Raw genomic sequence first — 57,671 nt, 5'->3', positions numbered from 1 at the left:
CAATCGTATCAACGTTCGCCCTCGTGTGGTGGATGCTGGCTATGCGTCGAACAAACTGCTTCGCTTAACAGGTCTTGACGTTCAGGAAAACCAAGCACGACGACTTCTTAACGATTTAGATGCGTACCGCACGTCGACATGGCGTCAAGGTGAAGAGCTTGAAGTCGTTGCAACCGATTGGATGCGTGAGATTTTTGAGCCAACGGTACGGCGCATTCCAACGGAATATCGTCAATTTATTGAGCCTGCTCAGTTCTTCTATGAAGTACTCCAGCATCGTTGGGAGATGTCTGGAAAAGTGGGGCATGATGTTTCTATGCCTGAGGCTACGGATGATTATATTGAGGAAAAATTAGCTGAATATGAGATAGATCCCGAAGCTATTCAGTCTATTCTCGATGAAGCGGATTCTGGTGTGATGGACGATTATGATGATTACAATCCAGATGAAGATCCTGATGCCGCTGTGTGGGCTTCCGAGTAGGAGATAAGCATAAGGTTATAAATTCTCTTGTAGCAAATCGCAGTGAGGGTGGGGAATGTTTCACGTGAAACATTCCCCACTGCTATATTTGCATTGCTGCTTACTCGGTAGCGGAAATACGAGCCTTATGCACGCTATACAGTGCGATACCAGCTGCAACTGACGCGTTGAGCGACTCCACCATTGACGTCATAGGAATACCTACAATGGAGTCACACGCCTCCCGCACTAAGCGAGAAATCCCCTTGCCTTCGGAGCCGAGAACTATGACGAGTGGATCTGTCTCAAATCCAGACTCTCCCACGAGAGCATCACCCCCGCCATCAAGCCCAATGGTGTAGTAGCCGCGCTCGCGCAGGCTCTCAATTGCCTTCGTAAGGTTGACCACTCGCGCTACTGGCATGTGCGCGGCAGCTCCAGCGGAAACTTTCCATGCTGCTGCCGTTACTGATGCGCTGCGACGTTCGGGAAGGATGACTCCGTTTGCCCCGAATGCTGCCGCAGAGCGTATGACAGCACCAAGATTTTGCGGATCAGTTACACCGTCGAGAGCGATGAAGAGCGGACGTGCGAGGTTACGGGCTTTAGGAGATGCGCCAGTGAGGGCTGCTGCCTTTGTTTCTGCCCGCTGCGCGAGTGTTGCCAAGGAGGCATATTGATATGGCTGTGCACGTAAGACTACGCCTTGGTGGTGAGAACTACGCGCGATGCGGTCAATTTCCAAACGATCAGCCTCAAGCAAATTGATGCCTTGCTTGCCAGCAAGCTGAATAATTTCACGTGTGCGGTCATCATGCTCAATATGTGAAGCGATATACACGTCTTTACTGGGTACACCTACACGCAAAGCCTCAAGGACGGCATTGCGCCCAATGACGATGTCATCACTGTCATGAGTAAATTTAGCTACGCGACGCTTTGCTGCCAGCCGCGGATCAGCTGCCTTACGTTTATCGGCTGCCTTCTTTGCGAAATACGCCTTGTGGTATACGCGGTCTTCAGCCTTTGGAGTAGGCCCCTTACCTGCCAATTTATTGCGGTGCTTGCCGCCTGAACCCTTAGTTGGTCCCTTCTTATTTGCCATAACTTACTATTTTACGCGATACGGCGAGATTTGTGCGTCTGGTATGGGAAGGGATGAAGTGGAAGGTGCAGCGGCAGACGCAGGAGTCGGCGCGGGTATAGGTGCAGTCATTACAGGTGCAGGAGTCATCGGTGTAGGAGCCGCCGGTGCGGCGGGTACAACTGGCGAGACAGGAGGATACGCTACTACACGTGCATATTGGTACTGAGTAGCAAGGGCGGCTGCTACCTTATAGTCACGCTGGAGCTGACGACGAGAGGCCGTAGTTTCTTCCCACTGGTGGATCCGCTTAGAGAACTCTCCGATGTAATCCTTACCTTCATCCATAAACCATCCAAAAAGCGATGCACACACCACGATAATGACGGCAATGATAATCTGTACGGCGATATCTATTCCGGCTGATATCCAAGCAGTAGAACCAGACGGCGAATTTGCTGATGGTGAAGTGTCAACGAAACCGCATGCGGTGAAAAGCATAATCGTCACGTTATTAGAGATATGCATACCCATACCGGCCTCAAGCCCTCCGAAATACATTGCTAAGTAGCCAGCTATGAATCCAAGACAGAAGACTGTGCTTAATCCTGACCAGTCGTAGTTATGCAAAGACGTGAAAATAATTGCAGGGAGTATAGGCACGAAAATTTGCGCAAGTCCGCGAGGAATCCATCGTCCCATGGTTTGAATCAAAGCACCGCGGAAGAGGTACTCTTCCGTCATGCATTGAACGGGGATAAGTGTCAGTGTCAGAAGAATTGCGTAGAGATTAGGAAAATGTGGCGAGAGAGCTGCGCCGTGTCGGTAGTCCACATACGTAGAAATGCCGTTAAGCAGCATAAAACCGATGAAAGCGATGAATGTGGACCATCCTAAAGCACGCCAACGGATATGGCCAAAAACGCTTGAGAGAGAACCAAAACTTTGGCGTTGAAGTACGTAAATTGCCCACCATAGTGCTGGAAGCATGACTGCCACGCCTCCAAACTGAAGCAGAATTGACGTCGGATCTGCAGAAACAATGGGGTCAAAGCCTTTATGAGCAAATGGGAGAAGGCTTTTGATACTTTCCGTGCCGAAATAATTGATTGCGGCGACCACTACGGCAGGGATACTCAGAGCAATGTATCCTACGAAGAAAATCCCAAAAGTAGCAAGAGGTACCCACCACGGGTTGGACCTCGTGTCACGCAAAGTGGACGCATAACTATCTCCTCTCCACCATCCTCGCGGCTGCACGAGTTCGACTGGCTTGCGATACGTAGTCTTCGGCGGGGCCGAGGTATAAGGTTGCGTGATATGCGTGCTCTTGTACATAGTGTGATTATAAGTTCATGCGGCGCGCAACTCCACTACACAATTCGAAAATTTCCGCTAGAATCTCATATACGTATGTATTCATATCCGCACAGCGCGTGAGACGCGTTGACTACTCTGCGGCGCGACCAAGGAGTAGGTCATGTCTGATTTACCTCGTGAAACGCAGCTTCATTCACCATCGACTTCTTCATTAGGTTTGTCATTAAATTCATCATCGGATTCGCAACCATATGCAGATGCCGACCCTTCCATCCTCGACATCAATGCAGTAGAGACCGCACTCCACACAAGTGTGACAAATGGTCTCAGGAGCGAAGAGGCACGTGCTCGCTTAGAGAAATATGGTAGAAATGAGTTAGCAGGTAAGCCTGCTGTACCAGCGTGGAAACGTTTCCTCGTACAGTTCCAAGATCCTCTCGTTTATTTGCTTCTTGTGGCGACGATCATCTCGTTTGTCGCGTGGGTTATTGAACGTTCTACAAATCCATCTGGGGCTGAGCCGCTGCCGTTTGACTGCATAGTTATCGTCGTTATTCTCATTGTGAATGCTGTGCTGGGGTTCATTCAAGAGAACCGCGCTGAGGCTGCTGTAGAGGCGCTTTCGCAGATGACTGCACCGCATACGACTGTGCTTCGTGATGGCCGTGCGGTCACCATTAATACTGCTGAAGTCGTGCCAGGAGACATCTTGATCTTAGGTGAGGGCGATACGGTATCGGCAGATGGGCGATTGCTCAGTGCTGCGAGTTTACGTGTCGCTGAAGCATCACTGACAGGTGAGTCGCTTCCTGTAGCGAAGAAAACGGGGACTTTAGAGAGCACAAAATCTTTAGGAGACCGTACAAATATGGTCTTTAACGGCACGGCAATCACGCAAGGTACGGGTCGTGCCATTGTGACATCCACGGGTATGAAAACTCAGGTGGGCAAAATCGCTGACATGCTGTCGCAAACGAAAGAAGATTCCACTCCACTGGAAAGAGAGATGGATAATGTCTCCAAGATTTTGGGCATCGCCGTTGTCATCATTGCGGCAGTAGTGCTTGCTGCGCTGTGGTTGCTTGAAGGATTCCACAGCATTGATGATGTCATCGAGTCTCTTCTTCTTGCGGTATCTCTTGCCGTAGCAGCTGTCCCAGAAGGTTTGGCAACTATTCTGACGGTAGTTCTCGCGTTGGGCGTGCAGCGCATGGCAAAGCACAATGCCATCGTTAAGAAGCTGAGTTCCGTGGAAACGTTGGGATCGGCATCGGTTATTTGCTCAGATAAGACAGGAACTCTTACACGTAATGAAATGACCGTCGAAACGCTTATCACTGCCAGTGGCGAGGTGAAGGTGACTGGTACAGGATACGTTCCGGTAGGCGTACTTGTCGGGCTAGAGGGCGAAGAGATAGAAACGTCGAGCCCGATACGCCGTGAAGTTGTGACCGCGCTCGTAGCTGGATCTATAGCGAATAATGGTGAGCTACGCGATGAAGGAGAAATTATCGGTGACCCTACGGAGGTGTCTCTCCTCGTAGCCGCGCGCAAAGTTCACGCGATGGACGACTACCAGAGCATCGAGCGTGTAGCAGAGATTCCTTTTACATCCGAACGTAAAATGCAGACAGTTATCGCGCGAGATAAAGCTGATGCTGACTCATTGACAGCATTTGCCAAAGGTGCGCCTGATATCCTTCTCGAGCACTGTTCATACATACTTGTGGGTGATCATGTACGAGCAATGACTCAGGGAGACCGACAGGACATACTCGCACATGTAGAGCGCTTGTCGAATCAGGCATATCGTACCCTTGGGCAAGCGTATGCTCCATTGCACGTGGCTCGTATGCAGGACATTGATGGCGTACGTGTCGATGTTTCAGGGCGTGTGGAAGACATCGCTGAGCAGGCTGATGCCATCGAGCATGACTATATCTGGGCAGGAATGGTCGGCATTATCGACCCGCCTCGTACTGAAGTGCGTGACTCCATCGCTGAAGCACACCGTGCAGGTATCAGAACCATCATGATTACGGGTGATCATCCTCTTACCGCAGCACGTATCGCTGCTGATTTGGGCATCATCGACGAGCAGCAGGGCGACACTAGAGAAAGTGTATATGGATTAGAACGCGCGGAAAACATCACAGGTCGTGCTCTGACAGCCTTGACAGGGGACGAGCTTGATGCCATGAGTGATGACGAGTTTAATGCAGCTGTTCGTCATGTTTCTGTGTATGCGCGTGTAGCACCAGAGCATAAAATGCGTATCGTCAAAGCATTGCAGTCTCATGGCAACATCGTGGCGATGACAGGCGATGGCGTCAATGATGCTCCCGCAGTCAAAAGCGCAGACATAGGCGTGGCGATGGGCATTACAGGTACAGAGGTGACCAAGCAGAGCGCAAAGATGATTTTAGCTGATGACAATTTCTCCACGATAGTAGAAGCTGTCAAGGAAGGACGTATCATCTTTGAGAATATTCGCAAATTCTTACGCTATCTTCTCTCCTCCAACGTTGGTGAAGTCTTTACCGTCTTCTTTGGCGTGGTACTCGCTGGAGTTCTCGGTATTAAAGATCCATCTTCTACAGGTGTGACCGTGCCGCTTCTTGCTACACAACTCTTGTGGATTAACCTCCTCACCGACGCTGCCCCCGCGCTCGCAATGGGAGTGGATGGGCAGACAGACGATGTGATGAACCGGGCGCCTCGCAAGATGAGTGACCGGGTCATAGACGCGGCTATGTGGTGTGACATCGCATTTATCGGAATTATTATGGCAGCTGTGACACTAATTGGCATCGACTTGTATCTGCCGGGCGGCCTATTTACTGACATAAGCGCTGTCAACGTCAACGGTGCATCACACGACGAGCAGATGGTCATGGCGCGTACTATGGGCTTTACTATCCTCGTCTTTGCGCAGCTATTCAACGCCTTGGCTTCACGCTCTGCCACACAGTCCGCGTTCAAGAATCTTTTCTCAAACGTGTGGCTGTGGGGAGCTATCGCGCTCTCTGTCGTTTTGCAGTTGGCTGTAATTTATATTCCAGCTCTGAACACGGCATTTGGCACGACGCCGCTTCACCCACATCAGTGGTTTGAAGCACTGGGACTTGCAGCTCTCGTCCTTGCACTATCGGAAGTGTACAAGTGCGTGGCGCGGCTAGTTGTGAAACGACATCGCTAATTCTAAGACGCCGAGAAGGCTACGTTGAAAGGCGTAAAAGCTACTCGCCCTACTCCACCGTCGCCTCAACGATTGCCATTTCTATCTGACTCCAGCTTTCTTTGGCCTCTGGAATTGGCTGCAATGGATAGTCATGAGTCATGTGCTCGCCGATGTGGAGTTTTGTCTTTACACCAGCGGAAGTAAGACGAGTAGCGAAGTCAGTAACGTCAGGGAAGAATATTTCATCGCTACCTTGGATGATAGTGACTTCGCTCTTATGTAGTGCCTTTATGTCCGCTGAGTTAGCTTTGAGAGGGGAGATGCGAGAATCGTCCATAGACCATTGCCCAGCCCACTCGTGCGCATCAACACGTAAGCGGTCGGCATCGAGCATAGGATCACGGTCGACATATGCATGGATGTCAGGGTTGGACAGAGTCACATCAACCCATGGGCTAATGGCAATGATACCTTCTGGTGCTTGAAGACCCTGTTTTGCCCAAGTAAGAGCTAGACCGAACGCTAGCCCAGCACCCGCACTGTCACCCATAAGGATAACTTTCTCGTCTGGATTCAAAATGCCGTAACGCGTGTACAGAGCTGTGATACTGCGGTATGCATCTTTAGCGGTACCCCATGGAGCAGGAGCGTAATCTGGCGCGATTACGGTGACACCCATCTGACGAGCAAGTCTCGTCATGAATGCCACATGATATGCGTCAAAGCCTGTAATATAGCCACCTCCGTGCACGTAGAGCACTGTGACGTTGTGCACGGTGGCAGAGGAGTAGTCTCGTGGCTTGAAACGGTACGTTACCATGCCAAAGGTGTCGAAATCCTGGTCATTACCGTCATCGTAAACGTCGGCAATACCAGATTTGAGTATGATTCCTGGTAGACCTGCTGGCCGTTCAGCACTCTTGTGTTCATCAAGTAGCGCCATCTCATCCTGAGCTGTACGAGATGGCGAAAGTTCGCTGAGTTTATTGATAGCGAGGGAAATTCCAGAGCGCTGGAATTTATGTTGTGCATACTTGTCAAAAGCCCAAGCTGCCCCCGTGAGTGCAGCCGCTGCGGTAACGAGCTTAGCAATCGTATTTTTTGCCATGATATGTACCTTCCTTGGGACGATTCTATGGTCTCATACTATGTTTTCGAGAGAGTAGAATGATTTTTATTTGCTTGACACAATACGCGGAGTGGCGTTTTCACGAGCTTTTTTACGCTTTTCGCGCTGATTTAGATAAACCCATGCGACGATACTTACCCACGCAAGTCCTAGACTCCATCCAGACAGGACGTCTGAAGTCCAATGCTGGGCGGTATAAATGCGGCTCCATCCGATGCATAGTGGCATAATGAATCCAAGGATAGTCATTACTTTTGCGGCTGTGCGTTCGGCTTCATTAACGGCAATCATTGTCAAAACAAGGGCAACGGTTAGCCACAAAACAGTATTGTTCGCACTATGTCCGGAAGGGAAGGATTGTTGATCTTCTACGTGACCTAGCCACAGAGCAGATGAAGGACGCTGACGATTGACGAGCTTTTTCAATGCTGTCACGATAACGACATCACCAGCAAGTGCACCAAAGACGATTTCTACTTCGAGCCATTTACGCCTATATGCTAGATATCCCAAGGCAATAATTGTAAGAAGAATGACGATGATTGTACCGCCAAGAGCGGTAAATCCTAAGGCGATAGGGTTCAAGAAACCTATGCGGTGGTGGACGACCCGTGTAGTGATTGCTAAATCCATGCCGGCTGTAGCGCCGGACCAGACGAAGGCAAGCAGCAGGATGAAGACAAAGCCAGAAATGATACCGACACGAGCCGCTAAAGTACGGTAATCTGTGGACTGAGAGGATTGAGCAGCGAGGGTGTGAGAATTATTATTTTTCATCGTGATACGTTAGCTCTCCGGATACGTCTGTCTTATGGAAGTTGATGTATGAACGTGAAGCAGTCGGACCGCGCTGACCTTGGTAGTGCGAACCATTTTCTGCACTACCATACGGATGGTCGGCAGGGCTCGACATCTGGAAGAAGCACATTTGTCCTATCTTCATACCTGGCCACAACTTCACGGGAAGATTGGAAACGTTTGATAGTTCCAATGTGACATGACCTTCGAAGCCTGGGTCAATGAATCCAGCCGTGGAGTGAGTTAGTATACCTAAGCGGCCAAGTGAACTCTTACCCTCGAGCCTAGCTGCGATGCTGTCGCCCAGCTTGACGTACTCGTATGTAGAGCCCAAGATGAATTCGCCAGGATGTAAGATCCATGGTTGAGATGCATCCACCTCGAGCAGCTCAGTTAGGTCTCCTTGATTTTCTGCAGGATCTACGTAGGTGTACTTATGGCTATTAAATACGCGGAAGTAGCGGTCAAGGCGCACATCGATAGATGCTGGCTGGACCATAGCTGGCGTCCATGGAGTTAAAGAAATGTCGCCAGCTGCTTGTGCTTCGACTATATCGTGATCACTTAAAAGCATACTTCTCAGTGTACTGGAATGGATAGCAAAACAACCTCTATCGCCACATTCTGATGGCGACTACAATGCTAATTATGAAGCACATTCCTATCGAACCAGGCAAAGCGGCGACTGCAGTTTCTGGTCATTATGGCGATTCTTTGCGCGTGGAGCAGGCATTGTGGTCTCGCGGGCGCGGCATGAACAATCCGCGTCGTCCGCTTTTTGTGCTCTTGCATGGGTGGGGATCGAATGAGAATGATATTGCTGAATTTTTCGGTAGTTATGTGTCTCCCTTGAGTGATTATGTAGCACTTCGTGCACCACTGACTTTGCTTGACCCCGATGATATGGGTGTCTTCATGGACGATGATGCTTCAAGCCTGGCAGCAAAAACTGATGGAGCATATTCGTGGTTCCACGAAGCAGTGCCGAGTGGTGAAAATCTTGATCGTGATATATACGCTGCGGCATGCGCTGTCGATGAATGGGTGGATGACTTTATTCCTGACGAGCGTGAAATTATACCGTTCGGCTTCTCACAAGGCGGTGCTCTTGCGGTCCATCTTTTGCGTATCAATCCTGACCGTTATAAAGCTGTCGCATGTTTATCCGGTTTCTGCGCGCCGGGTTTGGTAGAGGGCACGCATGATGGCGATGAATCGTTGCAATTGAAGTCACCTCACGCTTTTTATGGATTTGGTATGCGCGATGACGTGGTGGCGCGGCATGAGTCAAGCGCGTTGGCTGCTTTCTTAGAGGAGAATACTTTCCTCAAATTGTGCGAGTATAAGAAGCTCGACCATGCAGTAAATCTTGACGAGTGTAATGACGTGCGACAGTGGCTTCTCGATATTGGGGCGTCTAGCGGCTTAATGTAACGTTTTGTAGCATCTCATGTAAGATACAAGTATGGGAAACGTTCTGACTATTATCTTTTGGCTTGCTGTCGTTATCGGCATTATTTACTTTGTCGTGCAGTGGGCGAAAAGTGATGCTGTCATCAATAACCAGGCAAGCGGGTTGAGCTCTGTGGAGCGAGATAGGGATGAAAGTAAATCTCGCACCCCGCGCATGGCTGGAACTCCTGTTTCCTATACGCCGCAAGAGGATATTCATGAGGTAGCAGCGCAGGAGCGAGCGCAAGCGGTTGAGGATAGCACTCAGGAAGCGCCAGTCTATCTTGGTGATAATTCCTCGGTAGTTCCAGTGCATTTGAAGTAGTTTTATTTCTTTATGACTTTTATGTGTTGATTTAGTTGGTAGAGGTGACACTGCCTGTAATTGGGTGGTGCCTCTCTTCGGAGGGAGATGTCTTCATGGATATTCATATAGTGTGGGCGATTATTGCCGCAGTCTTAATTATCGTGGGTATTGCACTTGTTGCTTTCGCGCTGGTGAGGAGCAAGAAAGCAAACGCCCAGCGTGATATCACACCGGCTATGCAGGAGTCTGATTCTCGTAGCAGCGACACTTATAACGATGTGGACAGCACAGACAGTGCTGATGACTCAAGGCATGCTGACGGAGATGCCGCAAGTGCGACTTCTGAGCTTGACGTTCCGGAAGATAACGCAAGCCGTATGCATCGCCTGCGCTCACGCCTGTCTCATTCCGCAAATCCATTCGGTAAAGCATTGTTCTCTATTTTGACACGTGACAATTTATCAGAGTCTGACTGGGAAGAAGTAGAGGACACTTTACTCCTTGCAGATGTTGGTGCTGACACGGCGATGGGCATGGTCGACGAGTTGCGCCGCGATGCGCGAGTCAATGGCGCGCAAGACGCTGCACAGATTCAGAGCCTGCTTCGCGCTCAACTTCTCAAGGCAGTTAATACAGATAAGGATGGTCACACCTTTGATCGCCGACTCGAGCTTGAGGTCACTCCTGATGCTAGTGATACGCATGTCATCATGATGGTTGGCGTCAATGGCTCTGGCAAAACGACCACGACGGGCAAGCTCTCTCGCCTTCTGCTCGGTGAAGGGTCTCAACAGATAGTTCTTGGAGCAGCTGATACGTTCCGCGCTGCTGCGGCCGACCAGCTTCAAACGTGGGCGGATCGCGTGGGTGTCCCCGTTGTACGGAGTGATAAAGAAGGAGCTGATCCTGCCTCCGTAGCGTTTGAAGCGGCGCAACGTGCCAAGGAGGATAACGCTCAGGTACTCATCGTGGATACTGCGGGTCGTTTGCAAAATAAGACCAATCTTATGGATGAGCTCGGCAAAATTCGCCGTGTCGTTGAGAAGAATCTTCCTGTCGGTGAAGTGCTCCTCGTGCTTGATGCTACGACTGGTCAAAATGGCATGGCACAGGCGAAGGTTTTTGCTGAAGCTATTGGCATTACAGGTATTGTGTTGACTAAGCTCGATGGTTCAGCAAAGGGCGGCATCGTCATCGCTGTTCAGCGAGAGCTTGGTGTGCCTGTCAAGCTTGTAGGTCTTGGTGAAGGGCCTGATGATTTAGCACGATTTGATACAGAAGGCTTTGTGGATGGGATTTTAGGAGAGTAGGAGTCTCGTGAGAAACTTTATGCCGACTTCTCGTGTAGAAAAGCGAGGAGAGTAGAAGTGTAGCGTAGAGCAGGAAATATAGAACGGTTGAGAGCAAAAATCTCTGCACAGTTCGAAACATACTCGTCACATTTTATACCGGTCGTAACCTATGTGTTACTTCCGGCATTATTTTTGGAAACTTTACTTCTCTTAGATATGAAGTGAAAGACTAAGGGAGGTAACAATGAGTTCTGGTGATACTGCGTGGATGCTCATTTCGAGCGGATTAGTATTTCTGATGACTCCAGCTGTGGCGTTCTTCTATGGCGGCATGGTGCGAGCGAAAGCGATTTTGCATATGATTATGCTGTCTGTCGGTGCTATGGCAGTGGTTGGCATCGTGTGGGCTGTGTGTGGTTGGTCTATCGCATACGGCGGGAAGTCTGTGGGCGGTATATTTGGCAATCCATTCTCTGGATTCTTCTTGCGTGATGTCATTGGCGTGAAAGATGGCGTTTACACAGCTTCGGCGCAGTCGAGTTCTGGCTCGTACCCTGTCACTGTGGATGCGCTCTTCCAGATGACTTTTGCCATTATCACCGTGGCGCTTATCTCTGGTGCATTAGCAGAGCGCGTTAAATTCAGTACATGGCTTGTCTTTACCGCACTGTGGACTCTTCTCGACTACGCACCTATGGCTCACATGGTATGGGATCACGGTCTGCTTTCTGCCGATGGTGCTATTGCACACCTTTTCGGCGTGGCTCCGCACGATTTCGCAGGTGGTACCGTGGTTCACATTAACGCTGCTGTGGCGGCATTGGTCATCGCACTGATTGTGGGTCGTCGCAAGGGCTTCGGAAGTGTTCCGTTCAAGCCTCATAATGTTCCATTCGTGATGCTTGGCGCATTCCTCTTGTGGTTTGGCTGGTTCGGATTTAACGGTGGATCTGCTTTTGCCGCAAATGGTACCGCTGCATATGCAATTATTTCGACGTCGTTATGTGCATGTGCTGCGACTATAGGATGGCTTATCGTAGAAAAGATTCGTACGGGTCAGGCAACTCCCATCGGTGCTGCGTCTGGCATGGTAGCAGGTCTCGTGGGCATTACCCCATCTGCTGATGTAGTCTCCCCGTGGGCTGCAATTATTATCGGTCTCATTGTAGGCGCTGTATGCTGCCTTGCTATCAGCGTGAAGTTCAAGCTGGGCATTGATGATTCCCTTGATGTCGTGGGTGTGCACGGTGTTGGTGGCGTCATCGGTACAGTTCTTGTGGGACTGTTTGCTGTTGGTAATGGTTTGTTTACGCATGGAGACATTCGCCTGACTATCGTACAGATTCTCATAGCTCTCATAGCGATTATCTTCTCCGCTGTGATGACCTTTATCATCGCGTTTGTCCTCGAAAAGACTATGGGCTGGCGCATTAGCACATACGAAGAAATGACCGGCGTAGACGTGACACGACATGGCGAACGTTCTTATGACTTTGCTGGCACATCCCTATCTATCTTGAGGAGGGCATAATGAAACTCATCACTGCAATTATTCAGCCGCAAAAGCTTGACGATGTACTTGACGCTTTGTCGGGTATCGGAATTCATGGTCTTACGATTTCTGAGGCTAATGGTTATGGGCATCAGCGTGGTCATACAGAGGTCTTCCGTGGTACGAAATACGATGTCGATATCCTGCCAAAAGTCCGTTTTGAAATCGTGTCAGAAGATGTACGCGTCGATGAGATTATCACCACGATTTGTGATGCTGCAGGGACCGACACCATTGGAGATGGCAAGGTATGGGTCATTCCTGTCGAATCCATCACCCGTGTGCGTACTCGTGAAACCGGAGCAGGTGCTATCTAGGTAAGGGTACTCTCCATACCGTGCTGTGCGTGCGTGAGTTGTAGCGTGTTAGTGTAGTAGTAATGGTTTACGGGCGATAACTCGTTCGAGACTTGCTATGAATTTTCGCGAAGAGGTGCGTATGGAACAGAGAAAATTCCCCTATCTCAGTGCTCCCATTACTATCGGAAGAACTACTTTCCGCAACCGCATGTTCTCCGCACCTATGGGTGGTACTGACATCACCAATGACGGCTGCATAGGTCCCAAGTCCGCGGCATTCTACGAACTTCGCGCGAGAGGCGGCGCTGCTGCTGTGACGGTGTCTGAATTGATGGTTCACCCTGAGACGGACGGAAGTCATGCATACCATCTTGATGAGTCCATACTCAACTCTTTGGCGGCGGCTACCTACGCTGCAGATGCGATTCGGCGACATGGCGCCATTCCTTCATTAGAATTGTCTCATTCCGGTCAGTTTGCGGGCACGTACATGACCGATAAGTCTAAGCAGCACAATCTGCACCAGTGGGGGCCGTGTGATGGTGTCCGTGCTGATGGCGCTCACGTAAAAGCTCTGTCTCAAGAGATGATTGATGACATCGTGGCACACTATGCGCACGTCGCAGGTCTTGCTAAGCGAGCAGGATTTGAGATGCTCATGATTCACGGGGGACATGGTTGGCTGATTAATCAGTTCCTCTCGCTACTTTTCAACCATCGTGAGGATGAATACGGCGGATCGCTCGAGAATCGTTGCCGTTTTGCAGTAGAAGTGCTCAAAGCTGTGCGGCAGGCAGTGGGACCATTTTTCCCAATTGAGTTCCGCATGTCTGGCTCAGAATTCTGCGAGGGTGGCTATGACATCGACGAGGGTGTCCGCATTGCTCAGCAGATTGAACCATATGTTGATATCATTCACGTCTCAGCAGGTACGTATCAGAAGACCTTCGGCATCACTCATCCGTCAATGTTTGAACCTCATGGTCGTAATGTTTACTTGGCTGCGGAGATAAAGAAGCACGTTTCTAAACCTGTTGCTACCATTGGCGGGCTGACCGATCCTGAGATGATGGAGGAAATCATTGCATCGGGGCAGGCAGATATCGTCTATATGGCTCGCCAACTTCTCGCCGATCCTGAAACTCCGCGTAAAGTCATCGAAGGCAGACCTGAAGAAATTGTGCACTGTCTGCGTTGCTTCACGTGTATGGCTGAACGCGCTGCAACTTCTACGCGCCGTTGTACTGTAAATCCACTTATCGGCCGAGAAATGGACGGAGTAGAGGTTACTCCGGCTCCTGTTAAGCGCAAGGTAATGATTGCTGGCGCTGGCCCTGGTGGCCTTTATGCTGCATATACTGCTGCGCGTCGAGGACACGACGTCACCGTCTATGAGAAAGAATCTGAGGTCGGCGGCATCTTAAAATCTGAGCAAGCGCTTCCTTTCAAGCATGAGATGTATGAATTGAGCGGTACATATAAACTTCTCGCTGAAAAAGCTGGAGCAAAAATCGTTACAAATACGACGGTGACTCCTGAACTCGTTTCCCAAGTGAAGCCATATGCGCTCATCATCGCGACCGGTTCCACTCCTGTGATTCCGGCTATCCCGGGTTTAAGAGGAGAGGATGGGGCCAATGTCGTCATCGTCAATGACTACTACAAGCAGAAAGATAGAGTTACAGACGAAGTTGTCATCTTGGGCGGAGGACTTGCAGGCTGCGAGTGCGGTATCCACCTCGGGATGGAAGGCAAGAAGGTAAAAATCGTAGAGATGGGTGGTGCGCTCGCTCCTGATGCAAATGTACGCCATCGGCCATTGATGCTCGAAGAAGTCGATAAGTATTGCGAAGTGTACACCTCACATCGAGGTATTGAGGTTCGTTCTGATGGTGTTTTGGCTGAGAATGAGAAAGGTGAGCAGGTACTGATTTCTGGAAGTACGGTCATTTGTGCTCTCGGGCAGAAGTCCACGACAGATCAGGTCGAAAAGCTTATGGATACGGCGCCATACGTACGGGTCATCGGCGATGCTTCTCGCGTTTCTACCATTACGAACGCCGTATATTTGGGGCATCACGCAGCTCTCGACATCTAGGGGCGACTTAAGCGCGCAGCTTGTAACCTATGCTGCGCCTGTGTCGCACTAGTTAAGTTGTGCTATGGCTCGGTAAATCCAAGTATCTTTATGCGCTCTCAGGATATTTCCTAGTCCTCTCACACCCATAAAGACAATATTGAAGACTAGCCATAGTGCGACTGATTGCACAAGAGGCGGTGCGCTCATGGCAACTGTGACTCTCCACGCGATGACGAGCACGCAGACGTGAACGAGGGCTGCGAGTGTACAAGCCTTTGCAAGATAGGCAAAGTCTCCTGCGCCGATGAGCACGCCATCTAGTGCCCACAGCCATCCGTGGTACGGAAAGAATATGCCAACTACTATCATGCTAATGGCGATGATATGAGCGGTGCTCGGTTCGGTGGTAAATAGTGGCGCTGCGAACCATCCAAAGAGTGCGAAGCCCACCCCGACGTACACGCCCCACCTGATGCCTGCATACTCGATCTCTTTAAGAAGAGAATGTATCTGAGGGATGTCTTTCGCTCCAATGGCTGTGCCGATGAGAGCCTGACCGCCCACACCTATGGCATCGAGGATATTGAGTGCTAAATTCCATGAAGAATTTACTGCTTGATAGCTTGCGAGGACGGTCGTTCCCATAGCCGTCGCTACCATAACGGTAGCCACCATGCCTACACGAATTGCTGCCGTGCGTACGAATAACATAGCTCCGTCTCCGGCGGAATCTTTGACATCGCTCAGTAATGGTTTCAACGAGATTTTATTCCGACGAAGTACAGGCGCGAGATATGCGAGCAGAATAATGCACATGACCCACTGAGCTATGCATGTAGCAATTCCCGAACCCATGACGCCCCAGCCAAGTCCGAAGATAAAAACAACATCAAGGATGACGTTGATTAGTGCGCCACTGATAGCAGACCAGAGAGTAATTCCTGGCTTTTTCAGTCCTCTCAACATTCCATTAGCCGCATATGCCATGAGGGTGCCGGGGATGCCAAGACTGGCAGTTTGCACATAGACGACGGCGCCATCAAGTACCGACGTTTGTGCACCCATCGCAAAGCTGAGGGGATACGCGGCGCTAACGAGAGTTGCCATGAGAGCGATACCTATGCCTAACGCAAGCCACATCCCAGCAACTCCTGCCTGTAAGCCGTCACGAGTGCGACCGGCTCCCATGAGCATAGAGACCTTTGCCGTAGTGGAGTAGGCAAGGAAAAGGCATAATCCCACGGACGTGAGGATGATAGTAGAGCCGATAGAAAGTCCTGCAAGTGCTATATCACCAATGCGTCCGACGAGTGCAGTGTCGATGAGGACGAAAATCGGCTCGGCTATGAGCTGCCCTAGTGTGGGGATGGCGATGGCTGCTAACTGGCGACGAGCTGATGCTGCATGATTGTGGTTTTCCCGCATATTATTGTGCACGAAATAATAGTATGGACAAAGTTACAGCAAGAAAAGTGTTTTCTCACATCCGCGACACGATTATCCCCATGTTATCCACCGAGTTATCCGCATAATGTGGATAACTTATCTTATTGTCCACCGGGACACGCCTAAAATGTGGATAACTTATTTTCTTTCCCACAGTGTTATCCACAGCGCAGCGGTTTATCTGTAAGTGTAGCTCCTCTTTTCCTACTGTCATGCGCATAGAATAGGCATATGCCTGAAAGTAACACCATGCGTGAGGGTCGAGGTTTTACATCGTCGACGGATTCTATTTTTGGCGGGCAACCGCCGTATGACGAGGCTGCCGAGATGGCGGTCCTCGGCGGCATGCTACTCAGCAAAGATGTCATAGCTGAAGTTATTGAGATGATAGATGCTCAGGACTTCTACATTCCGAAGCATCAGACGATTTATAGTGCTATCGTGAGCCGTTTTGCTGAAGGTGCGCAGATTGATCCTGTGCTAGTGGCAGATACGTTGCGCGTGGACGGCAATCTCGATAAGGTAGACGGTGCTGACTATCTTGCAAGCCTTGTCTCCTCTGTACCTGCTGCAATTAACGCAATTCACTATGCACAAATCGTTCATCGTGATGCTATGCTGCGCGAGGTCATTCAAACAGGTATACGTATCGCGCAATTAGGCTTTAGTGCTGAGACTGCTGATGCAGAGGATGTGGTAAATCTCGCTCAGAACTCCGTATATCAGCTTTCCGATGGGCATACGAAGCAGGATTATGAGCTTATTGGTCCAGTCGTAGACCGTACGTTAGGACATATCGAGGAAATTCAGTCGGGCGATATACAGCCAGGAGTGCCAACGGGCTTTACGGATATCGATAAGATAACGAACGGCTTGCAGCCGGGGCAGATGATTGTCGTTGCGGGACGTCCAGGTATGGGTAAATCCACGCTTGGTATCGATTTTGCTCGATCCGCTGCGCTTCATCACAATATGCCAACGGTCGTGTTCTCTCTTGAAATGAGTAAGTTGGAACTATCTCAGCGTATCATCGCTGCAGAAACGAATGTGCCGCTCACCGCTTTGCGTAATGCTTCCGACATTGATGACAGAGACTGGCAGGAAATGGAGCGTCTTCTCGACCGTATCAAGGAAGCTCCGCTGTACATCGATGATTCTCCAAACATGAGTCTGATGGAGATTCGCTCGAAATGCCGTCGTCTCGCGCGTAATGGTTTACGTCTCATCGTCATTGATTACCTTCAGCTTATGAGCTCTGGAAAGAAAGTGGAGTCGAGACAGCAGGAAGTGTCTGAGTTTTCGCGTTCCTTGAAATTGCTTGCAAAGGAACTTGGTGTGCCAGTAGTAGCACTATCTCAGCTTAATCGTGGCTCTGAAATGCGCGGTGACCGTAAGCCAATGATTTCCGACTTGCGCGAATCTGGCTCTATTGAGCAGGATGCAGATGCGATTTTCCTCGTTCATCGTCCAGAAGCATATGATAAAGAAGATCGACCGGGCGAGGCTGACGTGATTTTAGCTAAACATCGTAATGGTCCGACAGCCACGTTTACTCTCGCATTCTTGGGTGCAAGGTCCAAATTTGCAGATATGGCTGCCGACCCTGCACAGGGTATATAAGACGGAGGGAAGACTCATATGGCTCACTCATTGCGCACGGTTCTTACTCCTGCGTTGGGGAAAACCATTCGTGCCGTAGCTCGACTTCGCGGCGGTGGTACAGCGCTTCCTGGACGCGTCATTGAAAGCGTTGATTCTGATTTCATGGCACGCACTCTTGCGCAGTTACCCTACGGCGTGGTACTTGTATCTGGCACAAATGGCAAGACGACAACTACACGCATCGTTGCATCCATGTTAAAAAATCTGGGATTACGCGTATTTACGAACCCGACAGGCTCAAATTTCACACGCGGAGTTGTGTCTGCTTTACTTGATGAAGTCGATATGCGCGGTCGCCTCCATGCAGATGTAGCAGTACTCGAACTCGATGAAGCATACGCTGTACATTTCGTGGACAAAGTCAAGCCACGCTATGCACTCCTACTGAATGTTTTACGCGATCAGCTAGATCGATTCGGTGAGATTGATACTACGGCGACTATGCTCGCATCGGTTGCAAAAGCGACTACGGGAACGGTCGTGCTTAACCGTGAAGACTCGCGCGTTGCTGCACTTTCTGACGTCGTCCGTGGATCTGATGGGGTACGTGTCAGGTATTACGGCCTGTCTGATGATTTGATGGATTTCTTCCCTTCTGACGATGCTATGTATGACAGTTCAGAAAACGCTGAACTAAGCGTGCATGCTACGGGTGAAAACGGAGTCTTAGATTCTGCACACGAGCGCCAACCGAGAGAGCGAAAATTTGATTTAACGCATTATCGTCCCGCGCATGTGACACTGACTGCTTTGCAAGATCACACTGCAACGTTTGCGATTGAGTCTAACGGGCATGTAGAGTCTCATGCTGCTGAGCTTAAATTAGAAGGTGTATATAACGCTTTCAACGCAGCAGGTGCACTTGCTGTCGTACAAGCAATTATGGAAGACGGGCCGCACACGCCCCTATACCAACTTTCTCATTCACTGTCGAGCTCACCGGAAGAGGTAAGAAAACCTGCATCTCTTTCTGCTCTTTCTGTCCCTTCAGCACAGAAGCTCATTGAGGCTGTAAGTGCAGTCACTCCAGCATTTGGCCGTGGAGAGTCCATCGACGTTCATGGCGATCAGGTGGAGCTTATCTTGGTGAAGAATCCGATGGGCTTTAGGCTTGCGCTCAAATCGTTTAATCCTACTGGTCATGGGACCATGATTGTGATTAATGACGAGTACGCCGATGGACGTGACATGAGTTGGCTGTGGGACGTTGATTTTACGTCACTGCGCGATACGGCGGTTGATATGGTCTCCGGTGTACGTGCTACGGATATGGCTTTACGATTAGCATACGATGAAGTCGATGCTATCCATGTGGACGACTCGATTTCTCAAGCGCTTGGTATGTTTATCGCTGATACAGCAGGCAAGCCTAAACATATTTACTGCACATATACTGCTATGCTTGCCGTTCGTAAGGCGCTCAGTCAGATAGCAGATGTGGAGGATGTAGGACTATGACAGATACTCGCGTACTTGACATCGTTTCGCTGTATCCCAAAGAGATGAATATCTACGGCGACACTGGCAACGTGAAAACTATTGAACTACGCGCGCGATTAATGGGATACAAGCCACGTATTCATCAGTACAATGTCGGCGATACATGGCCTGAGCATGTTGACATGATCCTTGGCGGAGGCGGGCAAGATAAGGGGCAAGCCATCATCAGCGACGATTTCTTCACTCGAGCTCAGCAGATTCGCACGCTCGCAGAAGAGGGTGTGCCCATGCTCGTCATATGCGGACTGTATCAGCTTTTTGGCGAGTATTTCGAAACGCGTGAAGGCAAACGTCTACCTGGCATTCACGTACTTGGCGTACATACCGTCGGGCAGGATACACGCATGATTGGCAACCTTGTGGAGCATAGTGAGCAGTGCGGTCCTATCGTTGGGTATGAAAATCATTCCGGTCAGACGGTACTCCACGACGATGGAACTCAGCCGTGGGCGACTGTAGATGATGAGGGGACAGGAAATAACGGTACTGACCATACTGAGGGTGCTCGTAAGTTTAACGTCATCGGGACCTACATGCATGGCTCGGTTTTGCCCAAGAATCCTCAGCTTGCTGATTTTCTCATTAAGAAAGCAGCTGAACATCGATATGGTACTTTTGCGCCGCAGATGAGTGACGAGCAGAAGGCTCAGCTTGATACATTAGACGCTCTCGCTGGTGCTGCATTTGATGTGGCGGCGCATCGCCCGAGGTAATTAGCTAGGTTCAAGGGTACTTCTTCTCGCTATTTGCCTTCTAAACACCACATCCAAGCTGGGATTATATGGATAACGGTTTTATCATGGGTCGTTACATCTTCGCGTTGTCCATCGTGGATAAGTAATATGCTTTCCTTTGTGTGATATTCATGCATTGCTTCTTCCAGTGCGCGCATCTCGCGTTCTCGAGTTTTCTCGTCATCGATATGAACGCTTACCTGGAAAAGTTGAAGTGATGAGTTGGCGATAACGTCGCCTACAGCAAAATCTATTTCATACCCGTGTGTACGTGTATGAAGAGAACTCACGGAATTATTTCTACTTGTAAAAGCGCGTCGCCGCAGTTCTAAATAGATAGCCGTTTCAAGGCGCTGCGCTATATCATTACTGCTTGCTGAAGAATTAGCATAGACAAGCCCCGGATCTTCTGCGTAGATTTTATAAGTGCTTGCCGGTGAAGATGAGAGTGCACGAGAGTAATCGGTTATCTTATGGATAAGAAATGCATCTTCTAAATAGTTTAATGCTGCTGTCGCGCTCACTCGACTAATCTTGATACCTTGAGATACAAATGTATCTACGGTTTTGCGCATGGAAAAATCTCGACCAGAGTAGGTTAGTGCTCTGCTTGTGAGGAGTGAAACTGCCTGTGGATTGCTCAGATTATGTCGCTCAAGTACATCTTTTGCGACAACGCGTTGGGCGTATCCCTGAAGTGTGAGGATGAGTCGCTCGCTAGAGACATCTTGGATTGCGGGGAACCCGCCGCGTGTCAGATAATCGTTGAAGAGATTTTTAGCGAGGTTTTTATCTGTACTCGACCAGTCTTGGGGATTCCGAGTTTGAGTAAGTAATTGTGGCTGATGGTAGAGCACGAATTCTCGAAAACTGAATGGGGTCATCTCATATGCAAGTGAACGACCGCGAAATGCAGTTGCAATTTCTTCGGAAAGTAATTTTGAGCTTGAGCCAGTTACGTAGATTGTAGCTTTCGTCGTGTCGATAATGCGTCTCAGCCAAATGTCCCAGTGGGACATTTCCTGAATCTCGTCGAAGAAAATATAGCAACCGTCACGTTGTGATGCAGGGTTGACCTCAAAGAATTCGTGGAGCACGTCGTCTCCGGTTTGAGTGGTTATGGGGGCTAGACGGTCATCTTCAAAGTTGAAGTACAGAATGCGTGAGGAATCTATACCACTGTCTAGGAGAGATTGCATTTCTTGGAAGAGACGGTATGTTTTTCCTGAGCGACGAATGCCCATGATAACTGTTGCAAGATTTCCTGCGCGTGGTGTAAGAGGTGTTTCTAGATTGAGTTCGCGCGGGAGTATAGGTTTGTAGAGACTTAAATCGAAGTCTTGAATAATCTGTCGTATAAGCTGATTCATAAGACTCTGCCCTCCCGCTGAAAATATCATAATAGGAAACTGGTCTAATTTCAAGACCAGTTTAATAGGAAACTGGTCTAATTTCAAGACCAGTTTGCGCTTTAATCGTCGGAGTCTAAATCATTAAGTAATTCTTCGAACGATGTGTATCGTTTAGCTGATTTTTCCTCGCTTATGATATTGCGCGTTTCTTGAAGTGCGAGAAGAGTTTCGTGACTAAATTGTGGGACATGTTTCCGAGGTTTGAGTGAGGAACTATTCTATGCTGCGGATGTGTGAGTAGAAATATTTTCTGATTGTGTCATTGTGTGTTCCTATTGCCTCTCAATTTTTATTCTCGCGCATTGCTCGAAAATGGGCGGCTTTCCCTGTGCCTTTGTTTTTCACGCTGTCTACGTGAGCAATTGCTCCGTCGTTTTGTGTGCGGAATCGTGCACGATAGAAGAAAGTGAACTTGATGTGCATATAAATTACGCCGGCACTGCATCGACTCGCGGTAAACAGCTTGCTGAAGCAACGGCGACAAGTATTTGTAAAAAGTGCCGCCTCTACAGTGACTCTCTCCAGAAGCTCAGCAGTTTTCTTGCCATTTGCTCAGGAGGCACATCACACCCCCGCGAGAACCATTGCATTTTCATCTGGACGAGTCCGCCGAAGATGAATTGCTGGAAGTAAAATTCGTCAACTGGCTCATCGTAAGAACGTTTCATGTATTGCTTGATGAGAGGATAGAGCTTTGCGGCGTATTTCAACGTCAGCTCGCGCATGAGAGTGGTGCTGCGATTGACCTCAAGAAGACGCTTTATGGTGTCGCGATACTGGTACCAATATGTGAAGTATGTAGTAAGAGCGCTGTCAAGGGTCTGCGTTGGAAGTTTGTTGATTAAGGAATAACACTCGTTATACATAGAATCAAGCTGACGGTCGAGAACGTCTTGCTTTGAAGTGAAATGACGATAGAAAGTTTGACGTGTACGTTTAGCTCTGGCGACAATTTCTTTGACGGTAATTTCATTGTATGGATATACGCACATGAGTTCGATAAGCGCATGAGTAAAGCTCCGTTGCGTTTCTAATGTGCGCGCACTCATCATATGTATTTCGTAATCTTCCATACCTATAAGTGTAGTGCGTAATATTACACATGTCACATTACATGCGCGCAAGAGGTGAAAACGACTCCCCCTACTGAATAATCGGCTTGTTTACTACTGTTCGATGTTCTATCTTTCTTAATACTAAGGCTGAGACGGGTAGGCATTGCATTCTTTTCACATGTTTTTAGTAACACATTCCTGCCTATAAGGTTGTTCTGCCATTCCAACAGCTCAGAGTTATTTTGTTATCGAGCTTTATTTTTACTTGTCCTAAATCTTGTCGCAATAGCCATGGGGCGATAAAAGAAAACGTCTCTTTGGCGTAAATACTAGCCTTAGGAGACGTTTATAGTGGTGCGCACAGGGGGAGTTGAACCCCCACGACCTTATCGGTCACTGGCACCTGAAGCCAGCGCGTCTACCATTCCGCCATGTGCGCAGACGAAAAACCACTCTAACACATTAAGGGACGGCACGCAAAAGACGGTGAGACTTTTAAGATGCGTGCCGCCGCGCTTTATGGGATTAAAGTAGTGAGGCTTCTAGCCCTTAGAACCTTTTGCGTAGAAGCGCGCAAGGTAGGATTCCTTAAACTCAAAGAAGTATCCGCCGTCTATAGATGCTCGTATGTCATCGAGCAAGCGAATGAAGAACCGCTCATTGTGGATAGTTGCCAGCGTGGCGCCAGTCATTTCGCCAGAACGCAGCAAATGGCTCACATATGCGCGAGTGTAGTTGCGACAAGTATAGCAGTCGCAATCCTCTTCAATTGGTCGGAAGTCAAACTTCAACGCTGCTCTCTTGATGTTCCAGCGTCCATCTTTTGTAAAGACAGCGCCATTGCGCGCAGTGCGTGCTGGAGCTACACAGTCAAAAGTATCGGCACCGTTTTCAGCACCGGCAAAGATATCGTCGACCGCTGCGATACCGAGGAGATGACGTGGCTTATTTTCAGGAAGTTCATCACAAATCCAAGAAACGATATCGCCGAGAATGTTCTTTTCAATGGCGCCGCCCAATCCGAAACCGTCAAAGTCAAGAGAACCAATCTGGGAAGCGGCTTTACGCCGCAAATCTTCATAATTTGCTCCCTGGACCACCCCGAAGAGCGCCTGATATGGTTTACCGAGACGTTCTTCAGTCAGACGCTTGTGCTCTGCCACACAGCGCTGTGCCCAACGGAATGTACGGTCTACTGACTCCTCCTGATACTTACGGGTATTCATTAAGGTGGTGAGCTCATCGAATGCAAACATGATATCTGCGCCGATGTTGTGCTGAACGCGCATAGAAATCTCTGCAGAGAATCGATGCATACCACCGTTGAGTGGAGACTTAAAGCTGACGCCGTCCTCGTCTACGAAAGCAAGACGTTCCTTGCCATCAGCGATAACGTCATCGTTTTTCATGCCTTCGATGTCCATCGCAAGAGTTTTCTTGAATCCTGCTCCGAGACTCATGACTTGGAAACCACCAGAATCTGTGAAAGTAGGCTTGTCCCAATTCATAAATTCATTGAGTCCACCTGCAGCATTCATGACGGCTTCACCAGGACGCTCATACAGGTGGAAAGCATTGGAAAGCAACGCTTGCGCGCCATTATCTTTCATTTGAGGTATGGTGACGGCCTTCATCGTGGCTTGTGTAGCTACAGGAATAAAGCACGGCGTCTGAATGTCTCCGTGAGGCGTATGGATAACGCCTGTGCGTCCATGTTTACCGTCTAGCCGCGTATTAATTTTAAAGCTAAATGCACTGCGGTCGCCAGGCTTACCAGGTACTGCGCCACGCGGAGAGAACTTTGGCTGAGGGAATACTGTGCCTTCCGGGGCAGAAGTTTCTACCCTAACATAGTTGTAGTGGGGGATGGTCTTCTTCTTTTTTCTCTTCTTGCGCTTTTTCTTATGAGGCTTCTCGTCTTGAGACTGCGTGGTACTTGGCTGAGGTTGCGATTCTGCTCGATGTGCACTGCCAGTAGCGGTAACAGCAGGAATTTCTGCTGTATCTGCATTCTCATCTCGGCGTGAATTTTGCTCATAAGCGGTTTCAAATCCCGCTGATATAGCACTCGATGCTTCTTCGGATGTACCTGTATAGCTACTGAAATCTACAGTATTGAGAGCAGAGGAATCAGCATGGCGAGGCTTTGTTGCATGAGTTTTTTCAAACTCGGCTGTAGGCGAATCGTCTGTAGGACGTAAATCTGCTACTTGAAGTTCGTCTAGCGTATCTATGTTTAACGCCTTTACTTGTGTGAATTCATCTGTAGTAGGCATGGATGACTGCGGGAACTCAGGGAAAGCTGCAAATGGTGCTGCAGGATTTGTAGATAGCGCCTCACGATTCTGCGATATGTCACGATAAATTTGAGGGAGCGTGTCTGAAGTCTTTAAGTTCTCCAAATCTGGCACATGCAGATTTAATGGTCTCGGACGGAACTGTTCTACATAGTCTCCGTGCGGGTCCGTGATTGTATGTGCATTGTCGTCTTTGGCAGGAGGGCGTCCCAAGATGTCGTCAATGACCTTGGAGTTATCGTGGTATGTAGGAAATTCTGCAGTTGCTGCGAGATCTTCATCATCACGCGAAGCAGGCTCATCCTGGACTGACTTCATAGGCCGCGAATTGTTGTGCCTCAAAGATGCCTTGGAAATGATGGCAAGAGTATCGGTAGTATTGAGGTTTTCATCAGTGTTTTCCGTGCTATCGCTCATAAAAGTAACTCTAATAGATAAGGTCGATTGAGCTGTGTAAATGGAGTGAGAGAAAAATGACGCTCCTAGCGGAAAGTATTTCCTTCTACCTTATGACTGTCCTGTTTCCCTTAGTTTTCAACAGTTCAATGGTTTCTCATATGATTAGCATAAAGAAAAAAGATAATTTCGAGAGCATTTTCAGCTTATTCTCAGATAAGTACGGTTGTCTTAAACGCAGAAATAAAGAATGTTCCACTCTTACGGTGACATTGACGTGATATTGAAGGAGGACACATGTCTTACGATGAGTCTAATCAACCAACTGAGCCAATAGAGCCAGTGAATGGTCCGCAGTCTGCATCGTCGTATCCTACGCAACCTTTACAGTCTATGCAGAATGCTCAGCCGGGTGCATCGCAACCTATGTCTGTCCCGTCTACGCAGCCGACTCAGCAATCTCCACAGTATGCTCAGGTACCGCAGAGCATGTACGGGAGTGCGTACAGTCAGCAGTCGCCGATGTACACGCCACGTGTAGTGTCGACTCCAGCACAACCTCCGGTATCTCAGGCACCTCAATCGCCGCAAGTGTCTGCTCAAGGCTATTCAACCCAGACTTACCCAACGCAATCCTATCCGACCCAGGCGTTCCAAGCTCAGCAGGCATCCCAAGTCCCACAGGCTTCTCAGATTCCTAGCCAGACACCTCAGTCGCAAACTGCACAGCCTCAAACTACTCAGCCTCAGTCTGCACGGCCAGGTGCACCGATGTACGATGCTGCGACGGCTAAAGCTCCACGTAACCACTTTGCAGATCCTGCAAATGCATATGGCACTCCAGCATCGGTCACTGCCGCCGGCATGGCGATCAATGCACAGTCTTTGAGTGCGTTGGATAAGAAGAACCGTCGCACGACAATTTGGACATCTCTCGGTGCGGCAGCTCTTGCGGCTTTGCTCGTGGCTGGTATCGGCGCGGCTGCCATTTCCAATGGTCTTCTCACAGTTCCAAGTTCGAGCTCGCTCAATTCCATCACATCCTCTACAGGCAGCGTCGGCACCACGTCAAGCTCTGCTTCTGGCGTGAATTGGACGAGCGTAGCAAAGAAAGTTTCCGCATCTGTTGTGTCTATTCAGGGTACGGTTTCAGGGGGGTCTGTCATCGGTTCAGGAGCGATCCTTGATAAGGATGGAAATATCATTATCAACAATCATGTGGTGTCTGGTGCTTCGAATCTTAAAGTAACCCTATCGAACGGCAATATCTACGACGCAAGCGTAGTGGGTACTGACCCAACGACAGATTTGGCTGTGATTAAACTCAAGAATGCTCCGAGCAACTTGACACCTGTAGAGTTTGCGAACTCAGATAATCTCGCTGTAGGCGAGTCTGTGATGGCTATCGGTAGTCCTCTTGGCTATGAGAATACTGCGACTACTGGTGTCGTATCCGCGCTTAACCGACCAGTTTCCGTGTCTGCAGAGGATTCCGATGCGACTACTGTAGTGACGAATGCTGTGCAGATTGATGCGTCTATTAACTCTGGTAACTCTGGTGGTCCTACCTTTAACTCTGACGGCAAACTCATTGGTATCAACTCGTCTATAGCTACAACCGGTTCTAGCTCCTCCTCGTCGAGTAATTCTGGATCTATCGGTATCGGTTTTGCAATTCCTGCAAACCTTGCACAATGGGTAACGAGCTCTATCATCAAAAATGGTAAAGCTACTCACGTAGCCCTCGGAGTGACAGTCAAGACCGCTACGGCTAAAACTTCTGACGGTACGACTCGTGCAGGTTCTCAGGTACAGTCTGTAGTTTCCGGCAGTGCTGCATCAGAAGCTGGACTCCAGCAAGGCGACACCATTGTGGCATATAACAAGCATTCTGTAGGCTCGAATGAGGCATTGCTCGGGTATGTACGAGCTACTCAAAAGGGCGAGACTGTGACGTTGACTGTCATCCGCGATGGTAAGACCATTGATTTGACGGTAAAGATGAACCATGAAGAGACGTCTTCGTCATCTAGCTCGTCGTCTAATAGTCAGAATCAGCAGAACAACGGAAATAACAACCGCAACGGTTTCGGTTCTAATGATGACGACAGTGATTCTGAGGATGAGTCCAATCCGTTTGAGCAGTTCTTTGGCGGGAATGACTAATCATGTGTGATTCTTAGGGTTTAAGTTAAAAGTAGGAATATCCTTTCGTGCACTAACTTTTCTTAAGCTCACTGCATACTGATTTTCCCTGCGCACTGGTTCTCCCTCGGTCTACCTCACTCACATCACTGTGTGAGTGAGGTTTTGCTTTAGATTTATAGGCTTGTTCTTATAAGCTAGAAAGTAGAAATTGTATTATCTGTGAGGTCTTTATGCGTGAATTTAAAGTTGCAGTCGTTGGTGCTGGCCCAGCGGGCGTATACGTTTCTGATATCCTTTTGCGCCAGATTCAGGCTCGCCGTGAAGAGCTTGGTTTGGGGTCTGATGCGACAGCGCATATTGATCTATTTGAGAAATTGCCGGTGCCTTTTGGTTTAGTGCGTTATGGCGTGGCTCCGGACCATCCTGCTATTAAGTACATCATTGGCGCGTTGGAAAAGACTCTCAACAACCCTCAGATTCGATTAATGGCGGATGTAGAGTTCGGTCGCGATATCACTCTTGACGATGTGAAATTACGATATGATGCCGTAATTTTTGCGACAGGTGCAGTTGATGATCGACCATTAACTATCCCCGGCTCTGATGCGAAGAATGTTTTTGGGGCGGCACGATTTGTGGAGTGGTATGACGGGTACCCTACGGTGTCGCCGCAGTGGCGTTTGGATGCAAAATCAGTGGCAGTTATAGGTGGTGGAAACGTGGCGATGGATGTGTCACGTTTACTCGTTCGCTATCCAGATGACTTGCTCCATACGGACATTCCGGACAATGTGTATGACGGTTTGGCTGCAAATAGTGCTGAAGACGTGCATGTCTTCGTTCGCCGCGATGTCACTCATGCAAAGTTCTCCGTTCAAGAATTGCGTGAACTTGAAGCTCTCTCACGGGTTCAGCTCATTACGTTTGCTGATGATTTCAGCGCTGATGTGCTGACGAAGGAGCATATGGCTAAGGCCGGTAAAGATAAACTCACACGCCAAATGGTTGACGAGCTACTCATGGTGCGTGATATGAGTGTAAAGATGAGTAATGGCACTGATTTTGAAGGAAACCCTGCTCAGCGTAAATTCTTCTTGCACTTTAACGCTAACCCAGTCGCTCTACTCAAATCTCGTGATGGCAGTGTTATTGCGGTCAAGGTTGAACGTACAGTAACGGACCCAGATGGAACGATGCGCGGTACTGGAAAGTACGAAGAAATCCCAGTCCAGGCTGTGTATCATGCTATCGGGTATAAGCCTGCTCAAATTCCTGGTATTCCGTACGATGAAGAGCGCTATACGCTAGATAACCTCGGCGGACGTATCACTGGCGAACGGTTCGTCTATGCGACAGGTTGGGCTAAGCGTGGCCCTGTAGGTTTGATTGGCTCTACAAAATCTGATGCATTAGAGACTGTGGAGAACCTACTTACCGATTGGGCAGCTTCTTCATCTCGCGGTCGCATCGCCCCATATCCTGACAATGACATCGCACAATTACTCGCAGACCGTGGCGTACAGCCATTAGATTATGCAGCGTGGCAACGAGTGGACGCCTACGAGCGCGAGCTCGGTGCGAAGACAAACCGCGAGCATATCAAGGTCATCGATGAAGAGCAACTTCGTACCATTGCGCGAGGTGAGTAAATGAAGATTCATGGGCATGCAAACGGCTTAAAAACCACTCTGCTTTTCGGTATCATGTGGGCCATCATCATTCTCATATGGTACGCGACTGGCGCGCGCTACAATACGCTAGGAATTTATGTGGTTATCGCTGTGGTGATGACATTTGGTAGTTATTGGTTCTCTGACAAACTCTCCCTCGCCTCGATACAGGCGCAAGCAGTTACCGAAGAGCAAGCCCCACAGCTTTATCGCATCGTTCGAGAGCTTTCCAGCAAGGCAGGAAAACCAATGCCACGCATTTACATCGCGCCAACTATGAGTCCGAATGCGTTTGCGACGGGGCGCAATGAGCATCATGCGGCGGTGTGCTGCACGCAGGGCATCATGGAATTGCTTGATGAGAGGGAGTTGCGCGGTGTACTAGGACACGAGCTTATGCACGTGTACAACCACGACATTTTGACCTCATCTATTGCCTCAGCGATGTCTATGGTCATTACGTATTTAGGCTACTCATTGCGATACTTTGGTGGAAGTTTGAGTGAGCGTGAGCGAGACGACCGAAATTCTGGCGCGTTAGGAGCCATCGGAGCTCTCCTCGCGATGATTTTAGCGCCAGTTGGTGCTTCGCTTGTACAGATGGCTATCTCGCGTACGCGCGAATTTGATGCCGATGAGGATGGATCGATACTGAGTGAGGACCCTATGGCATTAGCATCGGCTCTTCACAAAATCGAAAGTGGCGTACAGTCTATGCCGCTTCGCAAAACGAATGCTACGCAGAACATCTCTGCTGTGATGATTTCCTCACCTTTCCGTATGGAAGACGTCAATAAGCTTTTTTCTACGCATCCACCTACACAGCAGCGTATTCAGCGTTTGCAGGAGCTTGCGCAACAGTTAGGACAAAGCGCCCAAGTGTCAGATGTGTCTACTGATTTTGATGAAGAGCCATACATGCAGTAAGGCTAGCCTTTCCTGTGTAAAGCCTTTCCTTGGAGGAAACAACCATAGAGTGAATCCTGCGGAACTCGACGCATGAGTTCTCCAAACCCAGCGCTTACTGTGCCGAGAGCTGCGAAGATGGAGAAATATCCAAAGCCTAAGCCAGTCAGATGGAAGGCATTCGTGATGGATGGGCTTGCGAGGATGACGGGAATCCATGTAAGAATCCACCAAATATTGATTCCATAGAGAAGTGTGCTGAAGTACGGTATAAAGATAGCCAAAATAGTCCATAAAAGCGTGATGACAAAACCTATTCCTAAACCGTTATGATGATTCATCATCACTCCTGCTATTACTGCTGGTAGAACCCATAGGACAAGTAGCGCTCCTAAACCAATCACGGTACCTTTGTATGGTTTCCACCATCGCATGGGTGGTGTACCAGATTTATACTGTCGATTCACGATGAGATGAGTGAAACTGCCAAGGAGATTGCCGATGAATGCGGCGCCGACGATGGTGCCGACCGATGTAAAGGACAACGAGCTTGGCCACGCAAACGGTGCGGCAACGCTACCAATAAAAGCTGCAGGAATCCAGATAATGTGCGCGCCGTGACGTAGACCGTCCGTGCTGGAGTAGAGGAGCGTAACGATAAGCGCTGCGAAGTACCACCACAGTGCGGCAGTAAGGTTATCGTGCAAGAGGAAAAGGCTGAGAATCGGAACGGTGCCTAAGATGAGAGCGTAAATTAGCACAGAAACTAGAGCCCGAGGATTTATCGTAAAATACGTCATTATTTCCTCTTTCCTCATTAAAAGCGGAAAAATTTTGTATCTCCATTTTACTCTTCATCTGATACTTCGTTGCTTTGCAAAAGGAACTTTATAAAAGTTTAAGGTGCGTCCCGCACCTTTGCAGGACACACCCTATCTTATCATTTTTATTCTTCTGTAATCGTTTCTAGAACTTTTTTCTCATTATATGTGAAGAATATGATTCCTCCTATGAGGCATAGACCGGCTGCCACGAGTGCAGTGAGTCGGTATCCCGCGCTCGCAGAGCCAAACAATGCGAGAGAGGTAAACAGGACCATCGCTACGGACTGCCCAAGTTTCATGCTGAATGTGCGTGCTGCGTAGAACATGCCTTCGCGATTCTCTCCGGTTTTAATAGAATCGCTCTGTGCAATGTCGGCGAGTACAGCCTGAGGCAGAATGCCAAGGATAGCCATAGGGATTGCGGCGAGGAACACCATAACGACCGCCCAGACAATTCCTGGAATTCCAAACTTTCCAGATTGACTCGTCATGACAAAGCCAAGCACAAAAATCATAAATGCTGTGGCCACGAGTGGCTTCTTGCCTACCTTTTTCGCCACAATATTGACCACAGGATAGCACAGAAGACTCAAAGCCGTCATGCTCGCAAAGAAGACGAAGGCCATGGAGTCGTTGAATCCCATGAGCTTGGTGATATAGAAAGGCATGCCTGTCTGGAACATGGTCAAGCCAATCCAGTATAGAACGTCAGAACAAATGAAAATCTGAAAATCATGATTGGTAAATGTCTTGGACAGAGACTCCCATACGCCAATAGTACTTGGCTCCATCTTCGCGTATTTCTTCTCATCGATAGTAAAAGTTGGCACAAGCATGCAGATAATGGCGATGAAACTGAGAATTCCTACAGTAATGCGGAATGAACTGGCATATCCCAAGAAAGCAGGTAAAAGTCCTGCGATGTTTGGTACAAGATACGCTACCGCAGTTCCAATAAAGAAGGTCGTGGAGATGCTTGTCGATACGTTGATACGCAGCTCCTGTGTGCGTCCGAGCTCTGGAATTAACGCATTAAATGGCGTGCAATAGCATGTCATGCAGAAGTAAAACGCGAGGACAAGGATGAAAAGCACAGCGTCATTCCATATGGATTGATGGTTGACGGGAGAAATGAAAACGAGTGTCGTGATAACTCCAAATGGAACGGCTGCATAACGCATGAAAGGCATGCGCCGACCCAGCGGGTGCTTGCATGAGTCGGATTTTGCGCCAATCCATGGGTCTAAGAAAGCATCGATGAGTCTGCCACTTGCCGTGATGACGCCAATCATGGTTAAACCGAGTACGATGGCACCTTGGGTGATAAAGACTGGCAATCCTTTTGCTTGCAAAACATCACTTGGCTGGTAGTAGTAAACCAGCCAGTTTGAGATAATTCCGGACAAAATCGCCCAGCCGAGTTGACCAGTGGCAAACAGCCACATGATTTTCGGCGTGGCGAGTTCTTTTGTATCTTTTGATGTGTTTGATGTTTTTGACATTTCGTCTTGTACACCGTCCATGCTGACGGTGTGCAATTCACTGCTTTTTCGCATTTCCATGAGCAGATCCTTTCCTCCATTTTGAGCCGATGGCAACGTTGCCATTTACTCAACACTTTTCGAGTGTATCACTAAAATTGAAGAGTTTATGACACAAATTTTGTAGAAAAGAGAAAAATATAGGAGAAGCGATGAATGGCTATGTATAGCCATTCATCGATGACAAGCGGTGTGTGGCTACGGACCAAGTTAAGTGCTACACTAGTCGAAGTGCGCTTTTGTGACTCCTTAAATTGTGAGAAGCAAAGTCTTCGCAGAGAAGTTAAAGCACTCATGCGAATGTAGTTCATCGGTAGAATGGAAGCTTCCCAAGCTTCAGAGGCGGGTTCGACTCCCGTCATTCGCTCTCGAGGGTTTCTTTTATTTCATGCATTTTCATTTGTGATGAGCTATGGGTATGCTGTTGAACTGAATTGTCTGGACCGGTAGCGGTGTGAGCAAAATTTGATGTTGTGTGAAGCATAGAGTAAAATTTGGTATATCCAGAATGTTAGCGTAAACATTTTGGAGTATATTCTCAGTCTCTTTGAGGATATAGAGAACGAAGAAGTTCACTATAAAAGAATATTGAAGGGATTAATGAGGGAAGTTCCTATGAAGTTCATTGAAAAACACCTGAAAATGGGTAAGTATTTAGCGGTTTCTATGGTTGCAATAGCCGTACTCTTTTCTGGAATAATGCCATCATCTCTACGTAGTGCTTTTGCTGCAGAGAAAGATGATAACGTAACCATAGTGACGCCAAATCCGTGGTATTATCACGATGATTTCGAAGGTTGGGGCACGTCATTAGCATGGCTAGCGAACGCAACGGGTTCTTATGGCGAGCAGGGGTCTATAAAGACTTCAAGTGGTGATGCTGCAGCAGATAAGCAGGCGCTTGCCTATGGTAAGCAGCTTCGTGAAGACTTTTATAAGGCTATTTTTAGTAGTGATGGCTTGAACCTTAATATGGCACGTTACAACATCGGAGGTGGAAACGCCTCAGATGTGGCATATGGGTATCCGTTTATGCGTCAAGGTGCTGCTGTACCAGGATATTGGGCCGATGATATAGATGGGAGCGCAGGCATCTATGGAAAAGATGTAGATGGTCATGCAATTACTTCGCGGCAGTCAGATAAAACAAAACTTGATAAGGCTTTCGACCCAACAAAAGATGCACATTATGATTGGTCAAAAGGTGCATCTCAAGAGTGGTGGCTCAAACATGGTATCGAAACAGGAGACATTGATCAGGTAGAGACTTTTGCTAATTCGGCTCCATGGTTTATGACTACGAGTGGATACGTCATGGGTGGCACGGATTCAAACGCAAATAATCTGAGTGATCCAGAAAAATTCGCGCAATACCTTGTAACAGTGACGAATTACTTGGAAAGGAAATACAATTTCACGGTTTCCACGATTGAGGGCATGAATGAATCGGAGACGAATTACTGGGGAGCGCCAAGTAAGCGAGCAACGCTTGATTTAAGTAATCCAGACAAATCCGGAATGACTCGTGAACTCCTTAATTACTATTGGACAAAGTATTATGCAGATAAAGATAAGGGTGTCACTCCATATAGCAAAGATGTGAAAAAGCCTCAAGAAGGTATGCATATCGATAATGCGCAGCAGCAGAAGCTTATACTGGCACTGAAACAAGCTCTTGCAGCTAGTGGCAATGACCACACACGTATCGCTGCTACTGATGCAACAGATTCTGGACATCTCGTTGATTCGTATAACAAATACTCCCAAGATGTGAAGAATTCAGTGGAGCAGTTAAACACACATTCTTATGGAACGACGAATCAGCGTGTAGTGCGAGATATTGCACAAGGCTCAGCAACGAAACTATCTATGAGCGAAGTAGATGGATCGTGGCAGTCAGGTGGATTTGATCCGTTTAACGCGAATTTCTCAAATGGATTAGGAATGGCAGGCAAAATCAATAGCGACGTGTATGCGTTGCAATCAAAAGATTTTACATTCTGGCAGGTAGTTGAAGACCTATACAATATGTCCACTGGATCATCTGATATTAATGGAAATGTAGCAAAGATTAAAGGAGAAAACACTAACTGGGGAACCGTTCTCATCGACTTTGACTGCACAGTCGCAGGCAAAGACGGCAAACTTTACTCTGAACGTACATGGCTAAACAATGGAAAGAGCACTCAAGGCATAGCGCCATGCACTGTTTTGGCAAATTCAAAGTATAACGCCGTACGTGCGTATACTAAATTTATCCACAAAGGAGACAAAGTCATCACTAATAGCTCTACAGCGGATAACTTTACGGCGACGTCCAAAGATGGAAAGACGCAAACCCTCATCCACCGCAATACTTCTGACCATACACAGACTCTAGTCATTGACTTATCACGCTATGGAAATATTGCTCAGAATGCTTCTGGTACAGCGTACTTGACTACTGCGCCACGCGCACTTGACTCGCAATTAGGGGCGACGATTTCGTATCTCAATAAATTCAGCAATATCAAGCAGCCAAGTAATGCTGTAGTAATTGATGCGAAGAACAAGACTGCTACAGTCACCATTCCGGCGAAATCTATTATGTCGATTCAGCTCAGTGGGATTAGTGGAGCCGCACAGGAAGCGGCGGCAGTCCACGATAATGAGTTCTATCAAATTATTGGCAAACAGTCTGGGTTGGCCGTATCACGCATTGCTCAAGGAGATTCTGCTCTTTCGCTTAGCCAGCCTGCGGCCGAGAGTGCATCAGCGAAGAATCAGATATGGAAGTTCACGCCTGCAGATGCGACTTCAGCTGTGCGCTCTAGTCTTCGCGTTTATAAGCTGAGCGCTCCAGATGGACGAGTTCTTGTACAGCGTGGTGAAACTAATGCATTAGCTGATCCAGATAGCGCGGAGGCACGCTCATCTGCAGCACATTGGATACTCAATACAGAGAATGGGTCTGAATGGCAGATAGTCAATGCATTAGTAAACAGCCATGCGCGCCAAGCTCTTGATGTAGATGGTTCTAAGTCTTCACCGGGGACGAAAGTTGGGCTGTGGTTGTCATCTGCAGCAGACAATCAGACCTTTACTTTCCGCTCTATTAAACCGATTGGTACAAAAAGTGTCTCTCTTCAGACTGCACAAGGAGTAGTGCCAAAGTCACTTGTACATACAATCACGCCGCAGTACTCATGGGGATATGGGAATCCTGCTCACGTCACATGGGATAGTGCGTCGATTGCTCGTGATGTACAGCAGCAAGGAACATATACTATTAATGGTACTGCTATAAATGAATTTGGTATTGAATTTCCTGTTCACGCTACATTGTATGTGGGAGATTTCACTGTTGTGGATCCTACTTCAGTGACGGTTTTGCCCCATACGTCAATGTCTGTGCTTGTCGGCGAAGTGTCACGGCGGCCTATCTATGCGCATGTGAGAGCATCTGAACCTATTGAGATTGCGCGAGACAAGGTTAACTGGAATTATGCTGGTGTAGAAGCTAAACTTGCCTCTGCAAAGTCAGGAGATGTTATCGTTGTTTCTGGTTATGTCGAGCTTAATGGTCAGAAACTTACAACGCAACTTCGCGTTTATGTTATGGATGCTATCCCCGTCAATGTGGCTGATACGCAGACAAATGTGAGTGTCAATGTGCAGCAACAGCAATATGGCAAGGCGCTTAATTGGAATAAACTTACTGATGGCGACACTCATACTGAAGCATGGGTCACATGGGGAGAGACTACTCCTGAAGCACGAACTCCAGAAGCGCTTATTGACTTTGGTGACCAATCGCGAGAAGTGTTCAGCGCATCTATCACATATTTGGATCAGACTCCTGCATCAGTTTATGCACAATATACGAGTGATGGTGTCACTTGGCTCCCGTTTGGTACTCAGATTAATGCTCCAACGGGTAAGGTGACCTTCCAATCGTCGGATAGAACTCCTGTGCAAGCACGCCAAATTCGCATTGTGAATTCTGCTCCAGATGGGACATTTATGAACGCATCTGAAATTGAGGTTCTAGCAACTCCGACAGTTTCCTCTCCTCATAATATTGCTTCGACAGCTGGCACTCATTTCTCTGTAAATGTTCAGGAGGGTGATACTGGCTCTAAGGCAATTGACGGTGATGTGACAGCAAAAGGATGGAGCACATGGGGTACATCATCAGCCGAGAATCCTGTAGCAACTTTCACTTTTGACCAGCCGCAAAACATCACTGAGGTAAAGACTATTTTCTATCGCGATGGACGCGCGTCGTGGCCGAAGAGCCAGACACTTGAATATCAAGATGAGAATGATCAATGGAAGACTGTAGGGTCAAAAGATGGCTGGTATGTCCAGCCACATGCGGATGAAGATTCATCAACTGATGTGGATACGCCAACTGTCTCTTTCCAGCTCTCTCATCCAGTAACTGCTAAAGCAGTTCGTATCACAAACGTACTGCAGGATACGGGAGTTTACATCAACGTGGCGGAAATTCAAGTGTTCTCACGCGGAGGTCTGGCGCATCCTCGCCAAGCATCGGACGCATCGCTTGCAGACTTGCGAGTGGATGGTCAAACTATTCATGGTTTTGATTCGACGGTGAAGGATTATACGCTTACAGTACCAGCAGGCAAAGGTATCCCCGTCATTCAGGCGTTTGCGGCAGACGCGGTAGCTCGCGTGAAAGTTGAGAACAGTGCCTTTAGCGATGACTCGATAGTGGCAGCTGTGGTGCGGGTTACGTCCGCTGACGGTAAGAAGAACGAAACGTATACTGTTCGGATTCTAACGCCATCAGTGCAGCTCAACAAATCTACTGTACGACGCGGAGAAAAGATTCATACGACGGTCACTCATCTTATCCCAGGTAAAAAGTACTCGTTGTGGTTGCATTCGACTCCGCAACATCTCATGGATGTGACGTCTGACGATACAGGTACAGCGCAAGTAGGCATCACCGTACCTGCAGGTGCGCAAGTGGGTAATCATTCGGTTGCTCTTACTGCAAATGGGGGCATGACAGTACTTGCTCAAGCTTATCTTTCGATAATTGAGGAAACTCAGGTTACTCCTATTATGCAGAACTCTTCGAGCAAACCTGGAGCTTATCAAGAAACGAAGCGACAGAACACTAAGAATCTGTCTAAGAATTCTAAGAATTCTGACAGAGTTCTCTCATCGACTGGTGCTCAGGTTAGCGGTGTACTTGGTATCGCCTTGTGTGCGCTCGCGGTGGGAGGTGTCTTGAGCGTCCGCCGTTTGCGTAAACACGTACGCGACTAATTCTCAAGATTTGCTGTAATGATTTCCTTTGGCATCCAGTATGCTGTGACGTTCTTTTTGAGCGTCATCTGCAGCTGGATGCTTTCTTCTAGAAGGTCGAAGGGGAGTGGCTTGTCAATTGGCAAATTTACAAGTTTCTTTGTGCACCTGTAGCCGCGCTCGGTGAATGTGGAGCGGAGCTTTTCCTGCACAACCTGCTCTCCGGTGAAGCATAAATGTTTAGAGGCTGCGCTAAATCCGACGATAAAAGTGCCGTGGTGAGTGAACATCGGTTGATTCCACGCAATGCGTGTATCGAGTTCAGGGTGGTTGGTACAGATCCACTCCAGAGCCTCACGTAGGTGTTCGCGGGCTGTTTCGGGCACGCGTGGCCCTACGAGGTAGTCTTTAAACTCTCGCGGCAGACTGTGAGACAGAAAACTTTGAGATAATAGCGGTTTCTGCGACTGTGTGCACGGCTGTGTCATGGGTAATTTTCTTTCTTGATTTCTTGACTTCTCGTTTTTCGATAATGTTTCACGTGAAACATGTCACATATCATTACGATTTACAGTAGTTATGAAATGCTAATTGTTGCTCAAGTCTATTATGGAAGGCATGAAGAAGCAAAGTAGGTTGTGGGCTGCTGTGTGGGGTAGCGTGCATGATGTTCCGATGTTATTTGTCACTCTTGCTGTCCTGATTCCATTAGTTATTTTAAGTATGCCATCCATGAAGGCGTATGCGTGGTTGCGGCTATGGATTGTGGCTGTTCTTGTGCTCGTTACGGTCATTGATACGGTTCGCGGGATGATTGAGGATATCAAGCATGGGCATGTAGGGTTAGATGTCCTCGCTGTTGTAGCGATTCTTTCTACGCTTGCTGTAGGAGAATTTTGGGCATCATGGACCGTAGTTCTCATGGTGTACTCCGGTGCGGCAATTGAAGCATATGCGCAGTCTTCTGCAGAACGGAATCTTACGGTGCTCTTGTCGGCTGCTCCACGAGTTGCACATCTCGTTATCGGGGCAGATAAAGAGGGCTTTGGTGGGACGCTGCGCGATATTGCCGCAGATGATGTCAAAATCATGGATACTGTACTTATCAAGCCGGGTGAAACTGTTCCTGTAGACGGCGTGGTATTAAGCAAGAGCGCAACGGTTGATCTTTCTATGATTAACGGCGAACCGCTTCCTCAGACTATTTTGAATGCTCAACGTATTCCATCTGGCGCTGTCAATGGTTCCCAAAGTTTTACTCTTCGCGCGACAGCTGCCGCAGCAGATTCGCAGTATCAGCGCATTTTGACTTTAATAAAATCTGCACAAGACTCTCGTCCACGCACTGTCCGCACTGCTGATTTGCTTGCTGTTCCCTTCACTGTGATAGCGTTTGCAATTGCTGGAATTGCATGGTTCATCTCCGGCACGCCACTACGATTTGCACAGGTTCTAGTGCTTGCTACACCGTGCCCACTTCTTATTGCAGCTCCTGTCGCGTATCTTGGAGGAACATCTCGTCTTGCTGCTTCAGGAGTACTTATTAAGGGGCAAGAAATTCTCGAGCAGCTTACGAGGGTTAAACGTGTGTTCTTTGACAAGACAGGTACTTTGACAGTCAAACAGCCACAGGTCGTCCGCGTAGAGCGGTCTGCCAGTGAGGATGCGCGTCATTGGGATTTTGTGTCAGATGACATGCTTGTCAGTGCGGCGGGAATCGTTGAGTCGTATTCTATTCACATTCTTGCGCAGGGTATAGCACGTGCGGGGAAGAAAGCGCGCGCGAAGGTGAGCGATGAGCAGCGAGCCCAGTTTGATGTCGATGATGTGTCACACGTAGTAGAGCGCAGTGGTTTGGGAATTACCGCGGAAGTTGCGGGACACATCATGAAAGTTGGGCGTTTTGCCTTCGTGGATGACGATGAACCTGGGGAGGGTTTTACTAAGCCTCATGCATTCTCCAGTGCTGCTATGCGGCGTGGAGTGCTACCAGACTCAGCGAAGACGCAGGCCGAGGCAGCTCAAGCGAGCGATTTCTTTGGAGAGCTTGAATCGTCATCCATGGCAGCATACATTTCTCTCGACGGAGACGTCGTGGCGCGATTTATCTTGCGGGATGTGCCGCGTGAGAATGCTGCTGAAACTGTCGCTCAGCTGAAGTCAATGGGTATCGAACATGTGGCTATGCTGACGGGTGATACGCAGGATTCTGCATACCGTATCGCCTCTGAAGTGGGAATATCGCAGGAAGATGTTTACTCGAAACTGCTTCCTGAGAATAAGCAACGTATCTTGCATAATATCCGCAAAAAGACAGGGGATATTACGATGATGGCTGGTGACGGTGTCAACGATGCACCAGTGCTTGCTGCGGCAGATATCGGCGTAGCTATTACGGATGGGTCGTCATCCGCGGCATCAGAAACTGCTCACATGGTCATTATGAATGACGATATTAGTCGAATTCCACGTGCTATTCGCATTGCTCATCGCACTCGTCGGGTTATGTTTGAGTCCGTGCTTTTAGGCTTGGGTTTGGCAATTATTGGCATGATTGTGGCAGCTTTCGGCGTTATCCCAGCTGTAGTCGGAGCTTTTGGGCAAGAAGCTATCGACGTGATATCTATTCTCTGGGCGCTGAACGCTGTACGCGACACGAAGTAGGTTTAGAATATGACAGTTGCAACTCCAGAACAGTACTCGCAGATGCTTTCTGCAGCACGAGAAGGCGGCTATGCGTACCCTGCTATCAACGTAACGTCGTCACAGACTTTGAATGCTGCATTGCAAGGCTTTGCTGATGCTCAATCGGATGGGATTATTCAAGTCTCTGTCGGCGGAGCAGCATATTTGAGCGGTCAAAAGCTTAAGGACCGTGTAGTGGGTTCTCTCGCCTTTGCTGCTTATGCGCGTGAGGTAGCTCAGCAGTACAAGGGCATTACTGTGGCATTTCATACGGATCACTGTGCTGAGCAGTATTTAGATGAATGGGTGCGCCCACTCCTTGACATCGAAGGCGAAAGGGTTGCGCGAGGTGAAGAACCGCTGTTCCAGTCACATATGTGGGATGGTTCTACGGTATCGTTGTCCCACAATCTTGACGTTGCATTCGAGCTCCTTGAAAAGTCGCAAAAAGCTCGAACTGTGCTTGAAATTGAAATCGGTGCAGTGGGTGGTGAGGAAGACGGTCAGAGTGCTGAGATCAATGAAAAGTTATATTCCACAACGCAAGATGCAGCTCGCGTAGCATCTGCTTTGGGACTGAGCACAGATGCTGAGGGGAACGCGCGATATATGGCTGCATTCACCTTTGGCAACGTACACGGCGCATATAAGCCTGGCGTCATCAAACTTCGCCCTGAACTTCTGGGTAAGATTCAAAAAGATACGGCATCGCACTTCGCTGACGTTCCAGGTGCACATCCTGATAAGCCATTCTACCTCGTTTTCCATGGTGGTTCTGGATCGCTACCAGAAGAGATTGCTGAGGCAGTGAGCCATGGTGTAGTAAAGATGAATATCGACACTGATACTCAGTATGCGTTCACTCGTGCAATTGCCGGGCACATGATGGAAAACTACGATAAAGTACTCAAGATTGATGGTGAAGTCGGCGAAAAAGCTGAGTACGATCCGCGCGCGTGGGGTCGTGAAGCTGAGGATTCCATGGCCGCTCGCGTTGTTGAGGCATGCCGGCAGCTGGGTTCGGCAGGCAAAGCTCTGAGGTAGTTTTGCGTAGTTGTATAGAGATAGAGTAAGTTTCACATAGCAATAGTGATAAGGGCGAGGAATGAGACTCTTCGCCCTTTATACGCCGAATCGTAGAGCGTTTTGGGTAGGCTTAGACAGTAATCCTTGATGTATCTGAGGAGGTTATAATGGCTGGAATTGTTCTTGTAGGCGCGCAGTGGGGAGATGAAGGTAAAGGCAAAGCGACCGACCTCATCGGTGAGAAAGTTCATTATGTAGCTCGTTTTAACGGCGGAAACAATGCTGGTCATACAGTTGTCGTTGGTGATGAATCGTATGCGTTGCACCTACTTCCTTCAGGTATTATCAATGAGAATGTGACTCCGGTCATTGGCAACGGTGTCGTCGTCGATGTAGAGGTTCTTTTTCAAGAAATCGAAGGTCTTGAAGCGCGTGGCATAGATTGCTCGAAGCTTCGCGTCTCTGATTCTGCACATATTATTGCTCCTTATCATCGTGTTATTGATAAGGTCACTGAGCGCTATGCAGGCAAGCGCAAGATTGGTACGACAGGGCGTGGTATCGGACCGGCTTACGCAGATAAGATTAATCGCGTCGGCATTCGCATTCATGACCTCTATACGCCTGAAATATTGCGCGATAAGGTGGAAGCTTCTTTGCACCAGAAGAATCAAATGCTTGTTAAGCTCTACAATCAGCGTGCTATAGATGTCGACGAGACTGTGACGAAGTTGCTGGACCTCGGCGAGAAGTTGCGCCCATACGTAGCAAATACTGGCTTACTTTTGAATCAAGCTCTTGACCGTGGTGAAAATGTCCTCTTTGAAGGTGGGCAGGCTACTATGCTTGACGTGGATCATGGCACATACCCATATGTCACATCATCTAATCCAACTGCTGGCGGGGCGTGTACTGGTAGCGGTGTGGGGCCAACGAAGATTGACCGCGTCATCGGCGTATCCAAGGCATACATTACCCGTGTAGGCGAAGGACCTTTCCCTACAGAGCTTTTGAACGACGACGGAGATTGGCTGCGTGAGCAGGGTCATGAGTATGGAGTGACCACAGGTCGTCCGCGTCGCTGCGGGTGGTTTGATTCCGTTGTCAATCGCTATGCGGCTCAGGTTAATGGCCTAACTGATATCGTTCTGACGAAGCTCGACGTCTTGACCGGCTTGGAGTCTATCCCCATCTGTGTGGCATACGATGTAGAAAACGCAGACGGCACCCATACGCGTTATGATGAGATGCCTACAGATCAAGATGCTTTCGCAAAGGCGAAGCCAATCTATGAAGAGATGCCAGGGTGGTCTGAAGACATTTCTCAGGTGCATAACTTTGAAGACCTTCCGGTAAATACGCAAAATTACGTTAAGCGCCTTGAAGAGTTGTCCAATTGCCGCATTTCTGCCATTGGTACTGGCCCTCAGCGTGATCACATTATCTCTGTGCATTCCTTGCTTCCTGAAGAGTAGAAAGAGGATAGGATTTACTGGCATGAGCCGTCATAGTCGTCATGCAGCTCACAGTCGTAGCATGTGTAGTACAGCGCGGATGCATCGGTTAAGAAACGAAGTAAAAAAGCGTGACGTAAATCCGCTGACAAACTTCTGGATTTACGTCGTTGTCTTCATCGGTGGCTGTGTTGGTACAGCAGGGCGATACGGGTTGGGGTTGTGGCTTAATCCTCTAGAGCGCCCGTTAGGTATCCACTGGGGTACCTTTGCTGCAAACACTGCGGCGTGCTTCATGTATGCATGTCTCGTTTCATTCTTGACGCGTTTTCATGCTGGTAGAGCACGAGAACTTGCAAATCGTGGGCTAGGTATGGGGTTGTGTGGTGGTCTATCTACTATGTCGACTTTTGTTAATGAAATTATCGGTACACAATTCAGTATGACGTATCTCATAATTTCTCTATGTGCAGGACTATTTGCTGCGGCTTTTGGCTCGTGGATAGGTTTACTAGGCGTGAGTGCTCCCAGTGGTGCTGACAGCGTCGCCAATGCCACAGGTATGAGTAACGCTAGCGGTGCAGGTAGTGTATCAGCGCTCAATGTTTCACGTGAAACATCAGAATCAGCCGTCCGTATCCGTGCACATTCACGCAGTCGCACTCGCGCTCGCAGGCGTAGGCATTAGGGAGGAGTGACATGAACTTTCAGATGCTCCTTCTCGTAAGTGTCTTTGGCGGACTCGGAGCAGTACTGCGCTTTGTTGTCGATACCATTATCAAGCGTATGAAACCAACGATTTTCCCTATTTCTACGCTCGTCATCAACACTCTTGCTGCGTTCGCCTTTGGCTGTTTTGTGATGATAGTGCGTAATGTTCATCCGGATGTTTATACAATTGCAACTTCTGGGCTATTGGGCGGATTCTCTACGTTTTCCACGGCGATTAACGAGATTTTTAATCTTGCGCGAGATAAGCATTGGACGCAATTCGTTATTTACTTGTTTACGGCAATTATTGTGCCGATAGTAGGGTTCATCCTCGCTGTGTACCTTATGGGATTTCTGCCTCGCTGACAAACCGTGAAACTTTTGTGCGATAAGCTTTTCACCATACGACCGTGAATTAGTACGCCATGGAAACGAGGGCAGTTACTTCTTCCCGTGCAATCTTTTGGTTCTTTCCACGGAATAGAAAGACAAGGCTGTCTCCTGGGTGAATGACGGTGCCTCGATGTGGTATGAATTCTTTACCTCCGCGCTGCACGGCGATGACCATAGTATGCTCAGGCCAGTCAACGTCGCGAATCGCTTTGCCAATCACACTGCTTCCCAGTTCAACGGGCAGGGAGAGTATGCCTGCGCTGTCTTCTACTGCTGCCGGCTCGCGAGCAGGCTGAGTCTTGTGCATATATCGTTCGAGCAGTACGTGGTAGATAGGGTCGATGTGGAGTATATCTGACACAAGTAACGCGATGAATGTCACCACCGCCACGGGAAACATATGGACGAGAGAGCCAGTCATCTCAATGACGAGAAGCATAGATGTGATAGGAGCTTTTACGGATGCGGTTAATGCCCCAGCCATGGCGAGTACAGTGAAGGTTGCCACGTAATTGTGAGGAAGGGAGAAACTACCAAAATTAAGTAGTCCTACTGTTCGTGCAAATAAGCTTCCTGCTACAGCGCCGATGGTAAGGATTGGTAAAAAGATGCCTCCTGGTACTCCGGATCCAAAACTTGTCGAAGTAAAAAGCATCTTAACGATTAAAATCGTGGCTAAAAATGCTAAGGAGGTCGTTGCCTGCTCAGCATACTGGATGAGATTTGCGCCACCACCCAAAGCGAGAGGACAGAGCAGGCCGACGGGTAGTGCTAGACCGATGGCTATAACGATGCGCCAGAAGGCAGAAATATAACCATAGAGAGTCTGCAACCCCAGCAGCATCTTATTTATGGCTGCTCCTATGAGCCCAGCAAAGATGCCGAGAGGGATAAGCCATACGTAAGTGTGCAAATCAAGAGCAGCAATAGTGCCAAATTGGAGTACAGGAGTAAAGCCAAGGAATACTTTCGAAATGAGGTCGGCGGTAAGAGCCGCTGTTGTGGCAGTGAAGAGAACAGTTGGGCTGAAACTGCTGTACACCTCTTCCAAAGCAAACATCATGCCAGATAATGGTGCGGAGAATGCTGCTGACAATCCTGCTGCTGCACCAGCAGCGATGAAATTGTCGTTCTCTACTTTATTCTTTGCCAAACGATTGCCCACACTTGCAGATCCCGCAGCGCCAATCTGTATAGATGGTCCTTCACGACCGAGGCTCATGCCAAAGAATCCACATACGATTCCTGCGATGAAGCGAACTGTAAGAATGCTCCACCATCGCATTTTAAGACCCCAAAGCAGTACACCCTCGACTTGTGGAATCCCTGACCCAGAAGCCATAGGCTCCCATGCGATGAGTCGAGAGATGATCCATGCGCTTACAAGTACTGCGAGTGCCCAGACTGCTATCATGACAGGGTGTGTGCCTAGGTAATCATAGAGGCTTATCGCCCATGTATTACCATAAGCGATTGCTGCACGGTAGATGACTACGAGAGCGCCTGCTACACCTCCGCCGACGATACCTTTAGCTGCTATCGACCATTGCATTGTGTATGACCCGGAGAGCAGCTTTTCGATATGAGTGTGCTTTCGCGTATTTTCAGAGACATTAGAATTTTTGGTAGGTGCGGCGTCGACACGGTGAGAGGGAGTGGAGTCAAAATCGAAATCCTGCACATCATCGTCTGCTACGTCGAGATGAGTCTTCCGCATCGTGTTATCCTCTCATACCTTTTCTCTGTCTTTCCGGTTGCCGTGCTTGAGGCGCCGGAGAGTCGCACGTCTTCACACACTCGCAAATACACGCTTGGACGCTATCTTACTCGCGTGGGTACTCTGCCTTTCGTATGTCTCCGGAGTGTAAGTTGCATCCACTACATCGTTAAAGATGTAATCAATGACCACTATATGTGCGAATGTGACTCCACAGTCGTAGAGAGCGCGATAGACTTGTCACAACATGATTGAAAGTTCGAAATATCGAGCACTAAAACAAGCCTGAAGGAGATTTGCATGAATGAGCAGCAGATAGCTGACTATATAGGACGTGATCATAAAGCAGATCTCAACACAGCTGCCGAGCGTCTGAGCAGTGTGGCTCGACATACTCAGTTGGAAGAGTCCCCAGTCTTATCCGATATGGTCGGCGCGCGAGTTCTCTTAAAGCCAGAGAATTTGCAAAAAACAGGGTCGTTCAAGTTACGTGGTGCGTATAACAAAATCGCTTCACTCAGTCAGGAAGAGCTTGATCGTGGCATCGTTACTGCTTCTGCAGGAAACCATGCACAAGGTGTAGCGTACGCTGCTCGCGAGCGTGGGGCGCGAGCCACTATTGTGATGCCGCGCATTACGCCACCCATCAAGGTTGATGCCACTCGTCACCTTGGCGCTACAGTAGCTCTTGAAGGAGAAGTCTTTGATGAGTCAAATGCCTATGCTCAGCGTCTCTCTACGCATGAGGGCATGACGTATGTGGCTCCATTCAATGATTACGAAGTCTTGACAGGGCAGGGCACTATCGCGATGGAGATTTTGCAGGATTGCCCTGAAGTTACTGACATCATCGTTCCTATGGGCGGAGGTGGACTCTGCGCTGGAATTGCGATGGCTGTGAAGACTTTTGCTCCACATGTGCGTGTCATCGGGGTTACGCCTGAAGGCTCTCCTGCATTTAAGCAGTCTTTTGAGTCGGGTGAACATAAAGTTCATGGAGCTTCCTCTGTTCATACTTCGGCTGAGGGCGTGGCGGTCAAGGAGCCGGGAGATTTAACTTTTGCTTTGTTGGAAAAGTATCTTGATGGTTTTGTGACCGTTTCCGAGCAGAACATTTCTGAGATGATTCTGCTCATGCTTGAAAAGCATAAGCTCGTCGTTGAGGCTGCGGGGGCAGCATCTTTAGCGGCTCTCAACGAGCTCGATAATGTTCTTTCTGTGTCGTCCATGGAAGTTCAAGGAGAAAATGCTGAGAAAATGCCGGTGCTAGAGCGCTCTCAGCGAGTTATCGTGCCAGTCATGTCTGGCGGGAATATCGATACCGTGACCATTGGTGCCGTTATTCAGCGAGGTATGATTGCGCGAGGTCGCATTATGCAGTTCGGCGTGGAGCTTCCAGATACTCCTGGCCAGCTTGCTCAGGTTGCGCAGCTCCTCGCAGATTTACGCGCTAACGTCGTTGAGCTCAATCATGACCAGTTCAAAGCGCAGGCACATTACACCAATGCCGTGTTACTCGAAGTAACCGTTGAAACGAATGGACCGGATCATATTCAGCAAATTATGGACGCTCTCCAAGCTCGCGGGTTCAAGGTAAACCGAGTGTACTAGTGTGTGACTTCTGTCAGGGGGGCTGTATCGCGGGTTGCACGTTGCACTACTCACGACACTGAGCGATAGTACTCTCCACAAGTTGTGGTAGCGCTGTTTCAATCGGGTCGCGGATGATATCGTCGTCGTCCGCGAGGTTGTCCATGTGAGTGAGTTGAGCATTCATAATGCGAATGCGCTTACCATGCTGTGCCGCAAGCGGAATAAGACTTGCCGCTGGATAAACCTCGAGACTTGAGCCGATGACCCAGAGTTCGTCGCAGCCACGTATACGCTCAGCGGCCTTTTCCCATGCGCCGTCAGGTAGGGACTCCCCAAAGTATGTGACATCAGTTTTGATAATCCCGTCACAACGCCCACAGTGAGGATCAGGATCTACATCGAGCTTATCTATGATGTCGCTTGTGTGATATTGAGTGCCACATGTAAGGCAGTGAGACGTGGCAATTGTGCCGTGTAAATTTACGACTTTGTCTGTGCTGTTTCCAGCTTTCTCGTGGAGTCCATCAAAATTTTGTGTGGCGATAACGCTTAAGAGTCCAGCTTTTTCAAGTGTTACTAATGCCTTGTGTGCGGGCCCTGGTTTTGCGTTCCATACAGCAGATTCTTTCTGCCATCGCCATGAATATTCTCGTGCCTCTTTGCTTCTCAGAAAGAGGTCATAGTCATAAACACTCGTCTGTTCAGGATGCTTAGTCCATACGCCATCGGGGCCACGAAAGTCAGGAATGCCGACAGAGGTGGATATGCCTGCTCCGGTAAAAACTGCAATATTCATGTTATTTATTGTAGAGCCGGCAGGGGAGAGTCGTCTGAACCTAGGGAATTAACCTGTTATCTCAACTTTTCTGTGTTCTCACTGCAGGAAGGGCAAGCGCTGCATTAATTTCGAAGATGGTATCTCGCATTGTGGCGCCGCGATCATGGTTATGTAACCTGTGAAAGCAAGAACAATAGTTGCTTACTACCTATATGGCGAATTGTGTATGAACATTGATTTCTTTTCCTGTTAGTTATTGTTATTTCACGCGAAATTAATGGCATGCCTCCGTCCTTCGAGAGGGATGGTTAAATTGGCAAAACAGACTGTATCAATAATTGTGTTGTTTCAAGAGATAACTTCAAAGATGCTGTAGTATCTATCGGCAAGAGATAAAAATGAGGTGAAGCAGGATGAACGATTTAAAACAAACAAAATCTAAGAATAATGATGCCTCCGCTAAAGAGCAAAAGTCGAAGAATTTCTTTAAGCGGCATCCGGTGTGGTCTGTGATTTTGATTGTGTTGGTTCTAGCTGTGACAAAATCGGCGATGGGGCCGTTTATTACTGTTCAACAACAGAACAACGTTGTGATGAAAATTGTGCGTTACTACAATGTGAAGTCTGTAAGATTTACGCGATACAGTGAACCGGGACTAGGGAGTGGGAGGTTGCTTTATATACGATTAGATGAAAATTCAAGTACCGATTCATCAGTTTCACCTGAATATGTCGATGATAACTTTTTTAATTCGTCAGACGGGAACGTAGCACTTTCAGGTGTCGAAAATTATGATAAATCACATTACGTGCGTAAGAAGGCTCTTAATAATTCAGAACTTAAAGACGCTATGAAGAAAGTAAAGATTTACTATCTGCCATTCTTCCATGGATGGGATTTGTAGATACTAAACGATGATGATCCTAACGGTTTAGGAGAAAGTTGTGATTTTCACGGATAAGCAGTATAACTTTGCAGCTAGCTTTGCGTATCGTATTGGGAAAGAGAAATTATCTCAAGGAACGACACACCATTTCTTTGATAATCAGTTAAATGGTCAATTCAAGATTGTTGCTGTCGAAAACAACTCAGATAACGGTTTCCAAGGGATGGCGATTGCTCCAATTGTTAATGGTAAGCCCGACTATAGTGATGTCGTAATCTCCTACGCAGGGACGGACCCGGTGGATAGTAGGGATATCTCTACTGATGTCAATTTGATTATCAATGGATATACGGGGAAAACGAGTATTACTGTCGATAAAAGAACAGGTGAATACGTTGGCACAGCGGGTAGTCGTGCCGATGGGGAACTTACAACGACGAGAATTGTTGATAATCAGCTGATGTCAGCCCAAAAATTTGCAAAATCTGTTAAAGCTCAGGTGCACAAGATTAATCCTGAGGCAACTTTCTCTTACACTGGACATTCGCTAGGAGGATGGCTTGCTGTCAATGTGGCTGTAGAAAATAAAGAGCCAGCGACTGTGTTTAATGCGCCGAACCCGACGAATGTTATGTCTAATGAGCAGAAAGAGTACATAAAAAAGAACTCGGCTCGATATCGTGTGTACCGTAGTAATAACGATGTCATCAGCAACTTTGGCGAGTGGACTGACGGCTCAGGAACGTCACGATATCAAGGTGGGGCAACGAAGATAAACAGTTTATGGTGGTTTCACGATGCAAATCAGTACAAATATGATGCACATGGACATATCGTACTTCCGTCAAAGATAGGCAAAGAAGTTACTGAAGAAATCATCAATTATGAGGAAGGAGCATTTCAAGACCGTACTCTTAATACTAATAGTTCGGAATTTAAATTTAAGTTTGATCAAGTGCAAGCTGAGTATGTTGCTGCGGGTTTGGACAAAGCAGCGACTGAAGCTGATGAGAGAGCTAGGAAGGCTGCTGAGACTGCATATCGTGCGTTGGAAGAAATTTACAAGGAATATACCACGCAGGTTCCATCGCAGATAAAGCAACTCACTCTTGACGAAGTCGTAGATGTATTGAAATATGACTGTTGCATCAGTTATACGACCACCGTGACACATAATGAATCGATACTTAACGACATGTGCTTTGTCGTACATGCACTTTGGGATAAATTTAGCAAAATTCGCCTACTCATGGAGAAAGCTTCAAGAGATGGAGACACGCTTGATGCAAAGCTTGCAGACATGGCCCATGCTGCAGGTCAAACGGTAGTAAGGAATGGTCACATACAAGCACAGGCACTGATGGAGTAGTGAGACTGATGATCCAACGATTGACACCGCAAGAGCAAATTCAATTACAGCAAAGAGAACTTGAACTCCAGCAAGAGGAGGTTGAGCAGCAAAGACGAGAGGATAAAAGATATATCCTTGATGTGTATAGCGCTGAGATTACGAGCAAAATTAATACCGTAATGAAAGCGTTCTACAGTGAGCTCGACGAAGTTGCCTACACGGCGCAGAACGATATCACGTGTGTTCTAGATGCTCTAAGTTCGGCTATTGAGGGAGAAAGTTCCGACGCGTTAAAATTAGTAGCAAATGAGTACAAAGCGGAATACAATAAAGTGAGAATCTCGTAAGCATAAATAGTGAGTGAATTTATTCTCATGCAAAAATGCGTAATTCTTACATAATTAAATGCCTCATGAAAGTTACGTGGAGTTCTTTTTACGCTGGCTTTCATGGGGCAGCTACACACGTGTTCCTATCCATAAGCGTGCTCACAGTGTTGGTTCTCGCTGTCAGTTTGCTCAATTGGGATTAGATACTGTGGTCGGATTAAGGGAAACGAGTGTGTGAATACGCAAGTCAAACGTGCGAGCCGTAAACTCGTCGCCATGTTGATTCCGGATAAGAGTGCTGGCGCTACATGAGAGCGGAATACGAAGCATTCTCAGGCCTTCCATCTCAAGCACGTATCTTGCGTACGTGGGATAACGGGACTGAAACCGCCTGTCACAATGTGGTGGATGAGGCGTTAGGAATGCTGTCATATTTCGCTGGCCCATACTTGAGTTGACAGCGTGGCTCGAATGAGAATAGGAATAAACAGTTATGCCGGTATTCACCTGAAGAAAACAGGCTTCACTACTCTTAGCCAAAAAGAACTTGATACGTGCGTGGATCAAATTAATAACGCACTCTTGAAAGTTCTTGGTTATATGACTCCTAACGAAGTTTTTGAAGAATGTCTTGATAAACTTAATACAACCAACCAACACGTAGAGTGGTGCACTCCAAACCAGAACCCAGGATGTCTAGAAATGTCTCGAAATATCTGCCTAAAAATTTAAGCTACTGCTAAATTGCTGACAGTCCAAGTGCTGTATTTACTTCGGAGACGATATCTTTCATCGCAGCTGCAGCGTTGGCGGCATTGCCCTCAAGCACTGCCTGAGCTACCTGCTCATGTGCTTGAAGAGCTTCTTCTTTAGGTTGTGAAGGGTATAAACCGATATCCACTCGACCTCGCAGAACTGCCTCTACGAGAGTGCTTAATTCTGCAAAGAGAGGATTCCCGCTGTTTTTAAGCAGCTCAGTGTGGAACTGAGTATCTAGAGTATGAAAGTTTTTCAAACGGTTTTCACGTGCAGCTTTAATCATTTCATGACCGGTCACTGCGATACGAGTGCGAGCTTCGATGGTGCTTCGTGATGCGCATCCTGCCGCTGCTGCTGGTTCAACTACTAAACGCAGTTCGGTAAGGGCTGCTAATTCTTGTTTGTGTAAATTAGACTGGAGCTTCCATGTAATGACGCGTGTGTCAAGATTTGCCCACGTCTCAGGAGACATCGCTATGATTCCTGTTCCTCGCAACAGCTGTACGCATCGCAGAGATTCCAATAGTCGAGCCGCTTCACGCGCGACCGTGCGTGAGATACCAAATTGCGACTGAATATCTTCTAGTTTTTTACTTGTCCCTGAAATCCATATTCCGTCGAGAATCTCGTGAGCAAGTTTATCAGCAATCGAGATATGCAGTGGTTCATTTGTGCTGCTATCGTCAGTCTCTTTGACGGTTTCTGACATAAATATCCTCTTACGTGGTGCGGTGGTGACGTCGGATGACTTTTCTTCGACGCCGCTTACTGCTTTACTTTATCGCTTTCATGGTAAATGGTAACAAATGACAGTAAAACTTGGGTGCCGATCTAATTTCATAATGGTCGCTACACAGATACTCTTTATAGATTGACAAAGAGTATCTGTAGTTCTATACTTAATGCAAGCCATACATTTCGAAGGAGTTATTATGGCAATTCATATAGTAGTTATGGGTGTAGCAGGCTGTGGAAAATCAACGGCTGCTACAGCAATCCGTGATCAGTTAAACTACACGATGGCGGAGGGAGATGATTTCCACCCACAAGCTAATATCGACAAAATGTCTGCAGGCATACCGCTCACTGATGACGATCGTTGGCCATGGCTGAGCGCCATTAATGAATGGATGGTATCTCAAGAAGCCTTGGGCAAGAATACTGTAGTTTCTAGCTCAGCATTGAAGCGGTCTTATCGTGAAGTGCTTAATCGCGGAGTTGACGTTTATTTTCTTCATCTAGACGGTGAACAAAGACTTATTCAAGAGCGTCTTTCTGCTCGTCAAGGTCATTTTATGCCGCCAGCATTATTGCCGAGTCAATTTGCAATCTTGGAGCCACTTTCTAGTGATGAAAATGGTGAAGCTATTTCTATCGAAGGTTCAATTGACGACGTTATTGCACGCGTTATAAACGCTGTAAAAACGTATGAGGCATCACACAAATAAACATAGATAAGCGCAACGCGGCGCTAAAAAGTAACAAATCAAGGAAGATTTATGAGTACTTTAATTATTGCGGCAATTTTGGGAATTGCACTTATTGTTCTACTTATCGCTGTAGTAAAGCTTCACCCATTTCTTTCTCTCATGATCGGCTCCGCTGTAACGGCAGTGATAGCAGGAGTGCCTTATGACAAAAGCTTAGACAGTTTTACTTCAGGTGTAGGCGGCACCGTATCGAGTGTGGGATTACTGATTGCGCTCGGAGGAATTATTGGTATTCTGCTTACTCGCTCAGGCGGCGCAGACGTCATTGTAGATACTATTTTGCAGAAATCTCCACAGAATAAATTAGGGTGGGCAATGGCATTGAGCGCTTTCGTCGTAGGTATCCCATTGTTCTTCGAAGTTGGGGTTGTTATCCTTATCCCTATCATTCTTCTTGTTGCACGTCGTGCGAAGATGCCTGTCATTGCTCTCGGGATTCCAGCACTTGCAGGTCTTTCAGCTCTCCACGCATTTGTCCCTCCACATCCTGGACCGCTCGTAGCAATTGATGCGCTTCATGCGAACCTTGGACTTACCCTAGGCTTGGGGCTTATTATCGCTATACCTGTGGTTATCATTGCTGGACCTGTGGCAGCTCGCTGGATGGTAAAGATGGTTCCTATCATGGCTCCTGAAGAAGATACTGTGAAGTCCCAGGACGCTCCAGAAAGCCGACCAAGTTTCGGTGAGGCGATAAGTGTCATTTTGCTTCCTGTGGTTCTCATGCTTGCAGCATCTATTGTTGATGTCGCAAATCTCAAAAGCACTCCATGGGGACGCGCTATCGTATGGATAGGTACCCCACTTGAAGCTCTCACGATTACTACTATATTTGCTATCGTTCTTCTGGCGTTCCGCGCACGATGGAATCGTGATACCGTGAATTCCATCGTTGGCTCTTCCTTCGCATCAATTGCAGGGATTTTGCTTATTGTCGCTGCTGGTGGAGGTTTTAAGCAAACTCTTGTCGATTCTGGGATTGGAAAAGTGATTGCAGAAAGCATCACTCAAGCAAATCTTAATCCACTCATCGCAGGCTGGCTTGTAGCGGTTCTTATTCGTCTCGCCACGGGGTCTGCCACAGTGGCGACAGTCACTGCTTCAGGAATTGTCGCACCGCTGGCAGCAAATCTGAATCCATTGCAGCTTGCACTTCTTGTCTTATCTATCGGCGCAGGATCCATTTTCCTCTCCCACGTTAATGATGCCGGATTCTGGCTTGTAAAGGAATACTTTGGCATGACTGTAGGTCAAACGTTTAAGACATGGTCGCTCATGGAGACGATTCTTTCAGTATCTGGGCTGGCAATAGTCATGCTTGTTTCTGTTATAGCCCCTCTCTTTATGTGACTTTATGTGACAAACACTGCTAAATGTGAAAGGAAATTCATGCGTATTGGAATGATTGGCTTAGGTCGTATGGGCGGCAATATGATGTCTCGCCTTCGAAAGAAAGGGCATGACGTCGTAGGTTTTGATGTCAGCCCAGAGTCTAGCCGTGATGTGGATTCACTTGAAAGCCTCATATCAAGTCTTGAAACGCCGCGAACTGTATGGGTAATGGTACCTGCGGGGTCTGCGACAGATACGACGGTTGATGCACTTTGTGGTCTTCTTTCCGAAGGAGATATGGTCATTGATGGCGGGAATACTCGATATACAGATGATGTACGGCATGCGGAAATTCTTGGGAAGAAAGGTATCCACTTTATGGATGTCGGCGTATCTGGCGGCATTTGGGGGAACTCGCGTGGATATGCATTAATGGTAGGTGGCTCCCAGTATGATTTTGAGAAAGTATCCTCAATCTTCGAAGCATTGAAGCCTGACGGCGAAGACGGTCTTGTTCTTGCGGGCCCTACAGGAGCGGGGCATTTCGCGAAGATGGTACACAACGGTATCGAATACGGCATGATGCAGGCTTTAGGTGAGGGCTTCGAAACCATGATGCGCTCTGAACTCATTGATGACCCTGCTGCCGTGATGACTTCATGGCGTAAAGGATCGGTCGTGCAATCGTGGCTGCTTGATTTATTTGCTCGTGCGGCACAAGATGATTCGACGTTGCAGAATATGCCAGCAGTTGCAAATGAATCTGGCGAAGCAAAGTGGATGGTGGAGGCTGCTCTTGAATTAGGAGTACCTGTACCTGTGACAGCTACGTCATTGTGGGCACGGCAAGTATCTCGGGGCGCAGGTGCTGACACACTCCGTGTAGTATCCTCATTAAGAGCACAGTTTGGCGGCCATATAACCCATGAAAGTGAGAAATAAGAGCCGATTATCACCCGTATTGGAATAAAAAGAAAGACAAATTGTTCTACGTCTCATGTCCCTTATGCTCGGAACTTACTGTTCTTCAGTATAAGGGACATTATTTGTGACGTTTATAAGGGCATCAATGGATATCAATGGGTAAGCAGTCGCTCTATTCTTTAACGAGCCAGTATCTTTCTCCTCGATCGTTGCGTCTGACGATACCCATATCGACGGAATAGCGTCGTAGCGTCACTGCATCAGTGACAAGCATAGAAAGACGAGCATTGTACTCGGTCTCTGACAACCAGTCACGATGAGCGATAGGCACAGCAAAAACGCGCTCACAAATAGAGCGTACGAGTGCTTTACGTTCTTCCCATGGTACAGGCAGCTCACTAATAGGCGAAGTATACATGATGGAATCTTCGCCAAGGAGTACATCCAACGCATCGATGTCGCGCCCGAGGATATCTTGTGAGTTTGTCAGTGATGTATTGAGCCAGTCAACTTGTTGGAAAGGCTTGTCCAGTGACGTGTCTGTCACAGGAGAGACATTGCTCTGGGTGTCTTGCAGCTCAAGTAATTCTTTGAATCTTTGGCGCAGTTTAGGTGTGCGCAGACTTGTAAGGATAATTCTGTACTGCTTAACAATTGTTTGAATGTCTTGGGAAAGCGGCATTACTTTTCCTCCTTGCCTAGATTGCGAGTGTCCGATAGTTTATGAGCTATAGGGATGATAAAAACCTAATTTATCATTCTAATTGTTGTAGTCTGACTGTGTGAGCTATAGGTATCGTGTGATGTTTATAGTATGAGACTTTCTTCATGGAATGCTTATTATGCTTAGCAGCAGCATACTTGAGATATATACGGTGGTGCTGGAGGCGTTATCTAGAAATGCTGCCGTGCGAAATTCAGACTCTTAGGCAGATTTTTACAACGTCATAATTCATTCGAGCTTCGTTGAATTAGTGCTATCAGAGCTTTCTGTGCTAGCCAGGGGTACAGTTATTTACAATTTGTGGTATGCCGTGTGGGCTGGCAAAGACTTACACGCTGTAACATCCGATGCTCTAGGTGCCGTTTAACTTAGCAAACACGCTTGTCTGACATGCGGATATGGTGTCTATAACGATAATTTCTTACGATAAAAGAGTAATCAATCCAGCTAGTAATACTTTTCTGTGTCTGTCGAGTGTTTGACGCGCGACAGAGGATTGAATAAGGCTTGCTAGCAGGATGACTTATCTGAGTTACGGATAGTCCGACGCGATATACCTGTATATGATAGCTACTTCAGATATCGTAAATCCGCGTTAGTTTGAGATTTTCATAAGCGGCTCACAGCTGAAGTGAACCCCGTGAAGGGGGACTGTCCACTTTACAGGGTTCACTTCAAGTGTTTGCAACGGCTGGAGCACTATAATCCAGAACGCTATAACAATGTTATAACTCAGTGGAACTGCATACCACCATCAACTTCGAGAGTTTGTCCGGTGATGTAGTCAGAGTCTGGACCTGCCAAGAACGAAATACCAGCGGCTACATCCTCTGGCTCACTCAAACGACCGAGAGCAATGTCTTTGGAGAATGTTCCCATGCCCCATTCGTCGTCTTTTCCTGCATTTACCGCTACCTGATGCGCAATATCCATCATCATTGGAGTCTTGACGATGCCAGGCGCGTATGCATTAGCGGTAATTCCCTCAGAAGCAAGCTCACGTGCTGCGACCTGAGTGATGCCGCGGATTGCGAACTTTGTCGAGCAGTACAGCATGAGGTTTGGGTTTCCTACGACTCCTGCTTGAGAGGAAGCGTTGATAATCTTACCCCCGTGACCAAGCTCACGGAACTTGCGTGTAGCAGCCTGAGTTCCCCACATCGTGCCGCCGATGTTGACCTTCGTAACGAGATCAAATTGCTCTGGAGTTACCGTGCCTACAGGAGTAGTAGGTGCGAGACCTGCATTGTTGACGATAACGTTGAAATCGCCAAACTTTTCTGCAGCTTCGTCAACTGCTGCCTCAAAAGCATCCTTATCAGAAACATCTAACTTGATTGCGATAGCTGTGCCGCCGTTAGCGTTGAGCTCGTCAGCGAGCTTCTGTGCGCCGTCAAGGTTGAGATCAGCGATAGCAACTGCAAAGCCGTCAGCACTCAAGCGACGTACAGTCGCTTCGCCGATGCCCTGCGCACCACCTGTTACGAATGCTACTTTTTTCTGAGTCATATTTACTCCTTTGTGAATTGACAAATAATCGTCAGTCTTCAGTGTAACAGTGCGCTGTGGAAAAATTTAGGGGACTTGGTCCGCATAGCGAGAACATTGTTTTGTTTGTTGTGTTGTAGGTCGTGTTGTGTTTTTCGACACGCCGTTGTGGTGTGTGTTTTCAACGTGTGTGGTGGTGTGGGTTGCGTGGTGTGGGGGATGG

General features: G+C 48.1%; 44 protein-coding genes and 2 tRNA genes (1 of these 46 running past the window's edge). 28 read left to right on the top strand and 18 right to left on the bottom strand.

The window, feature by feature from the left end:
- Positions 1 to 484, top strand: the final stretch of a protein-coding gene (locus ACFQY8_RS01895) for a DUF4032 domain-containing protein (RefSeq protein WP_377938055.1). It extends 890 nt beyond the left edge of the window; the window shows 484 of its 1,374 coding nt (coding positions 891–1,374); its start codon lies beyond the left edge, outside the window; it ends in the stop codon at positions 482 to 484.
- A gap of 100 nt (positions 485 to 584) precedes the next feature.
- Here ACFQY8_RS01895 and rlmB read toward each other — a convergent pair whose 3' ends face one another.
- Both rlmB and ACFQY8_RS01885 read right to left on the bottom strand, forming a co-directional pair.
- A complete protein-coding gene (gene rlmB / locus ACFQY8_RS01890; protein WP_377938053.1) occupies positions 585 to 1,568 on the bottom strand; it encodes a 23S rRNA (guanosine(2251)-2'-O)-methyltransferase RlmB in 984 nt (327 codons plus the stop codon).
- A gap of 6 nt (positions 1,569 to 1,574) precedes the next feature.
- Positions 1,575 to 2,885, bottom strand: coding sequence for a CPBP family intramembrane glutamic endopeptidase (locus ACFQY8_RS01885; RefSeq protein ID WP_377938051.1), 1,311 nt, complete (start codon positions 2,883 to 2,885; stop codon positions 1,575 to 1,577).
- Positions 2,886 to 3,027: 142 nt separating this feature from the next.
- Here ACFQY8_RS01885 and ACFQY8_RS01880 point away from each other — a divergent pair, with 142 nt between their 5' ends.
- Positions 3,028 to 6,066, top strand: a complete 3,039-nt coding sequence (locus ACFQY8_RS01880) for a cation-translocating P-type ATPase (protein ID WP_377938049.1) — start codon at positions 3,028 to 3,030, stop codon at positions 6,064 to 6,066.
- A 49-nt stretch (positions 6,067 to 6,115) separates the two neighbouring features.
- Here ACFQY8_RS01880 and ACFQY8_RS01875 read toward each other — a convergent pair whose 3' ends face one another.
- The 3 genes from ACFQY8_RS01875 to dcd form a co-directional block, all read right to left on the bottom strand.
- On the bottom strand, positions 6,116 to 7,156 hold the full coding sequence (locus ACFQY8_RS01875; RefSeq protein ID WP_377938047.1) for an alpha/beta hydrolase: 1,041 nt from the start codon (positions 7,154 to 7,156) through the stop codon (positions 6,116 to 6,118).
- Positions 7,157 to 7,222: 66 nt separating this feature from the next.
- Complete coding sequence (locus tag ACFQY8_RS01870) at positions 7,223 to 7,954, bottom strand: phosphatase PAP2 family protein (RefSeq protein WP_377938045.1); 732 nt, start codon at positions 7,952 to 7,954, stop codon at positions 7,223 to 7,225.
- The gene (gene dcd / locus ACFQY8_RS01865; RefSeq protein WP_377938043.1) at positions 7,944 to 8,549 is read right to left on the bottom strand and encodes a dCTP deaminase; all 606 of its coding nucleotides are present in this window, start codon (positions 8,547 to 8,549) and stop codon (positions 7,944 to 7,946) included. The genes ACFQY8_RS01870 and dcd overlap by 11 nt, the downstream gene beginning before the upstream one ends.
- Before the next feature lie 74 nt (positions 8,550 to 8,623).
- On the opposite strand from dcd, the gene ACFQY8_RS01860 reads away from it, so the two are divergent.
- The 6 genes from ACFQY8_RS01860 to ACFQY8_RS01835 all read left to right on the top strand — a co-directional run bounded on the left by ACFQY8_RS01860 (position 8,624) and on the right by ACFQY8_RS01835 (position 14,975).
- Entirely contained in the window at positions 8,624 to 9,409 is a 786-nt protein-coding gene (locus tag ACFQY8_RS01860) for an alpha/beta hydrolase (protein WP_377938042.1), read from the top strand.
- Positions 9,410 to 9,440: 31 nt separating this feature from the next.
- Positions 9,441 to 9,752: a hypothetical protein gene (locus ACFQY8_RS01855; RefSeq protein ID WP_377938040.1), complete on the top strand. Its 312-nt coding sequence runs from the start codon at positions 9,441 to 9,443 to the stop codon at positions 9,750 to 9,752.
- Between the two features lie 95 nt (positions 9,753 to 9,847).
- Entirely contained in the window at positions 9,848 to 11,044 is a 1,197-nt protein-coding gene (gene ftsY, locus ACFQY8_RS01850) for a signal recognition particle-docking protein FtsY (protein WP_377938038.1), read from the top strand.
- A 226-nt stretch (positions 11,045 to 11,270) separates the two neighbouring features.
- Positions 11,271 to 12,557 carry an ammonium transporter gene (locus ACFQY8_RS01845; RefSeq protein ID WP_377938036.1) on the top strand — a complete coding sequence of 429 codons (1,287 nt, stop codon included), beginning with the start codon at positions 11,271 to 11,273 and terminating at the stop codon, positions 12,555 to 12,557.
- Positions 12,557 to 12,895, top strand: a complete 339-nt coding sequence (locus ACFQY8_RS01840) for a P-II family nitrogen regulator (protein ID WP_377938034.1) — start codon at positions 12,557 to 12,559, stop codon at positions 12,893 to 12,895. Before ACFQY8_RS01845 ends, ACFQY8_RS01840 begins: the two co-directional genes overlap by 1 nt.
- Before the next feature lie 121 nt (positions 12,896 to 13,016).
- On the top strand, positions 13,017 to 14,975 hold the full coding sequence (locus ACFQY8_RS01835; RefSeq protein ID WP_377938032.1) for an oxidoreductase: 1,959 nt from the start codon (positions 13,017 to 13,019) through the stop codon (positions 14,973 to 14,975).
- 48 nt (positions 14,976 to 15,023) lie between these two features.
- On the opposite strand, the gene ACFQY8_RS01830 is transcribed toward ACFQY8_RS01835, so the two are convergent.
- Positions 15,024 to 16,394 carry an MATE family efflux transporter gene (locus ACFQY8_RS01830; protein WP_377938030.1) on the bottom strand — a complete coding sequence of 457 codons (1,371 nt, stop codon included), beginning with the start codon at positions 16,392 to 16,394 and terminating at the stop codon, positions 15,024 to 15,026.
- 240 nt (positions 16,395 to 16,634) lie between these two features.
- Here ACFQY8_RS01830 and dnaB point away from each other — a divergent pair, with 240 nt between their 5' ends.
- Genes dnaB through ACFQY8_RS01815 form a run of 3 tightly spaced genes read left to right on the top strand, consistent with a single transcriptional unit; the run spans position 16,635 to position 20,278 of the window.
- Positions 16,635 to 18,023: a replicative DNA helicase gene (gene dnaB, locus ACFQY8_RS01825; protein WP_377938028.1), complete on the top strand. Its 1,389-nt coding sequence runs from the start codon at positions 16,635 to 16,637 to the stop codon at positions 18,021 to 18,023.
- 18 nt (positions 18,024 to 18,041) lie between these two features.
- Complete coding sequence (locus ACFQY8_RS01820) at positions 18,042 to 19,523, top strand: MurT ligase domain-containing protein (RefSeq protein WP_377938026.1); 1,482 nt, start codon at positions 18,042 to 18,044, stop codon at positions 19,521 to 19,523.
- Positions 19,520 to 20,278, top strand: a complete 759-nt coding sequence (locus ACFQY8_RS01815; protein WP_377938025.1) for a type 1 glutamine amidotransferase — start codon at positions 19,520 to 19,522, stop codon at positions 20,276 to 20,278. The genes ACFQY8_RS01820 and ACFQY8_RS01815 overlap by 4 nt, the downstream gene beginning before the upstream one ends.
- Before the next feature lie 29 nt (positions 20,279 to 20,307).
- Here ACFQY8_RS01815 and ACFQY8_RS01810 read toward each other — a convergent pair whose 3' ends face one another.
- From ACFQY8_RS01810 to tgt, 4 genes are all read right to left on the bottom strand, one after another.
- Positions 20,308 to 21,669, bottom strand: a complete 1,362-nt coding sequence (locus ACFQY8_RS01810) for an ATP-binding protein (protein ID WP_377938023.1) — start codon at positions 21,667 to 21,669, stop codon at positions 20,308 to 20,310.
- A gap of 548 nt (positions 21,670 to 22,217) precedes the next feature.
- The gene (locus tag ACFQY8_RS01805) at positions 22,218 to 22,784 is read right to left on the bottom strand and encodes a TetR/AcrR family transcriptional regulator (protein WP_377938021.1); all 567 of its coding nucleotides are present in this window, start codon (positions 22,782 to 22,784) and stop codon (positions 22,218 to 22,220) included.
- Positions 22,785 to 23,118: 334 nt separating this feature from the next.
- Positions 23,119 to 23,205, bottom strand: a tRNA-Leu gene (locus ACFQY8_RS01800).
- A 103-nt stretch (positions 23,206 to 23,308) separates the two neighbouring features.
- Complete coding sequence (tgt, locus tag ACFQY8_RS01795) at positions 23,309 to 24,634, bottom strand: tRNA guanosine(34) transglycosylase Tgt (RefSeq protein ID WP_377938292.1); 1,326 nt, start codon at positions 24,632 to 24,634, stop codon at positions 23,309 to 23,311.
- 1,122 nt (positions 24,635 to 25,756) lie between these two features.
- Between tgt and ACFQY8_RS01790 the strand changes: the two genes are divergently transcribed.
- The 3 genes from ACFQY8_RS01790 to htpX all read left to right on the top strand — a co-directional run bounded on the left by ACFQY8_RS01790 (position 25,757) and on the right by htpX (position 30,204).
- The gene (locus ACFQY8_RS01790) at positions 25,757 to 27,625 is read left to right on the top strand and encodes a S1C family serine protease (RefSeq protein ID WP_377938019.1); all 1,869 of its coding nucleotides are present in this window, start codon (positions 25,757 to 25,759) and stop codon (positions 27,623 to 27,625) included.
- A gap of 212 nt (positions 27,626 to 27,837) precedes the next feature.
- Positions 27,838 to 29,256 carry an FAD-dependent oxidoreductase gene (locus ACFQY8_RS01785; protein ID WP_377938017.1) on the top strand — a complete coding sequence of 473 codons (1,419 nt, stop codon included), beginning with the start codon at positions 27,838 to 27,840 and terminating at the stop codon, positions 29,254 to 29,256.
- The gene (htpX, locus tag ACFQY8_RS01780; RefSeq protein ID WP_377938015.1) at positions 29,257 to 30,204 is read left to right on the top strand and encodes a zinc metalloprotease HtpX; all 948 of its coding nucleotides are present in this window, start codon (positions 29,257 to 29,259) and stop codon (positions 30,202 to 30,204) included.
- 2 nt (positions 30,205 to 30,206) lie between these two features.
- On the opposite strand, the gene ACFQY8_RS01775 is transcribed toward htpX, so the two are convergent.
- On the bottom strand, positions 30,207 to 30,983 hold the full coding sequence (locus ACFQY8_RS01775) for a hypothetical protein (RefSeq protein ID WP_377938013.1): 777 nt from the start codon (positions 30,981 to 30,983) through the stop codon (positions 30,207 to 30,209).
- A 146-nt stretch (positions 30,984 to 31,129) separates the two neighbouring features.
- Positions 31,130 to 32,569 (bottom strand): MFS transporter, encoded by a 1,440-nt coding sequence (locus ACFQY8_RS01770; protein ID WP_377938011.1) that lies wholly within the window; start codon positions 32,567 to 32,569, stop codon positions 31,130 to 31,132.
- Between the two features lie 275 nt (positions 32,570 to 32,844).
- On the opposite strand from ACFQY8_RS01770, the gene ACFQY8_RS01765 reads away from it, so the two are divergent.
- Both ACFQY8_RS01765 and ACFQY8_RS01760 read left to right on the top strand, forming a co-directional pair.
- Positions 32,845 to 32,915, top strand: a tRNA-Gly gene (locus ACFQY8_RS01765).
- A gap of 248 nt (positions 32,916 to 33,163) precedes the next feature.
- Positions 33,164 to 37,828 carry a discoidin domain-containing protein gene (locus ACFQY8_RS01760; protein WP_377938009.1) on the top strand — a complete coding sequence of 1,555 codons (4,665 nt, stop codon included), beginning with the start codon at positions 33,164 to 33,166 and terminating at the stop codon, positions 37,826 to 37,828.
- On the opposite strand, the gene ACFQY8_RS01755 is transcribed toward ACFQY8_RS01760, so the two are convergent.
- A complete protein-coding gene (locus tag ACFQY8_RS01755; RefSeq protein WP_377938007.1) occupies positions 37,825 to 38,295 on the bottom strand; it encodes an iron chaperone in 471 nt (156 codons plus the stop codon). The two genes, ACFQY8_RS01760 and ACFQY8_RS01755, sit on opposite strands and share 4 nt — an antisense overlap.
- A 130-nt stretch (positions 38,296 to 38,425) precedes the next feature.
- On the opposite strand from ACFQY8_RS01755, the gene ACFQY8_RS01750 reads away from it, so the two are divergent.
- From ACFQY8_RS01750 to ACFQY8_RS01730, 5 genes are all read left to right on the top strand, one after another.
- Positions 38,426 to 40,471 carry a heavy metal translocating P-type ATPase gene (locus ACFQY8_RS01750; protein WP_377938005.1) on the top strand — a complete coding sequence of 682 codons (2,046 nt, stop codon included), beginning with the start codon at positions 38,426 to 38,428 and terminating at the stop codon, positions 40,469 to 40,471.
- Between the two features lie 9 nt (positions 40,472 to 40,480).
- A complete protein-coding gene (gene fbaA, locus ACFQY8_RS01745; protein ID WP_377938003.1) occupies positions 40,481 to 41,536 on the top strand; it encodes a class II fructose-bisphosphate aldolase in 1,056 nt (351 codons plus the stop codon).
- A gap of 149 nt (positions 41,537 to 41,685) precedes the next feature.
- Positions 41,686 to 42,993, top strand: a complete 1,308-nt coding sequence (locus ACFQY8_RS01740) for an adenylosuccinate synthase (protein WP_377938001.1) — start codon at positions 41,686 to 41,688, stop codon at positions 42,991 to 42,993.
- 22 nt (positions 42,994 to 43,015) lie between these two features.
- On the top strand, positions 43,016 to 43,660 hold the full coding sequence (locus ACFQY8_RS01735; protein ID WP_377938000.1) for a fluoride efflux transporter FluC: 645 nt from the start codon (positions 43,016 to 43,018) through the stop codon (positions 43,658 to 43,660).
- An 11-nt stretch (positions 43,661 to 43,671) separates the two neighbouring features.
- Positions 43,672 to 44,049 (top strand): fluoride efflux transporter FluC, encoded by a 378-nt coding sequence (locus tag ACFQY8_RS01730; protein WP_377937998.1) that lies wholly within the window; start codon positions 43,672 to 43,674, stop codon positions 44,047 to 44,049.
- Between the two features lie 49 nt (positions 44,050 to 44,098).
- On the opposite strand, the gene ACFQY8_RS01725 is transcribed toward ACFQY8_RS01730, so the two are convergent.
- Positions 44,099 to 45,628, bottom strand: coding sequence for a ClC family H(+)/Cl(-) exchange transporter (locus tag ACFQY8_RS01725; protein ID WP_449224237.1), 1,530 nt, complete (start codon positions 45,626 to 45,628; stop codon positions 44,099 to 44,101).
- Positions 45,629 to 46,093: 465 nt separating this feature from the next.
- Here ACFQY8_RS01725 and ilvA point away from each other — a divergent pair, with 465 nt between their 5' ends.
- Positions 46,094 to 47,404, top strand: a complete 1,311-nt coding sequence (gene ilvA / locus ACFQY8_RS01720; RefSeq protein ID WP_377937995.1) for a threonine ammonia-lyase — start codon at positions 46,094 to 46,096, stop codon at positions 47,402 to 47,404.
- 46 nt (positions 47,405 to 47,450) lie between these two features.
- Here the strand turns inward: ilvA and ACFQY8_RS01715 are convergent, their stop codons facing one another.
- Complete coding sequence (locus ACFQY8_RS01715; RefSeq protein ID WP_377937993.1) at positions 47,451 to 48,182, bottom strand: SIR2 family NAD-dependent protein deacylase; 732 nt, start codon at positions 48,180 to 48,182, stop codon at positions 47,451 to 47,453.
- Positions 48,183 to 48,577: 395 nt separating this feature from the next.
- Between ACFQY8_RS01715 and ACFQY8_RS01710 the strand changes: the two genes are divergently transcribed.
- The 3 genes from ACFQY8_RS01710 to ACFQY8_RS01700 are packed head-to-tail and all read left to right on the top strand — an operon-like array spanning position 48,578 to position 50,749.
- Positions 48,578 to 49,069: a hypothetical protein gene (locus ACFQY8_RS01710; RefSeq protein ID WP_377937991.1), complete on the top strand. Its 492-nt coding sequence runs from the start codon at positions 48,578 to 48,580 to the stop codon at positions 49,067 to 49,069.
- Between the two features lie 40 nt (positions 49,070 to 49,109).
- Entirely contained in the window at positions 49,110 to 50,420 is a 1,311-nt protein-coding gene (locus ACFQY8_RS01705) for a hypothetical protein (RefSeq protein ID WP_377937989.1), read from the top strand.
- Positions 50,420 to 50,749 carry a hypothetical protein gene (locus ACFQY8_RS01700; RefSeq protein WP_377937987.1) on the top strand — a complete coding sequence of 110 codons (330 nt, stop codon included), beginning with the start codon at positions 50,420 to 50,422 and terminating at the stop codon, positions 50,747 to 50,749. Before ACFQY8_RS01705 ends, ACFQY8_RS01700 begins: the two co-directional genes overlap by 1 nt.
- Positions 50,750 to 51,470: 721 nt before the next feature.
- On the opposite strand, the gene ACFQY8_RS01695 is transcribed toward ACFQY8_RS01700, so the two are convergent.
- Positions 51,471 to 52,199, bottom strand: coding sequence for a FadR/GntR family transcriptional regulator (locus ACFQY8_RS01695; RefSeq protein ID WP_377937985.1), 729 nt, complete (start codon positions 52,197 to 52,199; stop codon positions 51,471 to 51,473).
- Between the two features lie 223 nt (positions 52,200 to 52,422).
- On the opposite strand from ACFQY8_RS01695, the gene ACFQY8_RS01690 reads away from it, so the two are divergent.
- From ACFQY8_RS01690 to gnd, 3 genes are read left to right on the top strand one after another with little or no spacing between them, the layout of a single operon-like run.
- Positions 52,423 to 52,938 carry a gluconokinase gene (locus tag ACFQY8_RS01690; RefSeq protein WP_377937983.1) on the top strand — a complete coding sequence of 172 codons (516 nt, stop codon included), beginning with the start codon at positions 52,423 to 52,425 and terminating at the stop codon, positions 52,936 to 52,938.
- Between the two features lie 51 nt (positions 52,939 to 52,989).
- Complete coding sequence (locus ACFQY8_RS01685; protein WP_377937982.1) at positions 52,990 to 54,330, top strand: GntP family permease; 1,341 nt, start codon at positions 52,990 to 52,992, stop codon at positions 54,328 to 54,330.
- Positions 54,331 to 54,369: 39 nt separating this feature from the next.
- Positions 54,370 to 55,254 (top strand): phosphogluconate dehydrogenase (NAD(+)-dependent, decarboxylating), encoded by an 885-nt coding sequence (gnd, locus tag ACFQY8_RS01680; RefSeq protein WP_377937980.1) that lies wholly within the window; start codon positions 54,370 to 54,372, stop codon positions 55,252 to 55,254.
- Between the two features lie 154 nt (positions 55,255 to 55,408).
- Here the strand turns inward: gnd and ACFQY8_RS01675 are convergent, their stop codons facing one another.
- The gene (locus tag ACFQY8_RS01675; RefSeq protein ID WP_377937978.1) at positions 55,409 to 55,918 is read right to left on the bottom strand and encodes a DUF2087 domain-containing protein; all 510 of its coding nucleotides are present in this window, start codon (positions 55,916 to 55,918) and stop codon (positions 55,409 to 55,411) included.
- Between the two features lie 774 nt (positions 55,919 to 56,692).
- Positions 56,693 to 57,469, bottom strand: coding sequence for a (S)-acetoin forming diacetyl reductase (locus ACFQY8_RS01670; RefSeq protein ID WP_377937976.1), 777 nt, complete (start codon positions 57,467 to 57,469; stop codon positions 56,693 to 56,695).
- Between the last annotated feature and the right edge of the window lie 202 nt (positions 57,470 to 57,671).

The sequence above is a fragment of the Alloscardovia venturai genome, assembly GCF_042676605.1.
GTDB lineage: Bacteria > Actinomycetota > Actinomycetes > Actinomycetales > Bifidobacteriaceae > Alloscardovia > Alloscardovia venturai.
The sequence above is the reverse complement of the archived record's forward strand: the minus strand, read 5'-3'. Positions and strand labels throughout refer to the sequence as shown.

Coding starts and splice junctions, on each gene's coding strand:
- ACFQY8_RS01690 (WP_377937983.1), top strand. CDS start 52,423: ATGGCAATTCATATAGTAGTTATGGGTGTAGCAGGCTGTGGAAAATCA.
- rlmB (WP_377938053.1), bottom strand. CDS start 1,568: ATGGCAAATAAGAAGGGACCAACTAAGGGTTCAGGCGGCAAGCACCGC.
- gnd (WP_377937980.1), top strand. CDS start 54,370: ATGCGTATTGGAATGATTGGCTTAGGTCGTATGGGCGGCAATATGATG.
- ACFQY8_RS01815 (WP_377938025.1), top strand. CDS start 19,520: ATGACAGATACTCGCGTACTTGACATCGTTTCGCTGTATCCCAAAGAG.
- ACFQY8_RS01730 (WP_377937998.1), top strand. CDS start 43,672: ATGAACTTTCAGATGCTCCTTCTCGTAAGTGTCTTTGGCGGACTCGGA.
- ACFQY8_RS01695 (WP_377937985.1), bottom strand. CDS start 52,199: ATGTCAGAAACCGTCAAAGAGACTGACGATAGCAGCACAAATGAACCA.
- ACFQY8_RS01875 (WP_377938047.1), bottom strand. CDS start 7,156: ATGGCAAAAAATACGATTGCTAAGCTCGTTACCGCAGCGGCTGCACTC.
- ACFQY8_RS01775 (WP_377938013.1), bottom strand. CDS start 30,983: ATGACGTATTTTACGATAAATCCTCGGGCTCTAGTTTCTGTGCTAATT.
- dcd (WP_377938043.1), bottom strand. CDS start 8,549: ATGCTTTTAAGTGATCACGATATAGTCGAAGCACAAGCAGCTGGCGAC.
- ftsY (WP_377938038.1), top strand. CDS start 9,848: ATGGATATTCATATAGTGTGGGCGATTATTGCCGCAGTCTTAATTATC.
- ACFQY8_RS01755 (WP_377938007.1), bottom strand. CDS start 38,295: ATGACACAGCCGTGCACACAGTCGCAGAAACCGCTATTATCTCAAAGT.
- fbaA (WP_377938003.1), top strand. CDS start 40,481: ATGACAGTTGCAACTCCAGAACAGTACTCGCAGATGCTTTCTGCAGCA.
- dnaB (WP_377938028.1), top strand. CDS start 16,635: ATGCCTGAAAGTAACACCATGCGTGAGGGTCGAGGTTTTACATCGTCG.
- ACFQY8_RS01735 (WP_377938000.1), top strand. CDS start 43,016: ATGAGCCGTCATAGTCGTCATGCAGCTCACAGTCGTAGCATGTGTAGT.
- ACFQY8_RS01725 (WP_449224237.1), bottom strand. CDS start 45,628: ATGCAATGGTCGATAGCAGCTAAAGGTATCGTCGGCGGAGGTGTAGCA.
- ACFQY8_RS01675 (WP_377937978.1), bottom strand. CDS start 55,918: ATGCCGCTTTCCCAAGACATTCAAACAATTGTTAAGCAGTACAGAATT.
- ACFQY8_RS01750 (WP_377938005.1), top strand. CDS start 38,426: ATGAAGAAGCAAAGTAGGTTGTGGGCTGCTGTGTGGGGTAGCGTGCAT.
- ACFQY8_RS01740 (WP_377938001.1), top strand. CDS start 41,686: ATGGCTGGAATTGTTCTTGTAGGCGCGCAGTGGGGAGATGAAGGTAAA.
- ACFQY8_RS01805 (WP_377938021.1), bottom strand. CDS start 22,784: ATGGAAGATTACGAAATACATATGATGAGTGCGCGCACATTAGAAACG.
- ACFQY8_RS01710 (WP_377937991.1), top strand. CDS start 48,578: ATGAACGATTTAAAACAAACAAAATCTAAGAATAATGATGCCTCCGCT.
- ACFQY8_RS01860 (WP_377938042.1), top strand. CDS start 8,624: ATGAAGCACATTCCTATCGAACCAGGCAAAGCGGCGACTGCAGTTTCT.
- ACFQY8_RS01770 (WP_377938011.1), bottom strand. CDS start 32,569: ATGGAAATGCGAAAAAGCAGTGAATTGCACACCGTCAGCATGGACGGT.
- ACFQY8_RS01790 (WP_377938019.1), top strand. CDS start 25,757: ATGTCTTACGATGAGTCTAATCAACCAACTGAGCCAATAGAGCCAGTG.
- ACFQY8_RS01835 (WP_377938032.1), top strand. CDS start 13,017: ATGGAACAGAGAAAATTCCCCTATCTCAGTGCTCCCATTACTATCGGA.
- ACFQY8_RS01885 (WP_377938051.1), bottom strand. CDS start 2,885: ATGTACAAGAGCACGCATATCACGCAACCTTATACCTCGGCCCCGCCG.
- ACFQY8_RS01685 (WP_377937982.1), top strand. CDS start 52,990: ATGAGTACTTTAATTATTGCGGCAATTTTGGGAATTGCACTTATTGTT.
- ACFQY8_RS01670 (WP_377937976.1), bottom strand. CDS start 57,469: ATGACTCAGAAAAAAGTAGCATTCGTAACAGGTGGTGCGCAGGGCATC.
- htpX (WP_377938015.1), top strand. CDS start 29,257: ATGAAGATTCATGGGCATGCAAACGGCTTAAAAACCACTCTGCTTTTC.
- ACFQY8_RS01840 (WP_377938034.1), top strand. CDS start 12,557: ATGAAACTCATCACTGCAATTATTCAGCCGCAAAAGCTTGACGATGTA.
- ACFQY8_RS01760 (WP_377938009.1), top strand. CDS start 33,164: ATGAAGTTCATTGAAAAACACCTGAAAATGGGTAAGTATTTAGCGGTT.
- ACFQY8_RS01810 (WP_377938023.1), bottom strand. CDS start 21,669: ATGAATCAGCTTATACGACAGATTATTCAAGACTTCGATTTAAGTCTC.
- ACFQY8_RS01855 (WP_377938040.1), top strand. CDS start 9,441: ATGGGAAACGTTCTGACTATTATCTTTTGGCTTGCTGTCGTTATCGGC.
- ACFQY8_RS01880 (WP_377938049.1), top strand. CDS start 3,028: ATGTCTGATTTACCTCGTGAAACGCAGCTTCATTCACCATCGACTTCT.
- ACFQY8_RS01785 (WP_377938017.1), top strand. CDS start 27,838: ATGCGTGAATTTAAAGTTGCAGTCGTTGGTGCTGGCCCAGCGGGCGTA.
- ilvA (WP_377937995.1), top strand. CDS start 46,094: ATGAATGAGCAGCAGATAGCTGACTATATAGGACGTGATCATAAAGCA.
- ACFQY8_RS01820 (WP_377938026.1), top strand. CDS start 18,042: ATGGCTCACTCATTGCGCACGGTTCTTACTCCTGCGTTGGGGAAAACC.
- ACFQY8_RS01870 (WP_377938045.1), bottom strand. CDS start 7,954: ATGAAAAATAATAATTCTCACACCCTCGCTGCTCAATCCTCTCAGTCC.
- ACFQY8_RS01845 (WP_377938036.1), top strand. CDS start 11,271: ATGAGTTCTGGTGATACTGCGTGGATGCTCATTTCGAGCGGATTAGTA.
- ACFQY8_RS01715 (WP_377937993.1), bottom strand. CDS start 48,182: ATGAATATTGCAGTTTTTACCGGAGCAGGCATATCCACCTCTGTCGGC.